The organism is Clostridium sp. UBA1652, from assembly GCF_002320975.1.
GTDB classification, from domain to species: Bacteria; Bacillota; Clostridia; order Clostridiales; family Clostridiaceae; genus Clostridium_T; species Clostridium_T intestinale.
Genome location: NZ_DCLI01000077.1, coordinates 1 through 57,671, shown reverse-complemented (window position 1 = coordinate 57,671; position 57,671 = coordinate 1). Strand labels below are relative to the sequence as shown.

Genomic DNA, 57,671 nt, shown 5'->3' with positions numbered 1-57,671 from the left:
AAAGTTGGATTTACTTTAGGCGGAATTATCTACATAATAGGAGTAATATTATGGAGTGATTTCACTAAAACTATGATGAATAAATTAGAAAAGTCAGCTATGACGGATCATATGACTGGTATTTTAAATAGAAATGGAATCGAAAAGATATATGATTCTGTTGCAAGAGAGAAAAATCCTTTTTTTGTTATAGTATGTGATTTAGATGGAACCAAGATGGTTAATGATACATATGGGCATATAGAAGGAGATTATTATATAGATGAAAGCACTAAGATAATAGCTAATGTGGTTGGATTAAGAGGTCATGTATCTAGAATTGGTGGGGATGAGTTTGTAATTCTTTTATCATATACAACTATAGATGCTTTAAACGATATGATTAAAAATATAAAAAAGAGGGTAAGCGATATTTATTCTAACAAAAATCTTGGAATTAGTGTGGGTTATTCAATTTTTCCTAGAGATGGGAAATATCTTACTGATTTAATTAAAGTAGCAGATAAAAATATGTACGAGGATAAAAAAAGCTTAATAGAGGTTAAGTGATTTTAATGGTACTTTTACAAAAAAAGAAATTTATAAAAGAAAAATTGATATATAATTAATAGTATATAAACTTTGTTATAAGAAAAAGTTAGTGTAATAAGGGTAATTTTAATAAAGATTGTGAGGAATTTATAAATGATTGTGGATAATAATAAAGTTGTACTATATTTAATGAGACATGGACAAACTATAATAAATAAAGCTAAACGTGTTCAAGGTTGGTGTGATGGAGTATTAACTAAAGAGGGAGAAGAGATAGTTACAAGTACTGCTTTAGGGCTTAGAGATATAGAATTTAAAGCTATTTACAGTAGTGATTTAGGACGTGCTATTAAAACCGCTAAAATTGTTATAAGAGAAAATAAAGCAAGTAAAGACTTAGAACTTGTAGAGGTCCCAGGACTTAGAGAAATGCATTTTGGGAAATATGAGGGAGAAATAGAGAAGGTTTTATTTAATGATATATTTAAAAAGTTAAATATTAAATCCTTTGAAGAAGCATTAAAAATACCTGACTTTGGGAGAGCTTTTGCAGATACTTGTGCAGCCTTAGATGAAACTGGACAAGCAGAAAATTATGAAATTATGATTAATAGAGTTATGGGTGCATTAACTGAAATCACTAAAGAAGCTTCTAATAATGGAGGCGGAAATATTCTTTTAGTAGTACATGGAGGTATACTTAGGAATATTTTTAATCAGTTAGATAAAAGTATTGATGTATCTGGAATCGAAAATGCTAGCATATCAAAAGTAGAGTATGAGAACGGTGAATATAAAGTTATAACTACAAATGATATGAGCTATAAAATAAAAGGTGAAAAAATAAGAGAAGAAGAATTCAGCAATTAGTCTGAATTCTTCTTTTATCTAGTAATTTATTTTATAATAATGTCCTCTAATTTTCTTTTTGGAACATGATGTGTTTGATTTTCATCTCTCCAGTATTTAATATCCGAAGATGAAGAAACACTTTCTAGAATAACTTCTTCCTTTGGTTTTCCTAAAGCTATAACCATAGCTATTTCTTGATTATCACTTAAATTAAGAGCTGGTGCTAAAACTTTTTTATTTACATTTAAAAGCATACAACCCCCAAGTCCTTTTTCTACAGCAGCTAATAGACTGTTTGTAGAAGCAATACCTACATCAATAGCAGGATTTTTACTTATAGAGGTATCATTAACTAATATTAAGTATGCACTTGGTTTTTCTCCTTCTTCAGGACCAGCCCACTCTTTTAGGTATCCAGCCCATCCAAGAGTATTAAAAATCACTTGATTTTTCTCTTTTTCGTTAGATAATACATATTTTAGAGATTGTAGATTAGCTGCTGAAGAAGATAACCTACCTAAATCTAATAGTTCAAGTAAAGTTTCAGTGCTTATTTTTTCATCTTGATAAAAGCGTCTGTAAGATCTATTTTTCTTTATTAATTCTGCTAACATTTTAAACCTCCCTAATAAGTTTTATATACATTATTATGTGTAACTTTATTACCATTTTATAGCAAGGAAAATAAATACTCAAGTCAATCTCGCATTATTACTGTATAAGACTACTATTATATGTAAATCACATGGTATAATTAGTATTATAATAAATCCATAAAATGTATGGTGATTAGGGGATTATCGTGGATAAAAAGCAGGTTTTGAAGAATTTTTTGAGATGGTTTTTAATTGTTAATGTTATTACGTTTATTGGAGGATTAGTGGATGCATTCTACTGGATTCCTTATGGCGAAAAAGGGGGAGTAGGAGGATTTCCAGTATTCACTTTGTATAGCATAATTCTTGGAACTTTTGCTGGAATAATATACAGCATTATAAATTTCAAGAGTAGGGAACAATCTAAAACAATAAAAATTATTCAGTTATTAATTTCGATATTTAGTATATTCATACCAATACTGAGCTTAGTAGGTGCATTATTAGGAATGGGATTTGGTTATATTATTGTAAAATTATTTATGTAATAAGAAATACTTAGTAAGGGGGAAAAGTAATGGGATTTTCAATTGCAGGAACATTAATTGCAATAGCTATATTTATTCCTAATTTATTAATAGTAAAATTTCCACCTAATAATGCACCTAAGGATTCAAAGGATGCAGGATTTATATTTACACTTTTAGAAAGAATAGGACAGGTTGGATGTATTCTAATTTTAGTAATTTCTAAAGAGCACTTTAAGAATTTTAGCGTAAATATATGGGCTGTTTTTATGGGGATTTGTATATTACTATATTATTTTTTATGGATTAGATATGTAATTAAGGGACAGGAATATAAACTTTTGTGGGATTCGTTAGTTTTTATACCTATTCCTATGGCTGTTTTTCCAGTAGGAGCATTTCTATTTGCTGCTATTTTAGGAGAATCAATTTGGTTAGGCATATTAGTTATATTTTTAGGGATTGGACACTTTGCTAATAGCTGGCATAGCTATAAAGAATTAAAAGAATCATATTTAAAGAAAGATAAATTTCAATAAATATGATTCTAATATAGGTAATATATTTAAAAAGTTATTAATGTGTTGGAACTATATAGCTGCCACTAAAGTGAATCATGCACAGGGAAAAATATTTAAAAGCTGAACATGATTCGTGTAAAGGTAAGGTATTCGTTAATATATTGTGTAATAAATATAATTTTATACTGGGAAATTATGGGGTGAAATTTACCGTTGAAATATTATATTTTTTGTGTAATAATAGAATTAACTAGTTAATATGCATATAGTTTGTGTGCACAAAACTTTATGCTTTTTAGGGTTGTTACTGGATTAGCAGGCAAAGCCTAAATAGATTTGATTTCTTTCGTGATTGAGGGAGAATAATATCTATTTGGGCTTTTTTTGAGCCTTTAAATAGAGGAAAGGATGATTTTGTTGAAAGTAAAAAGAGTATTTAACAATAATGTAATTCTAGCATATAGAGGTGATTCTGAAGTTGTCATTTTTGGAAAAGGGGTAGGATATCAAAAGCAACGTGGAGATGAAGTGAATAGGACTTGCATCGAAAAAATATTTACTTTAACAGAAAAGGAAACTAATCATTTTGAAGAATTATTTAAAGAAATCTCTAATGAATATGCTGATCTTACATTTTTAATTGTTAAACAAGCAGAATCAGATCTTCAAATAGAGTTTGATAGTAGTATTTATCTTTCTATCATGGACCATATAAATCATGCAATTATTAGAGCAAAGCAAGGCCTAAATATCAAAAATGAACTAATATGGGAAATCAAAAGAACTTATAAAAAGGAGTATGAAGCGGCATTAAATACTCTAAAGATTATAAAAAGAGAAACTGGAATTGAGCTGGAGGCTGATGAAGCTGGTATAATCGCCATACACTATTTTAATGCTCAAGATCCTAAAACTCGTCTTAAAACAAGTTATAAAGCAGTAGAAATTATTCAAGACATTGTTAAGATTATTCAGTTTCATTTCCATATAGAGTTTGATGAAAATCAATTAAGCTTCAATCGTTTAATGACTCATTTAAGATATTTTGTTAATGGTTTATTAAACAATGAAAGAAGAAGTAGTGAAATGGATGATGAATTTTTGTACTGTCAAATTAAGAAAAAATATCCTGATATATATGAATGTGTTTTAAAGATAAAGAAGTATATAAGTGAAAAATTAGAAAAAGAAGTAGTTGATGAAGAAGCTCTTTATCTTATGATGCATATTCAGCGTATTGTTGAAAAGAGCAAATTTAAAGATTAATTAGTGGAGGAAGTTTTATGAGTTACAAAAATTATGTTAATAGTGTAGTAGAAGCACTAGGTGGTGCAGAAAATGTGACGAATGTTACACATTGTGCTACAAGATTACGTTTTCTACTTATAGATAAAAGAAAAGTTAATAAAACTAAAATAGAAGCTTTAAAAGAAACAGTTGGAACTGTAGAAGCACAAGGAACATTTCAAATCATCGTTGGTACTAATGTTAGTGATGTTTATGATGAATTAGTTAAAATTAAAGGAATTTCTGGTGATGATATAAAGTCTGAATTTAAGGAAGGCTTACAAAATCAGTCAAAACTAGATAGAGTATTAAGCACAATCTCAGCAATATTTACTCCATATATACCTGTACTAGCATCAGCAGGTATTATAAAGGGATTATTAGCTTTACTTAATAATGTTGGATGGCTAGATGTAAATTCTAATACTTATTCAATATTAAGTGCTGCGGGAAATTCATTAATTTACTTTTTCCCAATATTACTAGCTTTTACAGCTGCAAAGAAGTTTGGAGCTAATCCATATATAGGAGCAGCTATTGGTGCAGCTTTACTTGAACCAAATTTGACGTCTATCAATATTACTGGTAATACAATTAATTTCCTAGGAATTAATTTTGTTGCTCAAGCTTTTCAAAACACCGTACTTCCAGTTATTTTAGGAATGTGGGCATTTTCATATCTAGAAAAAGGTTTAAAAAAGGTACTTCCAAAGGTAGCACAATTAATACTTGTACCTTTAATCTGCTTAATTGTAATGGTACCTGCAATTTTATTAATATTTGGACCTATAGGTTTCGCTTTAGCAAATGCAATTGCTGCTGTTTATGAATGGTTATTAAATTTCAGTCCTATACTTATGGGAACATTATTTGGTGGATTATTTATTTATGTTATCATGCTAGGAATGCATTGGGTTATATTACCTATACAATTACAAATTCTGGCTGACAAAGGAATGGAATATTCTTTAGGCTCTGGTGGAATGGGAAACTATGCTTTATTAGGAGTTTGTTTAGCTGTATTAGTTATTGCAAAAGATAAACAAACGAAGACAATGGCAGGTTCCGCAGCATTTGTAAACTTCTTATCAGGAGTTACTGAGCCTGGTTTGTATGGTATTGTTCTAAAGAATAAAAAATACTTTATAGCATTAACTGCTGCTGGTGCTGCTGGTGGATTTATATGTGGAGTTTTTGATTTTTATATTACTAACTTTGCATTTACTGGACTATTTGGATTACCTGCATTTGCATCTGCACCTAAAGCAGCTTACTACTTCATTGCAGTAGTAGCAACAATTGCTATAGCGTTTATATTAACTGTTATATTAGAAAAAGGCTTCAAAAGCAAAACTATATCAGAAGTAAAGGCAGAAAAAATAAGCTGTACAACTTTAAATTCACCTGCTAATGGAGATGTGGTGGAGTTATCAAAAATAAACGATCCTGTATTTTCAACTGAAACTATGGGAAAGGGGATAGCTATACTTCCTAAAGATAATGTTATAGTTGCACCAGTTGATGGAGAAGTAACATTTATGTTTAAGACTAAACACGCTGTAGGAATTACAACTGACAATGGAGTAGAATTATTAATTCATGTAGGAATTGATACTGTAAGATTAGAAGGGAAATACTTTGAAAGCTTTGTAGAACAAGGGCAAAAAGTAAAAGCTGGAGATAAATTGCTAGAATTCGATAGAGAAAAAATAGCTTCAGAGGGATTAGATAATTCAGTTATATTTATAGTTACTAACTCTCAAAATTACTCAAATATAGATGTGTTAAAAACAAATAGCATTAAAATAAATGAACCATTATTAGAGGTAAAATAATAAATTTATAATGTTAAAAGAGCAAGGAAACTATGTTTCCTTCTTCTTTTAAGAAAGGATGAAATATGAAGTTTAAGCACTTATTTAAACCAATTAAGATAAATAATATGATATCTAAAAATCGTATAGTTGCAGCACCATTAGGAGATACCTTTGAAGAAAAAGCATTAGGGGGTGCCGGAATAGTAGTAGCAGGGCATGCTATTGTTGAATATGGTAAATCAAGCTTTGCAAGTGCAGATGAACCAGATATTTTCTCAAAATATGAAGTAGAAAAAACTAGACATAGAATTCTTCAAATTCATCAAGGCGGTGCAAAAGCATCAATTGAGATTTTTCATGGAGGTCTTTATGCTAGAGTAAATGGATATGCTAAAGGGCCAGTTTCATTTACTCGTGAGGATGGTGTAGAAGTAAGAGCCATGGATGAAAAGATGATGGAAGAAACTTTAAAAGGATATTATGAAACTGTTAAAAATGCAAGAGATTTAGGATTTGATATGATATTCATGCATTTTGGACATGGATGGCTTCCAGCCCAGTTCTTATCTCCTTTATTTAATAAAAGAGAAGATGAATATGGTGGAAGTTTTGAAAATAGAGTTAAGTTTCCAAAGAGAATTTTAGAAACAGTTAGAGAAGCTGTAGGTAAAAATTTTCCTATTGATATGAGAATCAGTGCATATGAATGGGTTCCGGGTTCTATTGAATTTGAGGAAGTAAAAGAGTTTATTAAGATAGTAGAGCCATATATAGATACTGTTCAAATATCTGCTGGCTTAGATATAAATCATGAAGGAAATGTGCATATGGCTACTACAAATTTTGAAGAGCATATGCCAAATGTTAAATGGGCAGAGGAAGTTAAAAAAGCTGTAAACATACCAGTATCAGTAGTTGGTGCTGTTTTATCACCTAAGGAGGCAGATGACTTAATAGCTACTGGAAAAGTCGATATGGTTGCATTCGGTAGATCATTTGTAGCAGATCCGTATTGGCCTAAAAAAGCTATGAATGATAAAGATGAGGATATAGTTCCTTGTTTACGCTGCTTACAATGTTATCATATAGCTAGTAACAGAAGAAATGTTGGGTGCTCTGTAAATCCTAGATACTCAAATGAGAGCTTTGTTCCAAAAGAAATATCAATATCAAATAACAAGAGAAAAGTAGTTGTTATTGGTGGAGGTCCGGCTGGAATGAAAGCAGCTATTACAGCATCTTTAAGAGGTCATGATGTTATTTTATTAGAAAAAGAAAAAGAACTAGGTGGTCAACTTAGATATGTTGCTAAAGAGTATTATAAGGAAGATATTAGACGTTATCTAAAATACTTAATTACTCAGGTTTCAAAAAGCAATATAGATTTAAGATTAGGCTGTGAAGCAAATAGAGAGTATGTAGAATCACTTAAGCCAGATTCATTAATTATTGCAGTAGGTGCAGATGAATTTATTCCACCAATTAAAGGTGCTGATATGAAGCATGTTATGAACGGAACTACAGCTATAGAAAAAGAAGATACTCTTGGGAATAATGTAGCAGTTATAGGTGGAGGAACTATAGGAAGTGAAATAGCTCTAGAACTTTCTTTACTTAAAGGTAAAAATGTAACTATAGTAGAAATAGGCAAAGAATTAGCTCCACAAGGAAATCTATTATTTAAAGTAGCTTTACGTCAAAAAATGGACCAAGCCAAAACTTTAACTACTTTATTAGAAACATCTTGTGGAGAAATAAAAGAAAATGAAGTAGTTGTTACAGACAAAAACGGAAATCAAAAACATATTAAAGCAGATAATGTTATAGTGTGTACTGGTTTAAGACCAAAAAGAGCTTTAGCAGAATCTTTTTATGGAATAACTCCAGATGTAGCTATGATAGGTGATTGTGAAAGACCTAGAAATATTATGGATGCTACATTTGAAGGTCATATGATATCATTAAATATTTAATAAAAAAGTTCAGCAGAGTTTTGCTGAACTTTTTTATTACTAGTGATATTGACAAGCTATTTAAAAAGGATTAAGATAAAATTAGTCCATATATGGACTAATTTCATTAATTTAGAGGTGAATTTATGAACTGGTTATATTTAATTCTGGCAATTATGTTTGAAATAATATCTACAACTTTATTAAAGGTATCCAATGGATTTACTAAAATAGCACCTACTATAGGAACTTTTTTTGGATATATTTTATGTTTTACATTTTTATCAATGGCTTTGAAGAAAATAGATATTAGTGTAGCATATGCTATATGGTCTGCTGCAGGAATAGTTATATTAACCGTAATAGGAGTATTTATTTTTAAAGAAAGTATAAATGCACTAAAGATTGTATCTATAGTTTTAATAGTAATAGGTGTAGTTGGGTTAAATTTAAGTGGAGTCAGCCATTAATATGTTAAACTTAATATAAATTAAGGGGAGAGTTTAAGAGTGAGTAATAAAGAGGAATTAATTGAACAGATAGATAGTTATTATGAATCCTGGTTTGAAATAAATAATATATATAGTATTTGGGCTAAAAAACATGGTATACAAGATACCACTTTATTTACTTTATATATTATAAAGACTTCAGTACCCTATTGTACTCAAAATAAGATTTGCAGTAAATTACTATTGCCTAAACAAACAATTTCAGTGATAATAGCTTCTCTTGAAAAGAATGGATATGTCTTTAGAGAAACTAATCCAGAAGATCGTAGAAATAAAATTGTTAGATTTACTGAAGCAGGAGAAAAATTTGCAGATAATATTCTTGAAAAGCTTAAGTTAGCAGAAATAGAGGCATTTAGCCAGCTATCTAGTGAACAACGAACTTCTATAATAGGGAGCTTTAAATTATTATCAAATTCATTAAAAAAAGAAATGTAATTAGCTTTACACACTTTAAAGAAAATGTGATAATAAGAGAATTAAACAGTAAGGGAATGAATAGTGAACATGGAATTGAACTTTAGAAAAACACTTAAAACAGATGTTGATGATGTAATGGCAGTAATAAAACAAGCTCAAGACTATTTTAAGGAAAAAGGCATAAATCAATGGCAAAATAATTATCCAAATAGCGAAACAATAAATAATGATATTTTAAGTGGACACAGCTATGTGTTAGTAAAGGATGATAGTGTTGTTGCAACTGCAGCAGTTTCTTTTGATGGGGAAAGCACATATAACAATATATATGATGGCAAATGGATTACTAACGATAAATATGTAGTAATACATAGAATAGCAGTTGATAATACATATAAGGGACTAGGTTTATCATCTGAAATTATAAAAAGAATCGAAGAACTTTGTTTAAGTAAAGATGTGCATAGTATTAAGGTTGATACGCATAGAGAAAATCTATCTATGCAGAGACTTCTTAAGAAAAATAATTTTGAATACTGTGGAGTAATTTATTTGCTTGATGGAAATGAGAGAATAGCTTTTGAAAAAATATTATAAAGACAGCTAAAGTTGACATTAGTTAATATGAATGATATTCTTTCTACATATTAATAACTATGGGGTTAGCGAATGGAGGAATTATCATGCGTCAATGTATGGATTCAGATAATATACATAGAAGAATAAAGAAAATCATGGGACAGTTAAATGCTATAGATAGAATGGTAGATGAAGATGTAGACTGTGAGAATATTTTGATTCAAATAAATGCAGCTAAAAGCGCAATACATAAAGTTGGGCAAGTAGTATTAGAGGGACATTTAAGCCATTGTGTAAAAGATGGTATAGAACATGGAGATGCTGATAAAACAATTAAAGAATTTGCAAAAGCCATAGAACATTTTTCAAGAATGTCATAGGAAAGTAAGTAGTCATATTATGGCTGCTTTTTTTATTGCATAGGAAAGTGTATTCTTTCCTATGCAATAAAAAAGGCAAGGGGTGCAGGGGAAGTTGTGTTCCCCTGCCTGTTAAGGAGGGCATAAGGATTAATAATCTTTATGTGCAAGCAGAGGATTTCTAAGGGGTCTCAGACACGCAGTGTCGTCGAAGGGTTAAAGACCTAAATGGTCTTTAACGGGTTTACCCAGGCCTGAAAGGACATAGGGTTCCCTAGCGAAGTGGCGACAGCCACTTTTTTATTGCATAGGAAAGTGCAAATTTTTTTATAATTTTTTTAGTGGCTTAGCCTTTATGGAGAGCCATTTTGTATTTATAAGTAAAAAATAGTAAAATACTTTTTGGTGATGAATAATGAAGTCAAAAATTGCTATAATACTAAAAAATCATTGGGAAGAGTTTTTAAAATTATATGGTCATAGAGTAAGAAAAAATGTAAAAAGAGAAGTTGAGAAAGTTTTAGAATGTGGAGACTTAAGCAAAGGATATATTGAATTTAAATGTCACAAATGTAATGAAAGTAAAAAAGTAGCCTTCACATGCAAAAGTAGATTCTGCACATCTTGCGGAAAGATATATGTAGATAATTGGATTGAAAATATGTTGGGGAAATTGATAAATGTAAGACATAGACATATTGTTTTTACAATTCCTGAAGAACTTAGAGAGATATTTCAAAGGGAAAGGAATCTTTTGAAATTATTACCGCAATGCGCAGCAAAAACAGTGTTAACTTGGCATAAGGATCAAAATAAGAAGGAAAGTTATACACCAGGAATAGTAACTGTAATACATACTTTTGGCAGAGATTTAAAGTGGAATCCTCATGTACATATGATGGTTACTGAAGGTGGAGCTGGTAAAGAAAATCCATGGAAGCATATAAGACACTTTCCTTATGAAATGCTAAGAAAAAGATGGCAAAAGTTATTGCTTTATGCTCTTATTGATGAATGTAAAGATAAGAAAAAAATGAAAGAACTTAAAAATAAGTTATATAGTAAACACGATAACGGATTTTATGTTCATGCTAGAAATGAGATAAAATCAGCCAAAGTAGCAGCTAAGTATGTTGGTAGATATGTGGGTCGCCCTGCGATAGCGGAATCAAGAATACTAGCCTATGATGGAAAGTTTGTAACCTTTAAGTATACTCGACATGAAGATAACAAAAGAATTGTTGAAAAAGTTCATGTATATGAGTTTATAAAAAAGTTAATAGTCCATATACCTGATAAAAACTTCAAGATGATTAGGTATTTTGGTCTTTATACTAGTAGAAATAAATTGAAAGATAATCTTATAAAAATGTTAGATAAGAGAATTCTAGATTTAAAAAAGAGTATAAGAAGATGGGAATATAGAATATTAGCTAGCTTTGGAGTTGAACCTAGGAAATGTCCTGTTTGTGGTGAATCGATGATATTTTATGATATTGTGTATAAAAATTATGGATCTATTAGAGGAATGCTAAAGGATAAATTTATAAATGAAGCCTCCGAAAAGCTTGAAAAAGCCATTGAAGATTATGCAATGGTAAAAGGAATAATATATGGTAGAATAAAGCCTGTAGCAACTTAAGCGAGGTGAGAAACATGGTAAAAAAGGATAATGTAGTTTTATACATTTGTACTAAATGTGGAGTAAAAGAAGAAATCCCAGAAGAAGTGGTTAAATACTTTGATGAGATGGATCAAAGCAATATAAATGAACCACCAAGTTTCGCATGCGAAGCATGTGGCGGAGTAATGAGACCACAGAATTACAAAGGTGTTTATGATAAAACTTATAAATATTAATTTTTAAATAAATATAGACAAGGCACATATGAATAGAGCCTTGTCTGAATATTGAAACTATTTCCCCGCAGGGGGCGTGGCGCTAGCCACTTTTTTATTGACAAAAAATAATTCCAACAATATTATATACATATACCCCTATAGGTATATAGAAAAGGAGATATTTTTATGGCTATAGTAAATTCAGTATTTAAAGATGAAGAAAAGCGCACCATATTAGGACTTATAATTTCAGTAATATCACTTATATTTAGTTTCTTTGACTTGGTACAAGCTCCTATTAATTTAGCATGGATTGCAATTATTTTATGTGGGCTTCCTATAATTAAAGAGGCAATAATTGGATTAGTTACTGAATTTGATATTAAAGCAGACGTATTAGTATCTATGGCTTTAATTGCATCAGTCATAATAGGAGAGACCTTTGCAGCTGGAGAAGTTGCATTTATTATGACCTTAGGTGCATTATTAGAAGAGCGCACTGTTAAAAAGGCTCAGGCAGGAATTGAAAAATTAGTAAACCTAACGCCAACTACAGCAAGAGTAATTAAAAATGGAGAAGAAAAGATAGTTACTGCTAAAGAGGTATTGGTGAATGATATTCTTAAAGTGTTACCAGGAGAAACTATACCAGTTGATGGAGTTTTGATAAAAGGTGAAACCTCAATAGATCAATCAGTTATGACTGGTGAATCAATGCCTGTAGATAAAAAGGTTAGAGATGAAGTGTTTAGTGGAACTGTAAACCAATTTGGAGCATTTGAAATGAAAGCTACAAAAGTTGGAGAAGATAGTTCACTTCAAAGAATGATTCGTCTTGTTAAGTCAGCAGATGCTGGAAAAGCTAAAATAGTAGGAATGGCTGATAGGTGGGCAACTTGGATTGTTGTTATAGCTTTAGTATCAGCAGCAGCAACTTGGTTTATTACAGGAGAAATCATACGTTCAGTTACAATACTAGTTGTATTTTGTCCATGTTCTTTAGTATTAGCAACTCCTACAGCAATAATGGCAGGTATAGGAAATGCCACTAAATACGGTATTTTAATTAAAGAGGGAGATGCCCTAGAGAGATTATCAAAAGTAAGAAAGATAGCTTTTGATAAAACAGGTACATTAACTTATGGAAAACCTAAGGTTACTAAAGTTAAGTCTTTTGATGAATCTACTTCAGAAGAGCAGTTATTAAAATTAATAGCTAGTGTTGAGAAATCATCAGAACATCCATTAGGAAAAGCAATAGTAGACCATTTTAATTCAGTCTCAAAGTTGCAACTAGAAGACATAACAGATTTTAAGATGGCAATAGGTAAAGGGGTATACGGAACTATAAATAATAATAAGCTTTTAGCAGGAAATGACAGGCTGCTAAAGGAAAATAATATAGTTTTAACTTCTTCTCAAGATGATAAAGTTAAAGAATTCAGAAGTAAAGGATGTACTATTGTATTTTTAGCAGAGGACGCTATAATAAAAGGTTTTATAGTATTAGAAGATGTGTTAAGAAATAATTCTAGAGAAATGGTTGAGAATCTTAAGAAGTTAGGAAAAGATACGGTTTTACTTACAGGAGATAATAAGCAAACTGCTTCAAATATAGCTTTAGCGTCAGGAATTGATGAATTTTATTCAGAGTGTTTACCAGAAGATAAACTATCCATAATTGATAAATTCCAAAGTGGAGATCAAAGAGTTTGTATGGTAGGAGATGGAGTAAATGATGCTCCAGCTTTAAAGAAATCCTTTGTGAGAATTGCCATGGGAGGAATAGGCAGCGACATAGCAGTTGAAGCAGCAGATATAGCCCTAATAGGTGATGATATAAAAGCTATACCACACTTAATAGAACTTTCAAAGAGAACAATGAGGACAATAAATATTAATATCATCATATCAATGATATTAAACTTTGTAGCTATTATATTAGCAATGACTGGCGTTTTAAATCCTATAGTGGGGGCGTTGGTGCATAATGTGGGATCTGTTGTTGTTATAATACATTCTGCATTATTGTTAAATTGGAGAAGTTAGGATGAAGGAATCTAATGGAGCTTGGGAAGAAGCTCCTACAGGGCAGATGTGCATAACGTAGGATCTGTTGTTGTCATAATACACTCAGCATTATTGTTAAATTGGAGGAGTTAAAGATGAAAGAATTAATATTACCTGTATTTTTAATGCTTTTAGGGGGTTGTTTAACCTTTGGAGGAGTATATTATTTAAGAAAAGAAAAAGATGATGAAGTTTCCGTTAAGATATATAGGACAACTAGTATAATAGGGATTGTTATTGCTATTTTGGGTATTTTAAAGTTTATATTATAAAATAGTAGAAATAAAAAATTTACAGATATGCATTAAAAAATGTAGTGATTTTATAATTTACTACATTTTTTATTATGTGCAATTATAATAAAATATAAGTAATATAGTTAACTACAGACAATAAGTCACATAGGAGTGTTATGAGATAATTTAATGATAAGAAAAGTTTAGAAGAAAATTATGAAAGTTAGGAGTGATTTTTGTGAAATGGGAGAAAGCAAGAAAAGTATATCAGAATAAGTAGATTTTACTTGAAGCAATAGAAGCTCATTCCGAGGAAAATAAAAGGATAGTTGAAGAGTTTTCAGTTATAAATGTCTATGATAATGGGAAAGAAGCTCTTAAAGAATATGCTGAAAAACATAAAAAGGATAAGAGTAGAGAGATGTATGTTTATCATACTAAAAATGGAAAGCTAACTATAGAGGAAAGAAATTGGATTAAAAGAAAATCATAATTTTATAAGTAGGATTTAATCAGATAAAAGCTACGATTTTTTAGTGGCTTTTTTGTTTTTTTAAGTAAACTTTTGTATTAAGTCGATAAAGAGTTCTACAGATGAAAAGCAATTGAATCAGCTGTATGTAGGAGTTTTAAAAAAGCACAGCATTATTGTGTAAATGTGTAAAAACACAGGAACAGCGGAGCAGCGGCAAAGTGAAACATTGGAATTTTGGAACATAGGAACAGTGGAAAAGAGGAACATAGGAATGTTGGAATAAGTTCTTGCAGAGCAGTGGTTAGAAGGAATCTAATGGAGCTTGAGAAGAAGCTCCTACAGAATAGATGTTAAAAGGAATCTAATGAACCTTTTGAGGAGAAAAGGTTCTACAGGGCAGAAGGGTCTGTTGTTCTTATAATCCATTCAGCATTATTGCTAAAGTGGAGGGTTTGAATGGACGGTAAGTAGATTTATTTTAGATAATCTGCTTACTGTCCTTCTTATAATTCACACAAGATTTTTCACATTCTCTTTATTGAAATAAAACGTATTTCCAATAGATCTAAGATTGAATTTATATTCAAGTCATTTTCAATAGAGGATACTGTATATTTATTAATCATAGGTCTTGATAAAGCGCCTAAGGTATCAAACTCCTCTTTTGTTGTAAGAGGCTTAGCACCCATCTCTAACCATTTATCGAAGCAGCTCCCATATTGTCTATTAACAATATATTCAGTAACTTCATATCTTCCAGATTCAACTCCTTTTAATTGTAAATTAAATTCTTTTTTGTCTTCTGAACCAAAAGGAGTATATCTATTAGTAAATGTCATATCAAAGGTTTCACCATTAGCATATAAGGAAGAATAATGTTTGTAGTTATAAAGCATAATTCTAAATTCATTTTTTTCCTTAGTTACAAAGTAGCCATCACCCTTAGATATTAATTGGGAGCCTAGTTTATTTATTAAATAAAAAGCATAGTAACTTGGTTTTTTTATTCCGTTATATGTAAATAGACCTAACCCACCATGAAATATTTCTGTAGGAATTGGATTCTCTTCAAAAAAATCAGTTAATACCCAAAAGCCGTAACTATCTAAACGGTCATAATTATCTAAAAGATTTTTAACAATGTAGCAAGATTTAAAACAAGTATCACTCATAAGGTCGAAATGAGCTGGAGTAGAGTTCCATTCAGTTAGATATATATCGTGCTTAGTACCATATGAAGATCTGACATAGTTTTTAATTAAGTCTACAAACTTCTTAAACACATCCGGGTCTTCACTAAGTTTAAGTCCATTTTCTAAGTCCCATGTATTTTTTATTTGCTCATTACTACTTACAAAGTCTGTTCCATAAAAATGAATGTTAACGAAATCTGGTATGCAATTATTTTTATAACACCATTTTGTGAAATTTATTAACCAATTATTGTCATCAAGAGTAACAAAATAGCTGGATGGACTTCCAAAACAAATATTTTCATCACATGCTTTTACAGTATCATAAGTGTTTTTATAGAAAGAATAAAATACCTCCTGAGATGACATAGAAAACATTGATTCAGGGGTATCAGGCTCATTCCACACACTAAACTTCCATTGTTCCACTATTTCTTTACCATAACGTTGTATTAAGTGCATAGTAAATTCCTTAATTAGTCGATTCCATTCATTTATATCATTAGGTTCACTTGTTATAAATCCAGAAGTAAAAACAGTTTTTTCAGGATATTTTGCAAGTGCTTTAGGCATAAATGATAGTTGAATTAGAGGTTTTAAGCCTATAGAAATAATAAAATCAAGTACTTTATCAATAAGGGTAAAATTTATGATAATTCCTTTATTAGTACTGTTAGTATAAACCTTCATGTCATCTGAGAGGATACCATGAAACTTTATATACTCATATCCAATTTCTTTTTGTACAATTCTAAGCATATCCTGGACTTCGGCGTATAGTATTTCTTTTGCTTTTCCTACAGCAGTAAATACTTTAAATGTATGTGTTAACTTAGTTGAAACTTGTGTAACATCAATTTCTCTAGAAATAATTGATGTAGTTGATAATTTATAGGAATCAATAATGCTAAATTCATCTGTATGGGGTAGATATTCTGCTAATCGTTTTAAATAGTCGTGTTGTTCTAAAATAACATAGTTATTACCTGGATTTTGAGAAGGTGGTTTAATATTTGTTATTAATTTCCCTTTGTTTTGATGTCTATATTGGCTTGGGAGCATATTATATTCCTTTTTAAATAGCTGCACAAATGCTTTAGCGTTAGGAAAACCACTGTTATAAGCTACAGTTTCAACTGAATCATCAGATGCAAGCAACTCTTTTACTGCTGTGTCAATTCTTAATTTATTTATATAGGACATAAAATTTATTCCCATATTTTTGGTGAAAAATTTAGAAAGATAGGGTACTGATAGATGTTCAAGTTCAGCTAGTTCATATAAAGACAAATCTTCTCTATAGTGATCATTAATATAATTTATTATTCTAGATAACCGCTCTAAGTTTTTTTGAGCTTGATTCATATTTGTCAGCAGATTATCAACTTTAAAGTGAGACATTAATTCATATAAAAGAGAATAAGATAAAGCCATTCCTAATATTTCAGTTGACTCTAGCTTAAGTGCATCAGCTTTAATAAATTGAGCAATAATACTCTTTATATTTGAAAAATCACTTTTATCTTTAAATAAACTAGAGTTACATTCAAATTGTATTTGACTTTCATTAATTATGCGTTTGTCAAAGAGGGAAGTATCAATTTGTAAGGCAATCATAGTACAATCTTCAGCAGAAAGTTCATGAATTTCGTTTGAATTGATAAGTATAATATCTTCCTCTAAAAGTGTGCAGGTTTTATAATCTATTGATATGTTTACTTGACCTGAAAGAACATACAGCATTTCGATACTATTATGCCAATGTCTAGAAGAATAACCTAACCTATGAATAAAACAACGTATAGGTATATTACTTTCAAAATTAATGATTTCATGTTTATCATCCATATTATAACAACCTTTCTATGTAAGTATTATAAAATTTAATCTAACTTTGCAGTAATTTATTATAGTACTATCTACAGATACATTGTAACGTTTAAATATATTTTAGCACATATTTTTCATAAATATATATTAAAAAAATGATGTAACTAAGAAGTTACTGCAAAAATTTAATCTGATTTGTCATAAGATAATAATTATATTTTTAAATATGTATAGATAAATGAAATAAGGATAAAAAAAACAGTCAAAACCGGACAAGATATAGAGGTGAAAAAGTTTAATCTGTTAGTTATAATGTAAACGTACTACAAGAGAGGTGATTATAGAAGTGATATTAAAAGTTGAAAGTATTAATAAAAGCTTTGGAGCTACAAAAGCACTTAAAGATGTAAGCTTAGAAGTTAAAAAAGGTGAGATAAGAGGATTAATTGGAGAGAATGGCTCTGGTAAATCAACAATATCTTCTATTATTGCAGGTATGCAAAAACCGGACAATGGTATTATGAAATATTTAGGTGAAAACTATGAGCCTAAAACAATGCTTGATGCTCAAGAAAAAGGAATTAGTATGGTTTTACAGGAAATGAATACGATTCCTCATGTTTCTGTAGCAGAAAATATATTTGCAGGTCAAGAAGAACTATTTTCAAGGTTTGGTTTTGTAAATAAAAAAGCTATGATACATGAAGCAGATGTGGCATTACGTAACGTTGGAATTGAACATATTAAAGCAAATGAATCCATTGATAATTATGGAATGGAGGATAAAAAACTTATTGAAATAGTAAGAGCAATTAAGGAACATACAAATATTTTAATTATAGATGAAACAACAACAGCTTTATCTCAAACAGGACGTAACCTTTTGTATGGAATTATGAAGAAATTACAAGAAGAAGGAAAAGCAATACTTTTTATTTCTCATGACCTAGATGAGTTACTTAATATATGTAATGTCCTAACAGTTTTAAGAGATGGGGTAATTATTGGAACTCTAAATAAAGAGGAATTTGAACCTAGAAAAATTAGAGAAATGATGGTTGGACGAGAAATAGGTGATAAATTATACAGAGAAGATTATGATGGCTCTTACGAAGATGAAGTTGTTTTAAAGTTATGTAATGTTACAGATGGAAGTTTAAAAGATTTTTCTTTAGAACTACATAAAGGAGAGATTCTCGGTATTGGAGGACTTTCTGGAAGTGGAATGCATGAGGTAGGAAGAGTAGCTTTTGGATTAAATAAACTATTTGCCGGAGAGGTAATAGTTAACAACAACAAAATTAAATCTCCACTTATGGCCATAGAAAATAATGTAGGGTATATTTCAAAAAATAGGGATAAAGAAGCATTAATTTTGGAAGCTAGTATAAGAGAGAATATTGCATTACCTTCAATTAATGCACTATCACAGAATACTTTTATTAGTCCAAAGAAAGAAAAAGAACTTTCTAAAAGTCAAATTGAATTTCTAAGAATAAAGTGTAATGATGACAAGCAACTAGTATCAACATTAAGTGGAGGTAATAAACAAAAAGTATCTTTCGGTAAATGGATTGGTAAAGGATCATCTATATTAATAATGGATTGTCCTACTAGAGGAGTAGACATTGGTGTGAAGCAAGCTATGTATGAACTAATGATTAGACTGAAAAATGAAGGGAAATCAATTCTTATGATTACAGAAGAATTATCAGAGTTAATTGGCATGAGTGATAGGGTACTTATCATGAAAGATAATAAAATAAATGGTGAATTTGAACGCTCAGAAAGTCTTTCAGAAAAAGATATTATTGAATACATGATTTAGAAATGGAGGTAGTAGTGGAATGGTAAATGCAGTAGAGACAGAAAAACGAGTTGTTAAAAATGATCACTTATTAAAAACTAATGATGTTATTAGAAAAGTTACTCCATATATAGGGCTTATAGTGATAATTATATTTTTTGGTTTACTAAGTGAAGGATTACTTTTTAACTCGAGAAATATTAAATCCATGATTAACCAATTGTTCCCGATCTTGATTGTTTCTTGTGGAGCAGTATTTGTTTATTCACAAGGAGCCATGGATGTATCAGTTGGAGCTGTAGTAGGAGTAGGAGCGCTAGCATCTGCTCAGATATTAAATAGCACTGGTTCTTTTGCACTCTCTTTTATAGCTTCTATAGTAATTGCTCTTATATTTGCATTTGCGAATGGTTGGATAAGTGGGAAACTAGGAATGGCACCAGTTATGGTTTCGCTTTGTATGATGTTTGTCGGACGTGGAATAGTTACAATGGGAACAACTGAACCTCCAACAGTATATGCCAATGGAGATTTTTCTTTCCTAAATAATTCTATAGTAAAAGTAGTTGTGATGATAATTTTTATTTTAGTAATGACATATATTTTTAACTTTACAAAGATAGGAAAACAAGTAAAAGGGCTTGGAGGGAACAGAGTTTGTTCAGAGCAAGTAGGGATAAATATATTAAAGGCTCAATTATTAGGATACTTAACTATGGCAATTGGAGTAGGAATAGCTAGTGTGTTCATACTTAGCAGAATTGGAAGTGTAACAAGAAATACAGGATCAGGGCTAGAAATGGATGTTCTTCTAGCATTAATTTTCGGGGGAATACCTCTAACTGGCGGCTCAAAATCTAAGATAAGCTCCGCAGTTGTAGGAAGTCTTATTTATGTAATTCTTGGGAATGGACTCCTACTATCAGGTATTCCAGTAGAAGTAGTTCCTTTAGTAAAAGGAATAATATTCTTAGTAGTGGTATTTTTAAGTGTTTCAAAATCAAAAAAGGTATTGCCAAGATAAAGATCATTAAGCAACTGCTTTTATGATATAAAGAAAAATAATATAAATGGAGGAATAATTATGAGAAAAAAGATGGTAGCTTCACTATTTGTGGTATTAGTTTTAATGGTATCAATGTTTACTGGTTGTAGTAAAAGTAATGGTGATAGTACAAAAGATGGGAAAACAGGAAAGGCTGTAAAGATTGGAGTTATAAATTTTGACTATTCAACTTTATCAGGTTCAACACTTAAAGAATATTTAGAGTATCTTGAAAAGGATTCGGAGCTCAACGTGAAATTTATATTTAGCACAAGCCAAGCAAATGATCAAGAACATTTAGCAGCTGTAGATGCATTAATAACACAAGGTGTTGATGGAATTTTATCTTCGTTGGACTCTGGTCAAGAAGCAGTAGTTAAGGCCTGCAATGATGCAGAGGTGTATTATGCTAATTATAATACTGCATCAATACCTGATACTTTTAATAAGGTAAAGGAGAGCAAATACTTTATTGGGCAAGTTGCAGATGGAAAAGTTAATGCTTCAGAATTAGGAGAAATAGCAGCACAAGTTGTAATAGAAAACGGATTTAAGAATGTTGGAGTTACAAGTTTCCCACAAAAAATGATATTAGGACAAGGTAAAGCAGATCAAGCTTTCCGTAAAAAGATGAAAGAATTAGATCCGAATGGAACAGTTAAGATATACGATACACATGAACATTTCTTTGATGGATCAGGTATAGATACTTATATTAATACTAATGCTGAAATGGATGCTCTTTTAGGATTAGGTGCAGGTTTACAATTTGATTATCCTAAAATCGTAAGTGCTAATAAAAAAGGTAAAGTTAAATTATTAGCTATAGGAATGCAAACAGATAGTGCAACAACACAAGAGTTTAAAAATGGCGATATTGTTATGGGAACTATCTCTAATGTAGAAGCTATAGCAGCACCATTAGCAATTATGTTAGATGCTCTTAATGGTAATAAATATTCTGATTATACTGGAGCCTTACAATTAGATGGAACTACAATGGTTATTAAAAATTCAGAAGATGTTGATGACTTAACTAAATACACTTATTATGGCGAAGGTCAGCCACTTGTTACAAGTGAAGATTTAAAGAATCTAATGGTAACATTCAATGAAAAGGCAACACTTTCAAATTTAAAAGCTGAATTATTAAAAATGGATTTAAAGAATGCAGTAGAAAAAAATAAAAAATAGCATTTTAATGATATAAGGTGTATTCCTCCAAGATATTAAAAGTATTCTTGGAGGAAGCACTAAGATAATGAAAGAATAGAGGATATAATTATGGCAATTGATTTCAAAAGAATATTTAAAAATATACTGGGAACTGTAGCTCTGCCTATTGGTATGTTTATCATTTTCTTTATTCTAACTAGAAGTTTGGGGATTAATATTTATGGTAATAGAGATAGCTTTATATCAATAATGCAGAACACAATTTATTCAGTGTTTGTTGCATATGGGGTTAGTTTGACCTTTAAAAGCGGAATGATGGATTTTAGTATAGGTAGTGTAGTTATGTTAGCTTCAATTTTTGCTTATAACGTTACAGTAAAATTAGGTGGAAGTGCTTGGATGTTACTTGGTATGTGTATAATTTTTAGTATTATTCTTAGTACTATCATGGGAAGTTTGTATGTATTATTAAAACTCCCAATAGTTATGGTGTCTTTAGGTGTTACTATAATATATGAAGCAATGACAGGAGTAATATTTGGCGCAGAAGGTGCTAATGCATACTCTATTCAAAAATTTACTGTTTTTAGTAGAGAACCTTTAATGTATATCCTCCTAATAGGAGTAATGCTATTTTATTATGTATTTATAACACACACTAAAATAAGTTATAAATCTAGAGCCTTAGCATTCAATCAAATTACAGCAGTTAATATTGGAATAAAAGAAATACCTAATGTACTTATAAAGTATTTAGTATCAGGTGTATTATTAGGATTTGCGACTGTAATGTATGTAACTCAGACTAGAGTAGTTCCAGCTACTAGCTTTTCCTCAACCATGGTGATGTTTATGAACTTGTTTCCAGTAATAATTGGTTTATATCTTGGCAAGTTTTGTAATGACACTTTGGGAATATTTAGTGGAGCACTGACAGTTAGTTTATTTAATTATGGACTATCAGCTCTGGGATTAAATACGTCACTTGCAACAATATACTATGGATTATTTATGATACTATTCATAGGATATAGCACAAATGAAGAAAAAATTATTATGTGGATTAAAAATGTAAGAATCAGAGTAGCTAAAGAAAAGAGGGTGTAGAATGATTGACTTAGTTGGAAAGCCGTTTTATTTATCAGAAGAAGATATAAGTTGGGTCATAAAAACAAAATCAGAGATGAGTATAGATGAAAAAATAGGTCAACTATTTTGTCCTATAGGAATGAGTAATGAACTTAGTTACCTTGATGAGAATTTACTGAAGTATAACATTGGAGGTATATTATATCGTAATGGTATTGCAGAAGAAATGCAGGAAACCCATAGATATCTACAACAAAAAAGTAAAATTCCTATGTTTATTGCTGCTAACTTAGAAGCTGGTGGAGATGGTATAGCTATTGATGGAACAAGCTTTGGTAAGCAAATGCAAGTAGCTGCAACAGGAGATAGTAAGCATGCATATAGACTTGGTATAGTTAGTTGTAGTGAAGGAGCAGCAGTTGGATGTAATTGGACATTTGCGCCAGTTGTAGATATAGATATGAATTTTAGAAATCCTATAACCAATATACGTACCTATGGAAGTAATAAGTACACAGTAATAGACATGAGCAAAGAATACATGAAAGCAGCTAAGGAATGTGATGTAGCAGTGTCAATAAAACATTTCCCCGGTGATGGAGTTGATGAGGTTGATCAACATTTACTTACTTCAGTTAACTCACTTTCTTGTGAGGAATGGGATAAAACTTATGGTGTGGTATATGAAGAGCTTATTGATGAAGGCGCCTTAACAGTTATGATTGGACATATTGCTATGCCTGCATATCAAAGATACTTCAATCCGAACTTTCAAGATAAGATAATGCCAGCTACTTTATCTAAAGAGATAACTAATGACTTACTTCGTAAAAAATTAGGTTTTAATGGACTTATAGTGACAGATGCTACTCCAATGGTTGGATTTACAGCTGCAATGGAGAGAAAGAAAGCTGTTCCTTATTCCATAGCCTGTGGTTGTGATATTTTTCTATTCAATAAGGATTTAAAAGAAGATTATATATTTATGAAAAAAGGTTATGAAGAAGGAATAATAAGTGATGAAAGACTAGATGAAGCTATAACCCGTATACTTGCTACAAAAGCAGCTCTGAAGTTGCATAAAAAACAAAAAAATAATTGTCTTGTGCCTGACAAAAAATCTTTAGCTATTATTGGTTGTGAAAAACATAAAACTTGGGCTTATGAATGTGCAGATGAGGCAGCAACTTTGATTAAAGATACACAAGAATTATTACCTATATCACCTAAAAAGCATAAGAGGGTTCTACTTGAAATTCTAGGTGATTTTCCATCAAATGAAAGAGTGGAGGGAAAGATCACAGAGCTATTAACAAAAGAAGGGTTTGAAATAATTCCTTATAAAAAAGAAGATTTTACAATGCCTATTGATAACGTATCTGATATTAAAAGAAAATATGATTTAGTATTATATATTGCTAATATTGAAAATGCTAGCAATAAGACTGCATCTAGAATAAATTGGTATACATTTTTTGGGTTAGGTAATAATTTACCTTGGTTTGTAGAGGAGGTTCCTACTCTATTTGTTAGTGTGGGCAATCCATATCATTTATTAGATGTTCCAATGATAAAGACATTTGTTAACTGTTATTCTAATCATAATATCATGCTTGAAACAGTTGTAGAAAAGTTACTTGGAAGAAGTGCTTGGAAAGGTACAAGTCCTGTGGATTCATTTTGTGGCAAAGAGTATTTGAAATATTAAGTTGTAGAAACAGATTGGAAAGGAATCAAAGTATGAGGTATAAAGGAGTAATTTTTGATTTAGATGGCGTCATATGCCACACAGATAAATATCATTATTATGCGTGGAAGGAATTGGCAGATAGTCTTGGTATTTATTTTGACGAAATAATTAATAATAGATTTCGCGGCGTAAGTAGAGAAAAGTGTATGGAAATACTTTTAGAAGGGTATAACAATACTATTTCAGATACTGAGAAAACTATGTTAGCTGAGAAAAAAAATGATTTATATAGAGAACTATTAAAGAATTTATCATCAAAAGATTTAGATTTCGATATAAAAGAAACATTAGATAAATTAAAAGAAAAGGGAATTTCATTAGCAATTGGTTCGTCTAGTAAAAATACAATGTTTATATTAGGTCAATTAGGAATCAAGGATTACTTTAATGCGGTAAGTGATGGGAATAACATATCAAAATCAAAACCAAATCCAGAAGTCTTTTTGAAAGCAGCTGCATTTATGGGATTATCGCCAAAGGAATGTCTTGTTGTAGAGGATGCAAAAGCAGGAATTGAGGCAGCTAATAGAGGAGGATTTGATTCTGCTGGAATTGGAGAGGCAGCCCTTCATGAAAGTATTACCTATCCGATTAATAAATTTAAAGATATATTGAATATTATTTAAATTGAAGAGGAGCTGTTGGGTATTGTACAAGAGTTCCTTTCTAATTTCAAAATTTTTATTTGTTTTTAAACAAACCATGAGGGAGAGATTCTATGAAAATAGATAAAGTTAAAATAAACGGTATTAGAAATCCAATTGGATTTTATTATGATAAAGTAAAATGTTCATGGGTAGTAGAGGATTTTAAGGATACTATCCAAATTGCAGCAAAAATTGAAGTTAGTAAAGATAAAAATTTCATAAATATTATATATAGTAAGGAAGGTAAGAATCTATCATCAATCGGTGAAGAAATAGAGATAAATTTAGAACCAAGAACCAGATATTTCTTTCGTATAACTGTAGAAGGAAATAATGGAGAAACTGCAACAAGTGATGTATGCTATTTTGAAACTGGAAAAATCGGTGAATACTGGGCAGCAGATTGGATAGGACCTATAAAAGAACATAAATTCCACCCTATAATATTTAAAAATTTTGAGATAAATAACAAGGTTAAACGTGCGAATCTGTATATATGTGGACTCGGTCTTTATGAAGCTTATTTAAATGGAAACAAGATTGGAAATGAATATTTAACTCCATTTTTTAATGACTACTTTACGGAACTACAATATCAAACTTATGATATTACTAATATGATTAGTGAAAATAATATAATTGAAATTAGTCTTGGAAATGGTTGGTATAAGGGACGATTTGGGTTAGATAATTTGAATAACAATTTTGGAGATTGTTTTGCTGCAATAGCAGAACTACACTTTGAATATGAGGATGGAAGTAGTAAAGTTATAGCTACTGACTTAGATTGGAGTTATAAGGGATCTGATATCGAGGATAGTGGAATTTATGATGGAGAAGTTCTAAATCGTTTATTATGGATGGATAAAGAAAATACAGTTTTTAAGGTTGAAAAGATTAATTTAAGTAAAAGTAAATTAGTTGAAAGATTTAGTATACCAGTTATTGAGAAAGAGAGTATAAAACCAAAAGAAATTATACATACACCATCAGGAGAAACAGTAATAGACATGGGGCAAAACTTTGCAGGATATGTGGAGTTTATATCAGAATTACCTTACGGAACAAAAATTACTTTAGAATTCGGAGAAGTTCTTCAGAATGGTAATTTTTATAATGAAAATTATCGTACAGCTAAAGCACAATTTACTTATATATCAAAAGGAGAACTAGAAAAAGTAAGACCACATTTCACTTATTTTGGTTTTAGATATGTAAAAATAACTGGTTGGATTGGAGAAGTATCTTTAGAGACTTTTGTTGGTAGTGTAATTTATTCTGACTTAGATAGGACTGGTTTTATAGAAACTTCTAATAAGAAAATTAATAGGCTTTTCCAAAATAGTATATGGAGTCAAAAATCTAATTTTGTTGATATGCCAACAGATTGCCCTCAAAGAGATGAAAGGCTTGGTTGGACTGGTGATGCTCAAGTATTTGCACCTACAGCAAGCTATAATATGGATACAAGAGCTTTTTATGATAAATTTTTACATGATTTACGTAATGAACAAATGAAGTTAAATGGTGGTATACCTAATTACATTCCTAATCTGGGAGCATTAGGTGGTGCTTGCAGCGTATGGGGAGATGCGGCAACATTTATCCCAAAGGTATTGTTAGAATACTATGGAGATCAAGATGCAATAAGAAGGTATTATCCATTGATGAAAGACTGGGTAGATTATGTGACTCAAATAGATAAGGGAAATGGAGAACATAATTTATATGATACAGGTATTCATTTTGGTGATTGGCTGGCTTTAGATGGTATTACACCACAGAGTTTTAAAGGTGGAACGGATGATTACTTTATAGCTTCTGTATACTACTATGAGTCAAGTAATATCCTATCTAAGATGGCTGAAACGCTTAATAATGAGGAAGATACAAATAAGTATAGACAGTTAGCGAATAAAATCAAGAAAGCAATATTAAATGAATATTTCTCACCTACAGGTCGTTTGACTATTGATACGCAAGCTGCTTACATCATAGCATTAAAGTTTGGAATATATATAGATAAAGAAAAACTTGTAAATGGATTTAAGTTAAGATTAGAAAAAGATTGCTACAAAATTAAGTGTGGATTTGTTGGAGCACCTCTTTTATGTAGTGTACTTTGTGAAAATGGTATGGAGAATCTAGCATACTATTTCTTATTTCATGAAGGTTTTCCGAGTTGGTTATACTGCGTGAATTTAGGAGCAACTACTATTTGGGAACGTTGGAATTCATTACTTGAGGATGGAACAGTAAGTGGAACTGGAATGAATTCCTTCAATCACTATGCATATGGTGCAGTTGTAGAATTTATGTATAAACATATTGCAGGTATACAGCCTTTAGAGAACGGATTTAAAAAAGTTAAATTTGAACCTAAGTTAAATATTAAACTTCACTATATGAATTGCACATATGAATCTGTTGGTGGGAGATATGTATCAAATTGGAGGATAAATAAAGATGGCACTATAGAAATGCATTTTGAAGTTCCATTCAACTGTACTGCTATTGCGATATTACCAGAATATGATGGAGATATAATAGAGCTTGGTGGCGGAGTATATGATATAAGCTATAAACCTATTAAAGATTATAGAAAAATATTTAATGCTGAAAGCAGGCTAGAAGAACTTGCATTAGATGAACAAGCGATGAAAATAGTGAATGAGAAATTACCTTTGGCATCTTTAATGATAAAAAGTAAAGATAAAGAAAGCTTATCTAAATCATTACAACAATTATTTTATATGGAGTTTATGGGATTTAAATCTAAGGAGGTTCAGGATACTATTGAAGCATTGATGAAGATAGAGGTATATTAAAAGAATTCTTATCTTAGGAGCTGAGTACAATGAAAAAAAAGAAAAATTTTTACTCAAAAATAATATTAAAGCTAAATACAAGACTAAAATTTAACTTGTTAGTAGTTATATTAGCGATAAGTATCTTTTCCTTTGTGATACAAACTAATATTAAAGTTGAAGAAATATATACTAAGTCCATTACTACAGTATTTTTAGGAATATCAATTATATCATTAGTATGTATATTTATAATTTATAATACAACCATGAAATCTTTAAGTGAGGTTATAAATAGCGCAAAAGATATGGCGGAGGGGAAATTAAATAAAAACGATATTATTATTTGGAACAACAGAGATATAAGAATACTTGCACAATCATTTAATAAAATGAAAGCTAATCTTTTATTATTTTCTGATAATACAAAAATAAATGTACTTACTTTATTTAAATCTACTGAAAATGTTTCCAAAAGTATGGATTCATCTTACTTAGGAAATGAAAATGTTTATAGAAAAATACAAGAAATTTCCTCTACATCAAAAAAACAATTGAATCAGATAGAGGGAACTAACTCCAAAATTCACAATATTTACGAGAGTATTAACAATATATCTAAACAATTAAAAGAGCTAGAAAAAATGGCAGTTGATACAAGTATCGTATCAACTGCTGGAAAAGAAGATCTTGCAGCCTATGATGAAAGTTTAAAACTTATTTTTACTAGTATAAAAGATACTCAGGAATTTATTTTAAAATTAAATTTAAGCGCTGCTGAAATATCTGATATGGTTGTTTTTATAGTAGGTCTAAGTGAACAGTTAAAGTTATTATCTTTAAATGCTTCCATAGAAGCAGCAAGAGCAGGGGAAGCAGGAAAGGGTTTTTCAGTTGTAGCAAACGAAATTACCAAAATGGCTCAAGCAACTAAGGAGAGCATAGGAAGAATTAATGGGATTTTAGAAAATGTACTAGGTAATAGTAAAAATGTTGATGGAAGTATTAAGAGAAGTATAGAAAACTTTGAAAAAGGAAATGAAATATTTCTGAGAATGAAAAATGTTTTTGATGAAATTAAGGAAAAAAATATTTTAGTATTAAATGAAATTAACAGAACAGTTAATGAAGCAGTAATAATTGATGAATCAGCAAAAGAAACTTCAGACTTAAGTAAAAAAGTATTTGATTCATCAATAGGAATATCACATGATACTGAGGAAATATCGGATATTATACAGCAGGAATTATCCGAATTTCAAGAGATTAATTCTAATGTTGCATCATTACAAGGATTATTAAATAAGATAGAAAATATACTTAAATATTTTGATTTTGATATAAAACCTATTAAGAAAAATGTTAATAAGACTATTAATATTGCAGTAGTTAGTATAAATCCGAATTTTGGGCATATATGGAGCCTCATGTATAGCGGAGTACTGTATGCACAAAAAAATTTATCTAATAGCAATGCAAATATTGATTTTATAGAAATACCTCAAGAAAAGCTATCTCCTCAAGCTTTTCCCAAGTTTTTAGAGGAAGTTGCAGGAAAAGGATATGATGGAATCTCATTACTTGGATTTTTTCAAGAAGCATCACAAGTTGTTAATAAGGAAATTGATAAAGGAACTGCTTTTATGACATTTAATAGTGATATAAACTGTAAAAGACTGGCGTTTATTGGGCAAGATGCATATAAATCAGGTATTGTTGCAGCAGAAGCTATGGAAAATTACATAAACGGCAAAGGAAATGTGTTAATAGTATCCACTAATATGGTAATCGGAGAAATTGAAAGAAGAACAAGTGGATTTATTGATACTATATCAAAAAATAAAAATATAAATATTGAAAAAATGATAATTCAAAATCCATTTGATAGTAATAAAGTAGAAAGAGAATTAGAAGATTATATTAACAAACATAATTATTACGATGGAATTCTTTTAGTTTCTATAGGACAAGCTGAGTTAGTAAAAGTTTTAGAATTAAAAGGAATGGCAAAAAAGATAAAGGTAATTGTGTATGATACTACAGAGGAAGTGGTTAAAAACATCAGAAAAGGTTCATTAACTTGCGCAATTGGACAAGACCCATTTAGACAAGGCTATGACCCGGTAATTTATCTATATAATTATTTAGTAGCAGGTGAAAAACCACCCTATGATAAAATAAGAACAAGAATAGAAATTTTTGACAAAGAAAGTGTTGAGAATTTAGCTATTTAAGACAATTTTAGAGTGAAACTTAAAAGAGAATAAATAAAAAGGGTAGTAGTAAATCCGCTTTGAGATAGTACTACCTTTTATTTTGTTTAATAACAAATTTAAAGCATAAGTTCAATTAGATGACAATAAAAACATTTATCATTGACAAGATATAAAATAAGCAGGACACTAATAATAAGGTTTACACGGCGGGATTTATGGAGGAATTATGAAGCTTTTAAATCAAAATATAATTAAAGAGCAGCAAATTAAATCACTGTATACGATAAAAGAACTACTAGAGAAAGCTCAAAATGAAAATAATAAAAAATTAATTAACAAGTTAAATGAAATTTTAAGTACAGTATATTCAGTTGATAATTTGAAAGTAATAGCTGATTGTTCAGATGATAGTATTCATATAGTTGATGCAAATGGGTTTGTTATGTATCTTAACTCTGCATTTAGTAGATTAACTGGATATACAGAAGAGATTATTGGCAAAAGTATTGATGAATTAGTGCATGAGGGGTATGTAGCAGATATTGCACGAGAGGCTTTAAGAACCAATAAATCTGTCAGAGTAGCTAGAGAGCATAGTATTAATAAAATAACTGTAGCTACGACTGCTAGTCCTGTATATGGAGAGGATGGCACTAAGTTAGGGGTAGTAATTATTAGTAGAGATATAACTGAGGTAATAAATCTAAAAAAACAGTTGAATAAATCTAAGATATATTTGAAGTCTTTATCGGAAGAAAAAATTAAAAGAGAGAATGGGTTTGTTGATTTTATAAAAAATAAAAATAATAAATCTATGATAGGTGTGAGTAAAGAAACAGATAACATAAGAGAGTTAATAAATAGAATTGCTTCGCTTGATGCTACAGTATTAATAACAGGAGAAACAGGTACAGGAAAAGAAGTTGTGGCTAAGGAAATATATATGAATAGTAATAGAGTTGACAAGCCTTATATAAAGGTAAACTGTTCTGCCATCCCTGCAAATCTTATAGAATCTGAACTTTTTGGATATGAGAAAGGATCTTTTACAGGGGCTAATACATCAGGAAAAGCAGGATTATTTGAACTTGCAAATAAAGGAACAATTTTATTGGATGAAATAGGAGACATGCCTTTAGAACTGCAATCTAAACTACTGAGAGTTATACAACAAAAAGAAGTTACTAGAATTGGAGGACTCAAACCTATAGAATTGGACATTAGAATCATTGCATCCACAAATGGTAATCTTTATGAGCTTGCATGTTTAGGTAAGTTCAGAATGGATTTATACTATCGTTTAAATATATTTCCTATTAATATTCCACCATTGAGGGAAAGAAGAGAAGATATAAAAGTACTAGCGGAGTATTTTTTGAACATCTTTAATAATAAGTATGATAAAAGTATTAAAATTGAGGAAAGTGCATATGAACCACTAAATAACTATAAATGGATTGGAAACATAAGAGAATTACAAAATATAGTAGAACGTATAGTATTGATATCTGATAAGGATAATATAGTCTCTAAAAAAACAATAATCTCAATTCTTGGAGTAGAGAATATAGAGCAAAATATAAAGAAAGATATGGGGTTAAAAGAAAAGGTTGAGGAACTAGAAAAATTAGAATTGATAAAAGCCTTTAAAATAGGTAAAACAACTAGAAAAGTTGCAGAGCTGTTAAAAATTAATCAATCTAATGTAGTTAGAAAAGCAAAAAAATATGGATTAGATCTTTATGATGCTTAAGAGCATCTAGACTAATTCAGAAATGTATAGAAGGTTAGAGAACATTACTATGCCATAACAGTAAGTAAAATAGAGAAAGGTAAACCCCTATAGATGCAAAAAAGCATCTATAGGGGTTTGTTTTTAATGCAAAAATGTTGATTTTGCTAATGTTAAAATATTGGCATGATAGTTGCTTAATAATATATTGAAAACAATATCAGAATTTTTGTTTAAGAGAGGAGTTTTACGATGAAACATGTAAATGTTGATTTAGTAGTAATGGGAAGTGGTCTTGCAGGCCTAGCTGCAGCCGTAACTGCTGCAGAAAAAGGAGTTAAGGTTGCAGTATTTGAAAAAAGACCATTTCAAGGAGGTGGAGTATCAAACACACCTATGTGTACTATGGCAGTAAAGAATGATAAAGAATATATTGATAAGGCTTTTAATGTTCACATGAACTATACAAATTGGAATGCAGACCCAGCTGTTGCTCACACATGGATTAGAAATTCAGCACGTATTCCTGAATATATAAGAGGTCTAGGTTTAGATTTTCAAGCAGTGGCACCTACCCCACTAGAAGAAATAGGTGAAAAACGTGGATATGGCGGCGGTTTTCCAAATGGATATCATATTGGAGATTATTACTTCTTTAAAGCTAGAGGAAGAGGTCATGGGGCAGCATTAATTTGCAAAAAGGCTACCGATAAATTTATAGAACTTGGTGGAGAGATATATTTTAATAGTCCAATAAAAAAGATAATAAAAGAAGGGGATAAGGTTACAGGAGCAATTGCTATAGATAAAGATGGTAATGAAATTAAAATATCAACAAAAGCGCTAATTGTTGCATCAGGTGGCTTTAGTGACAATTCTGAATTCATAAAGGAGTATACTGGGCATATATACACAAATAATAATTGTGATGATGGTGGTAATGTATTATTTAACACATTCCCTAATGCTCAAATGACAGGTGATGGTCAGGCTGCTGTATGGGCGATTGGTGGTGCAAAGGGGTCTATGGGTATAAATGGACATAATCTTGTACCTGGACCAGGTATAATTGGAAACGTACCATGGGTAGTTTTCAATGAAACTAGAACTATTCAAGAACAACCTTATCTTTGGGTAAATCAATTAGGAAAACGTTTCATAAATGAAGAAATGTCAAATGATCATATGACTATGGGTACAGCTATTGCTAATCAAAAAGATAAATGTGGATACATTGTGTTTGATGAAGAAACAGTACAACATATGGAAAAAGAAGGTCTAGAGTATATATATATGATATTCCCAGCAGAAAAACTTAACAATGTACGTGCTCAATTTGAAGAACTGATTAATATAAAAGGAAATAAACATATATTCCTTGCAGATACTATTGAAGAATTATGTGAAAAAACAGGTATAGACTGTGAAAATATGAAGGATACAGTGGATAATTATAATAAGTACTGTGATGAAAAGCATGATGATGAGTTTGGTAAAAATCCAGTTTTTCTACGTCCTGTTAGAGAGAAGAAGTTCTATGCTATGCGTGTATTCAAAGGTGGATATCAAGCAATGGGTGGAATAAAAATAAATGGTAAATGTGAAGTTCTAGATGAAGATTTTAGAGTTATTAAAGGCTTGTATTCAGCTGGAGACTGCGCTGCTGGCGAAGTGTTTGGAAATCCACCAATTGGAGGCATTGGAATGAGTAGCATAAGTTTTGGACAAGGTTTTGCTTCAGCAGATGAAGCTTGCAAGTATATTAAAGGTTAATGGAGGAATATAATATGAAGGTTACAATTAAAGATTATTGTATAAGATGTGGGCTATGTGAAGATTTATATCCAGAATTATTCACATTTAATCATAAAGATGACAGAATAGATGTAAAATACGAAGAAGTTCCAGAAGAATTGAAGGAAAAAGCTAAAGGAGCAGCAATAGATTGTGCTGTAACTGCAATATTCTTAAAGTAAATGGAGGATGAACATGGTAGTAAGAGCGGAATTGGAAGAATCAGAAAGAACGTATAGATATGCTAAATATTACGATTTGGATATGACATCAATTCCAAATGAGAAGTTGGAAGTACTTTCTAAAGGACCAATAGATTCAAGTAAAGCATTAAAGATTCAAGATAGAAATGCCTTGTTTAATACTGGTTATCTTGACTGCGAAATAGGATTTTGTAATATGGAAGATGGAACAGGTTTTTTAGCAAATCGTACATTTATGCCAGGAGTTACAACTGAAATGTTTGAATGGTGGTTTGCTTGGCATCCCTTAGAAGATTTAAGATATAGAATATGGGACCCGGAAGATCATTTCTATGCAAGGACACAAAATAGAGAAAAAAATCTAAATGCTTCACTTCCTATGAGAGAAAGAACTTGGGGGATAAAGCATCGTGTTTTAGAAGATATTGGAGCAGGACCAGATGAGATAATTCTTGAATTTGAGGCACCAGATACTTTGGGATATGATATAAGCAAAATTGGAAGTAAATATTGTGGAACTATGATGTGTGCTAATGGACATGGACCAACTGTGGGAAAAGGTCCGGTTGCTGTTATGACGCATATGACAAGGGACGTTGAAGGCGGAATTGAGTTAAGAAGTCGTTTTTGGATTGGTTATCAAATCATAAATGGACAACCGGTTAAAGTAATTCCAGATGGAGTAAGATTACCAATTGAGGTGACTAAAGGTCTATTCGCTCATAATTTAAAAGAGTTTACTCATTTAGCTGAAATACTTCCGAAGATATACTCCGAGGAAAAAGATAACTTCTAAGATAATATAACAATATGTAATAATTATTTTAAGCATATATAGTTAGCTATGTATGCTTTTTTTCTTACAAATCTGCTAGTGAGCTAATGTAAGGATTATATAGGAAAGAAGCTAAAAGAAATTTAATGAAGCCATGAGATTTCTACAGGTAATAAGTGCGGAGGAATCTAATGAGAGCCTCTACAGAGCATAAGTGTAGAGTGTGTAAATGTGTAAAAACACAGAAACAGCGAAGCAGTAGAACATAGGAATGTTGGAACATAGGAACAGTGGAGCAGTGAAACATTGGGATGATGGAACAAGGAACTTTATTTAGAAGAAAGATTCAAAAATATAGACGTTAATAGTTCTCTTAGTAAAGAGAATTTAAATATAAATAGTAACAATAATTAGAAGTAAACAATTTATTCAGAGGAGAATATGTGTTATTGTTGAATATATAATATAGAACATTATGTGAGCGGTTTATATAAAGTTAGGTGGAGATTAGTTGTGAATGAGAGAGAGTTAATAGGAATTAATAATGAGATTGATAAAATAACGGAGGATGGTATAGATTTCAGACAAGAAGAATTAGGTATTACCCAAATATTAGATGAAATATCTGAGGGTATATATTTAGCTGATAAAAATGGTATTGTTACTTCTGTTAATAAGAATTATACAAAGATAACAGGAATAGAACCTGATGAAGTAATTGGCAGATATATGCAAGAGGTCCTAAATGAAAGATATTTAAGCGATGAGTACGTAATATTAAATAATGAAGATTTACAGGATAAAGAAATTAAAGATAATAGAGAAGAGAATGAATCTTATGTAACTGAAAAGCCTCTTGCAATATGTAAAATGGTATTAGAACAAAAAAAAGAGATTTCTATAATAGGGACTCTTGTTAGAAAGAATGATAGAAAGATAGTCCATTTTAAAGGAAAACCATACTTTAATAATTTTGGAGAAGTAAATTATGTGTTAGTAGTCATAAGAGAAATGGAGGATTTTATTAATTTAAAGAAGAAACTGCAAGATATAGAGAGAAAAAGTAAGAGATATCTTGATGAATTAATATATCTAAGAAATAATCAAAAAGAAGATAATATGATAGCAAAAGATGCTTCTATGAAAAGAATTATCCAATTAATTAATAGTGTGGCAAAGACAGATGCAACTATACTTATTACTGGAGAAACAGGAGTTGGAAAGGAAGTTATTGCAACAGAGATTTATAAAAAAAGTAATAGAAGCAATAAAGCATATATAAAAATTAACTGTGCTGCTATTCCAGAAAGTCTACTTGAATCAGAAATGTTTGGATACGAAAAAGGGGCTTTTACAGGTGCTATAAAAAAAGAAAAGTTAGGGTATTTTGAATTAGCACAGAAAGGAACTTTACTATTAGATGAAATAGGGGAAATGCCAATGAAGCTACAATCAAAACTTTTAAGAGTGCTTCAAGAAAAAGAGATTACAAGAATTGGAGGAACAAAACCTATTAATCTGGATGTCAGGATAATTGCAGCAACTAATCAAAATCTGGAACAACAAATTAAAAATGGAACATTTAGAGAAGATGTATATTATAGATTAAATGTAATACCTATTGAAATTCCTCCGCTTCGTGAAAGAAAAGATGATATAAGCATATTGGCAGATACTTTTCTTAATAAGTTTAATTTGAAATATAATAAAAATAAAAAAATAGAGGCAAGTGTATTAGAAGTTTTAGAAGAATATAATTGGCCTGGAAATGTTAGAGAGTTAGAAAATTTATTAGAACGTCTTGTGATATATGGTGACGATGAGATAATTAATAAAGAAAATATCAATAATATACTCAGAAAAAATGAGTTTTCACAATATTTAGTTGAAAGAGAAGAAATTACTCTTAAGGAAGCAGTAGATTTATTAGAAAAAGATATTATAGAAAAAACACTAAAAAAATATAGAAGTTCTCGTAAGGCAGCAAAAGTATTAGGAGTAACTCAACCTACTGTTTTAAGAAAAGCAAAATCATTAGGAATTAAAGATTGGTGAAACAAAAATGTTTCTATATGATAAATTTTTGTTTCACATCTCTAAAATGATATATAGATAATTTGGATATGGAATAGATTAATATTATGGTAAAAAAATAGAAGAATCGCTAATTAAATTTAAATTTAGTTAGCGATTATTTTCATTTTTAATATTTTTTAATTTGAACATCGATACATTTTTGAATCAAATAGTGGTTTAACACATTAAAGAAAATTATGATAACAATTACACGAATAGAGTAAATTAGTCTATTTAATGTGAAATAATTAACATATAAATTATTGGCATAGAAATTGCTTTTATAATAGCTGTACAAGTAATGTTAAAAGTTGAGGAGGAGATTAATATTATGGAACAAAAAAAGTCAGTAAAAGTGCCTATTAAAGAAGAAGATAAGTCAAAAAGTTATTTTAAGTACTATGATCTTGAAATGACTGAGGCTCAGAAGGAAAAGTATGATTTAGTAATGAGAGGCGCTATAAATCCAAAAGATGCGTTAAGAATACAGGATAGAAATGATTTATTCGAACCAGGATATTTAGATTGTGAGATCGGTTATTGTGTAATGGAAGATGGGACAGGTTATGTATCTAACTTAACTACAATGCCAGGAGTTACAACAGAGATGTTTGATTGGTGGTTTGCATGGCATGGCCTTGATAATCTTAGATACACAATCTGGAACCCAGAGGATCACTATAAAGCTGAAACTCAGCAAAGAAGAAAGGCTAAAGATAACGATTTATCATATAAAGAACGTTATTGGGATACAACTCATTATGTACTTGAGGATACAGGGATGGGGCCAGAAGATATAATTATAAATTTTAAAAATCCAGGAGATTTGGGTTTTGATATAAGTAAAATAGGTACAGAAGCATGTGGAACTATTGTATGTGCAAAAGCTTTTGGAAAAGGACAACCACCATTTACGCCAGCCCCAACAATTATGACACACTTTATAAGAGAAATTGAAGGTGGAGTTGAACTTAGAACAAGATTTTGGATGGGGTGGACATTAGTTAACGGAAAGGAAGTAAAGGCACTTCCAGATGGAATAAGAATGCCAGAGATGGGACCTAAGAGCTTATTACTTCATAACATAAAAGAATTTACACATTTAGCTGAGATACTTCCTAAAATTTTTGAGGAAGAAAAAGATAACTTTTAATGTTTCTTTAATGGAGGATGTAAATATGAATATGAATAATAAAATAGAATTTGATAAAGAGAAATGTATAGGCTGTAAAATGTGCTACAAGTCATGTTTTATAGATGTAATTAGATGGAATGAGGAAGAGAAAAAACCTGTTTTTAAATACGTAGAGGATTGTGTGCACTGTAATTATTGTGAAGTTGTATGTGTAAAAAATTGTATAAAAGTAATACCTGATTTTAAAGGTGAGTTATTACATCAAAGTTTTGATATGTACAAATAATTTTAAGTAGGTAAAAGGAGAATAGAAATGAATAATAAAAATTATGCTGAGCAGGTATTGTTTACAGATGTTCTTGTTATAGGGGGCGGTATAGCAGGTCTTGCGGCTGCTATTACAGCTAAAGAAACCAATAGTGATACGGATGTTTTAATAGTTGAAAAACAAACTTGTGGATATAGTGGAAAAGCCAATAGAGGTGGTGGAGTATTACAATACTTTGATTTTGATAAAGTTAAACCAATAGAATTTGTAGCATACCATGCAAATGCAGTAGGGTGTTTCCTAGGAAATCAACCACAAATGCTTAAATATGTTAGTATGAATCACCAAATGCTAGACAAACTAAAGGACTGGGGAGTAAAGGTACCTTATAATGAAGATGGAACATTAAGGGTATTTCCAACTGGTCCTATGACTGGAATGATAGGAGTAGACCTTGACATAACGGTTAAGGTACGTAGAACCGCTGAGAAAAAGGGTGTTAAAATTATAGACAAAGTAACTATATCAGATTTATTAACAAATGAAGGGGAAATAGTAGGAGCCACTGGATATAGCCTATTGGATGGAACTTTTTACGTTATTAAAGCCAAGTCTGTAATATTAGCTACAGGAAGTCAAAATTATAGAGTTATAAATATGTGGGCTAATGGACGTGGTGATGGTATAGCTGCAGCTTATCGTGCAGGAGCAGAAATGAGAAACGCTGAGTTTGGAAATTTTGCACAACTATTTAAAGTAAAGAGTCACCATGAGCTAGTATTTAATGAAAATGTTTTATATAATTCATTAGATGAAAATGTTACAAAGAATTTTAGATGGTTCCCAGAAGCAGATGTTAATTCAAAAGCTATAGCTGAATGGTATAACCAAATGGCATCAGGTAGAGGGCCTATATATATGCGTCCAGAAGAATGTCCATTAACTCAAGGGGATGAAGTTATGTTCACAACTAATGAGATGTGGAATAGACCTTATGGACTTAAATTATGGAGAACAATATATGAAAAATGTCATAGTGTAGATGTAGATAATGAGGTTGCACCAGGATTTTTGGGCGAGCAGTCACCAGTTAAGGTTAATAATGATATGGAAACAACTATTTCAAGATTATTTGCAATAGGTGATGTTAGTTTTGGTGGTTCAGCAGTAGCTGGAGCAGTTCCGGCTCCTCCAGGAAGAAATAGAGGTTCGGGAATCTTAAATGCTGTATTTGCAGGAATAGTTGCAGGAGAAAAGTCTGTAGGATATGCTCAAAAACTAGAGTATGTAAAAGAAGTTGGTGGTCAAATAAAAGATTGTAAGGAGAGGGCTTTTGCTCCACTTTATAGAGAAGGTGGTGTTACAGCAAAAGAAATAATTCAAGATGTTCAAGCTATAATAGCTCCTGTAGAGAACAGCATATACATCAGTGAACATAGATTAAATGTAGCTTTAAGGAAGTTAGAAAAGGTAAAAGAAAAGTTAGTCAAATTAAAAGCAGATGATTATCATGGTTTATTGTCTTGTCACGAAGCTGAAGCTATGGTACTTTCAGCGGAAATGTTCTTTAAGGCAGCGTCATTAAGAAAAGAGTCAAGAGGATGGTTTTTAAGAGAGGACTTTCCAAATACAGATAATGAGAATTGGTTAAAGTGGATAGTAGTGAAAAATGTAGATGGAGAAATGACTTTAGGTACTGAAGATGTCCCTATTAATCAATACCCAATAAGACCAAGAAACTAAGAGATAAGAGGTGTAAAAGCCTCTTTTATTCTATATATTAAATAATTCTCGCCATTTAAGATAAGCTTCTTAAAAATATTAAAAAGAATTCGAAATAATACTCCTAATGAAAACGTAGTCAAATCAATGATATAATATCAACTGGAAAATATTTTACTAAGGAGGGGTTTTATATGGAGAAAATTTTTGAATCTCTAATTAATTCTACGCCAATTATAAGCGAAATGTTTGGAGGGAATGCAGCCATTATGGTTTGCGATAAAAATGAATGCCTACATGCTTTAGATGGTAAGAATGTGAAAGCACCATTGAAAACTGGTGAAAAGATTGATCAGGGAATTCAGGATAAGACAGGTATTAGTGAGACTGTTTATAGAAAAAAGAAAACATTAACTAATGTTTATACAAAAGAAAAACATGGTATAGATTTAAAAGCTACTGCAATTCCGGCTTTTAATGAGAAGGGAGAAGTAGTTGGATACATAGGCTTAAATACAAGTACTGAAGAATTTGCGGCGATTAAATTCTCCACAGAAGAGTTGAAAAATTCACTTCAAGAAACTAATTTAACCGTATCAGAAATTGCTAATAGTGCTGTGAGATTATCTGAAAATTTGAATTATATGATAGATAATACAAGAGAAACAGAGAAATTAATAAACGAAAGCACTGAGGCGGTCACGTTGATTGAAAGCATAGCAAAACAATCCAATCTACTTGGGCTTAATGCTGCAATAGAGTCATCAAGAGCAGGAGAGCATGGAAAAGGATTCTCAGTAGTAGCTGGTGAAATGAGGAAGCTAGCGTTGAATAGCGGTGAGTCATCCAAAAAGATTTCATATGCACTTGCTGAGATGAGCAATAGTATGAAGCTAATAATAGAAGCAATAAACGGGTTAGGTAAAATATCAACAAATCAAGCTGCTTCATTAGAAGAGTTAGCTGCCACTATGGAACAAATTACCAGAAATTCAGAAGTGTTGGTCGATTATATAAAAACAAAATAGATGTACATAAAGTTTATTTTTTTTATATAGAATACTTCAGGAGATGTATATTTTAGTATGAAAAGTGTACTGAGTTAGTTATAAATGCTAATTTGGTATGCTTTTTACTTTTAGTAAAAAATTTTCATACTTACCTAATCAAGGGTAAAGAACTTAGGCTATATAATAGTTTTTTATTAAGGTAAAGTAATAACAGAAGAAAGGCCACATCATATATTGTGTTAATACACAAACGTATCAGTATAGATAAATCTATGTATCGGACTAAAGTAAGCATAAATGCTAAAAGAAACTCTTGATTAAATTCAAATTAATATTACTACTTGGTAATAAAACATAAAACTATTAATTGTTTTAATTTAAGGAGAAGAGTGACAACGTAGTAATATGGCGGGTTTATACAACCCAATAATAATAAATGTAAACAAAAATGAATTTGGCATGATATTTGCTTTATATAAATATATGAAATGAAATTTATGGATTTAGTTTAAGAGAGGAGAGTTAAATATTATGAACATGGATTTAGAAAAGGATTTATATTTAAAAATAGAAGAGATCTTAGAGAAGTATGAAAATAATAAAAACAACATACTAGGAATTTTACTAGAGGTGCAAGCAATTGCTCCGCAGCAGTATATTTCTGCTGATATTGCAAAGTTTGTAAGTAAAAATCTAGGAATATCTCTTAGCAGAACTTATGATGTAATTACTTTTTATTCTGCATTATCTGATAAACCAAGAGGACAGTATGTAATTCAAATATGTAATAGTACAGCTTGTATGGTGAATAAGTATGAGACTTTAAAAGATGTTTTAGAACAGCAGTTAGAGATAAAGGTAGGGGAGACAACTAATGATGGAGTGTTTACGTTAATGTACTCACCTTGTTTTGGAGCATGTGATGTATCACCAGCTTTTCGTATAGGAGATGAGATTTTCGGGGAGTTAAGTAAGAAAAAAATTAAAGATATTATTCATGATTATAGAGGAGAAAATTTAAAAGAAATATTATAGGAAGTAAATAAAGAGGAGATATCAATATGAAAAAGTCAGTTGAAATAATATCTAAAAATTTTAACTTTAAAAATCCTGAATCTTTAGAGGAGTATATTAAATCAGGAGGATTTTCAGCTTTAAAGCAGGTTGTAGATACGCCAAAGGAAGAAATATTTGAGGTTGTAACTGCATCTAAATTAAAAGGTAGAGGGGGAGCTGCTTATCCAACTGGAAGAAAACTTCAACAAGCTGCTCAAGAGATAGCTGATTCAAAGGTTATTGTGTGTAATGCTGATGAAGGAGAACCTTCAACATTTAAGGACAGAGCTCTTTTGGAATGGGCACCCTTTAAGGTTTTAGAAGGACTTATAATTTCTGCATATGCTATAAATGCAGATAGAGGATATATCTATATAAGAGAAGAATATCAGAAGCTTCAAAGAAGAATGAGAACTGCCATAGAGTTAGCTGAAAAAGAGAATTTGCTTGGTGAAAATATCTTAGGCAAAGGGTTTAATTTAAAGGTAGAGGTAGTTTCAGGAGGAGGGGCTTATGTCTGTGGTGAAGGCTCTGCACTAGCCGAATCAATAGAAGGTAAAAGCGGAAGACCAAGAATCAAACCTCCATATATCAAGCAAAAAGGTGTATTTGGACTGCCTACCTGTATAAATAATGTTGAAACTTTAGCCATAATTCCAGTGTTATTTTCAAAGGATGCTGAGGAGTATCTTTCGTGTGGGACTGGGGAGAGTAAGGGAACTAAGTTAATAAGTATATCAGGAAATGTAAATAGACCAGGAGTATATGAAATCCCATTTGGCTTAACCTTAAGAGAGATAATATATGATGTGGGAAAAGGCATTGAAAATGATAAGAAGTTTAAATTTTTGCAGTTAGGGGGAGCTTCTGGACCTATAGCCTCAGATATGATGTTAGATGTTAAATATACATATGAGGATTTTAAGGATAATGGATTAGCTATTGGTTCAGGTGCGATTTTAGTAGGGGATGAAAGTAATAGCATTGTAGATTATGTAAGAACAGTCCAAGATTTTTTTGTTCATGAAAGCTGTGGTAAATGTACTCCTTGTAGGGAGGGAAACAGACAATTAGCTGTTATAATCAAAAGATTTTCTAATAAAATAGCAGGTCCAGAGGATTTAGCAAGTATAAATAAGATTACAGATATTATGAAAAGTGCATCTTTTTGTGGTTTAGGTAAGTCTTGCACTGCTCCTTTAATTTCTGCAATAAGAGAATTTAAAGAAGAGTTCTATAGCTGCATGTAAATTAAAAGATTCTACTATAAAAGAGGAGAAAATATATATGAATTATTACAAAGTAATTATTGATAAAAAGGAAGTTAGTGTGCCAGAAGGAACTACAATTTTACAGGCAGCAAAGTTTTTAAATATAAATATACCAACGCTATGCTATCATCCAGATCAAAGTGTGAAGGCTAACTGTAGAATTTGTCTTGTTGAAATAAAAGAAAGAAACTCCTTAGTTACTGCTTGTTCTACACAAGTATGGGAAGGTGCTCAAATACTAACAAATTCTAAAAGAGTATTAGATGCTAGAAAGAGTGTCTTAGAGTTAATATTAGCCAATCATCCACAAGATTGCTTAAAGTGCATTAGAAATGGAAGTTGTGAACTTCAAGATATATGCAGACAATTTAATCTAAGGGAAAGTGACTTATCTAACATAGCTCAAAGATATCCTTTAGATAATACCAATCCTTCATTAGTTAGAGATAGGTCAAAATGTATAAAATGTAACCGCTGTGTAGAGATGTGTGAAACTACACAGGGAATAGGGGCACTTTGTCATTCTCATAGATCTAGCAACTTAACTGTTGGAACAGCCTATAATGAAACATTAGAAAAATCTAATTGTATATATTGCGGACAATGTACAACAGTATGCCCTGTAGGTGCTTTATATGAAAAAGATGACACTGAAAAGGTGTGGGAAATTCTTAATGATAAAGATAAGCATGTTATAGTTCAAGTAGCTCCATCAATAAGAGTAAGTGTTGGGGATGAGTTTAATATGCCAGCAGGAGAAAATGTTACAGGTAAGATGGTTGCATCACTTAGAAGAATGGGTTTTGACAAGGTATTTGATACGAATTTTGCAGCAGACTTAACTATCATGGAAGAGGGAAATGAATTAGTTGAGAGAATAGAGAAAAATGGAGTGTTGCCAATGATTACTTCCTGCTGTCCAGGATGGATAAACTATGCGGAAATATACTCTCCAAGCATATTAAAGAATTTGTCTAGCTGTAAATCACCACAACAGATGTTTGGAGCAATAGCTAAAAGCTATTATTCTGAAAAGTTTGGAATAAGTCCAGAGGATATAGTAACTGTTTCTATTATGCCTTGTACAGCAAAAAAGTATGAGGCCAATAGAGTGGAAATGAAAACTAATGGGGTAAAGGAAGTTGATTTTGTTTTAACTACTAGAGAATTTGCAAGGATGATCAACACTGCAAATATTGATTTTAGAAACATAAAAGAGGAGGAGTTTGATTCTCCTTTAGGAACTGCTTCAGGGGCAGGCGCATTATTTGGAGCAACTGGAGGTGTAATGGAGGCTGCTTTAAGAACTGCATATACACTTTTAACTAATAAAAAATTAGAAAACATTGAATTTAAAGAAGTTAGAGGAATGAAGGGAGTAAAAGAAGCTGTTATAAACATAAATGATGTTCCTATAAAAATTGCTGCTGTTCATGGAATATCGAATGTTAAAAATATAATAGAGCAAATAGAGAATGGAACTGTTGAATATAGTTTCATAGAAGTTATGGCTTGTGTAGGAGGATGTGTAGGTGGAGGAGGACAACCTGTTGGAAGTACTCTAAAAGCTAAAGAAAAAAGATTGAAACAGATTTATAGAATTGATGGAAGGAAAGACATAAGAGAATCTCATAAGAATCCAGAAATAATAAAACTGTATAGTGAATATTTAGGTAAGCCTATGAGCGGCTTATCCCATAAACTTCTCCATACCAAATACTCTCCAAGGAATATAGACTAATAATACAATACTTTAATAAATCAAAGTGATAAAAAAATGTATTATATCAAATAAAACTTGATTCAGTTAGAATTATATCATAAGTTGCAGTGATTATGCCTATTGAGGCAATAGTTGGACCTACATCAAGTTTTGTTTACTTAAAACTCAATACAAAAGTGAATTGAAGTAAATTTAATTATAAAAATGATTAAGATTAAAAATAGTCTAATTAAAAAGTGTAGAGGTCTTCAAAGTAAGTATTAATAAGCGTTTGAAGAGTAGTAAAGGCAAAAATATGAAGGATTTAAATTTTTGGCATAATAGTTGCTTTATTATATAGAGAGGTATAGGTAGTGTAGAGTTATTAGGTATTACAAGTAATTCTAATATGTGATGATTTAGAAAAGATTACTTAAAGAGAATTCCCAATTAAAAGATTACGATTTATATATTATCCTCTACATTTAAAATTTATTTTACCACATAAATACCAGTACCACTTTTGGTGAAAAGTAGAATTTGTCAATAGCAGAAGATGAATTCTACTTTTACTTATTTAGTAGAGAAATATAAATCGTTGTATGAGAGAATATTTATTAAGCATTGGTTTAATATAGCTTAATTAAGAATACTGCCGAAATATTGAAATTTTGGCGGTATTTTTTCAGTTAAAGGGTAAATATCTTAGATTGAATTATCTATCTACCTCTGATATATTTAAGTTGTCCTTATGGAAAATATAGAAAACAAAATATTGGAGGAGTTTTTGTGAACTATGAAAAGGTTACCTTACTTCAAATTGAGTATTTTCTTGCTGCAGCTAAGCATTTAAATTTTACAGAAGCAGCTAAAAATTTATATGTTTCTCAGCCTTCTTTAAGTAGACAAATCGCTATATTAGAAAGTGAGATAGGCGTCCAACTTTTTTTTAGAACAAAGAGAAACGTAAGATTAACATCAGCTGGAATGGTCTTATTTAAAGAAATAAATGGAGTTGTAGATTCTATAGAGCAGGCAATAGAAAAAGTAAAACAGCCCAACTTAGGTGAAAATTGCACCTTAACTATTGGATGTCTAGAATCTATGAATACAAGTGTGTTTTTGCCCATGATAATTAGGAAATTTAAAGAAAAACATAGAGATACTAATCTAATTGTTGAAAGCTATGGTTTTAAACAGTTAAGAGAAAAACTTATTAATGGAAAACTAGACATAATATTTACCCTTTCCTTTGAAGTTGACGATTCATTAGGAATTGTGTGGGATACAGTTTATAGGGGAAATTCTTATATAGTAATGGATGTGTCCAACCCTTTAGCTAAATCTGAGAGTTTAAGCATTAAAGACCTCAAAAATGAGAAGTTTGTTATAATTTCTAGAGATGAATCACCTAAAGGCTTTGATGGAATAATAAAGATATGCAGAAAAAATGGGTTTGATCCAAGAATAGTAAAGCAGCTTCCAAATATAGAGTCGGTACTTCTTTGTGTTGAGGCAGGGGTAGGTGTTGCATTGTTTGATTCACAGGTAAGATATGATAATAAAAATATAAAAGTTTTTAAGGTTGAAAATGATTTTGTAGATGTAATAATGGCATGGAAAAAAGAAAATATGAATTCAAGCATACCACACTTTGTAAATGGAGTTTTAAGTGAAACAAAAATATAAATAAAATTATAGAGAATTAAATAATCGAGAGCTTATTATCAATTATCGATCTATAGGTTTGAAAAAAACCACTTTCCATATTACTTTTCATAAGTAGGCCAATTGTATCTAAAGGAGTTTCAGGGCAACTTTCAAGCCACCATTTGATAGTTGCCATACAATTAGATGCAAAAAGATAAGAGTATAAGTCAGCATAACTATCTTTTGATTTATTAAACTTTTCATCTGTATAAATAATATTTAATATATCATTTTGAAGGATGCCAAGCATTTCATTATAAATATTTCTTTCAATTTTGGCATTCCATAAAGTGATATAGACTTCACGGTTATCTATAAAGAACTCTAGTATATTTTTGAAATAATCATGGTATACAGAATTATAAATCTCACTATTTGATGCTTTTATAAAGTCAGAGTTTACATTCTTTATAAAATTATCAAGTACGTCACTAATATAACAGTCAATCACATCAAATTTATCTACGTAGTATTTATAAAAAGTGGTTCGATTTATTTGAGCATATTCTGTTATTTTATTAACAGTAATATTTTTTGTAGGATATTTACTCATACATTTAAGCAAAGCATTATAAATACTTTGTTTTGTTTTTATTACTCTTAAATCTTTTTCACTCACTTCTATACCCCCTATAATATTTAATCAACATTTCAAACGGTAAGTGTTGGATAAGCAACATTAAGCAATATCTTTGCTGATTGTTTGAAAAAATGTGCTATGCTACCATAATAATATAAAACGATATCGTTATCAATAACTAAAAATTTAACAAGAGGAGTATTATTATGAGTAAGTTTACAAATCTATTTAGCCCTATCAAGGTGCGTAATTATACTTATAAAAATAGAATTATTAATGCACCTACATTATTTGCACATTCTGTGTTATTTCTGCCTGAAATCAAAGAAAATGTTTATAGAATGGTTGAAAATAGAGCAAAAGGAGGTTCAGCAGCAGTATCGACAGGAGAGATTTCTGTTAATGCTGAAGAAGCTTTATGTTTATTTTTAGAGCGTCCGGTGGATTTTAATAAATACGAAGGAAAAGACTTTGAAGATATTAAAGAATTTGCAACGAGAATTAAGAAACACGGAGCTATTTCTTATTTAGAATTTTGTCATGAGGGTTCTAGGTCAGAGGCTAAGCCGCCGTATCAACCTTGGGGACCAGATGGATATGTAAGAGAAGACGGGGTTGAGGTAAAGGAAATGGATATCTCTATGATGAAAAAAGTTTGCGAGGATTTTGCACGAGTTTCAAGATTTGCTAAAGCTTGCGGATTTGACGGAGTATTAGTTCATGGAGGACATGGATTTAATATGCAGCAATTTCTCTCACCTTGGACAAACCATCGTAAGGATGAATTTGGAGGTAGTATGGAGAATCGCGCTCGTTTTCCAATTATGATTCTTGATGCAGTTCGTGAAGCAATCGGAGATGATATGATTATTGAGCTTAGAATAAGTGCAGAAGATGGTGTTAAAGATGGACTTACCATTGAGGAAACAGTTGAATTCTGTAAGTTAATTGATGGTAAAGCTGATATAATTCATGTATCAAATGGATTGAAGTGGGCTGGAAATCAAACAAATACATTTTCAGATTTATTTGATAAACATGGTGTTAATGTTGAACATGCAGCTAAAATTAAAAAAGCTGTGAAGAAATCCTTAGTCGCAGTAATTGGGGGCATAAATAGTCCAGAACAAGCTGAAGAAATTATAGCTTCTGGAAAAGCAGACTTTATTGAAATTGGTAGACAAGGGTTTGCAGATCCTGAATTTGCAAATAAAGCAAAGAATGGAGAAGAAGATAAAATAAGAAGATGTGTAAGATGTTTTCAATGCTACCCTGGATTCTGCGAACATAAGACAGATATACCTTTGTGGGAAAAATTACCGATTGAAGAAGCAAATAAAATTTATTCACCTGCCTCAATGGGAAGATGTGCAATAAATCCAAACTCAGGTTTTGGGCATTATCCTGATCGTATGCCTGTACCAAAAGGAAGTAAAGAAGTTTTAATTATAGGCGGAGGAGTAGGAGGTCTTCAGGCAGCATTAACAGCTAAAGAAAGAGGGCATAGGGTAACTTTAGTTGAGAAGACAGGTAAGTTAGGGGGAATCATTAATTTTACTGATACAGATGAGGATAAAAGGGATTTAAGAAACTTTAAAAACCTTTTAATTAGAGAAGTTGAAGAAGATAAAACTATTAAAGTTATTATGAACACAGAGGTTGATATGGATTTAATAGATAAAATGAATCCAGATGTAGTAATTATTGCTGTTGGATCTCAGCCTAGTGTTCCAAAAATCCAAGGAATAGATACAGCTATGAATGCACTTGAGGCATATAGTTTAAATGACAATATTGGCAAAAATGTTGTACTTGTAGGAGGTGGGCTTGTAGGCTGTGAAGTAGGACTTCATCTTGCAGATGAAGGAAAAAGTGTAACTGTTGTTGAGATGAATACAATGATGGCTTATGAAACCTTTGGCTACTATAGAAATGCTTTATTAGATGAAATGGATAAAAGGGGAATAAAGCAAGTTATTGGAGCTAAATGTCTTGAGTTCAAGCAAAATGGTGTTTTAGTTTTGAAAGATGGAAAAGAGTCTTTCATTGAAGCCGATACTGTTATTTTTTCAATGGGAATGAAATCAAACACTGAATTAGCTGAAGCACTAAAAGATGCATGTAAAGATAGAGAAGTATATGTTATTGGAGATTGTGTAAAACCAGGAAAAGTTGGAGATTCAGTTAGAAGTGGTTATATGGCAGCTATGTCAATAATATAGAGTTTTAGATTAAGTATAAGTCTCACATTTGTTAGCTTTTTATGATAACAATGTGAGACTTTTTACTTTCACTAACATATAAATCAAAAACTAATAAGGATTCTATAGAAATGTGTATTTATAGTTATAACGTATAACAGTAATAACAAATAGGCATTTTAATTAAATGTTTAACATTGATAAAATATAAACAAGCAAGCAAATAAATATTACTTTGGTTGAAAAGGATTACTAGAGTATTAAAAAATAAGGAGAGAGAGATATGATAAAGGATTTAAAAAGAGAATTAACCATCGAAGAAAAAGAAAAGTCATATTCAAAGTACTTTTATAAGCAACTTGCAACTCCAAACCCAGAATTAATGGAGATTTTAAGAAAAGGACCTATGAACCCAGAGAAAGCATTAAAACCTGAAAACATAAATCACTTACTTGAACCAGGATACGATGAAGTAGAAACAGGATACTGCATTTTAGAAAATGGAGCTGGTTATGTTGCTGTTAACAACAAGTTCCCAGGGGTTTCATTAGATATGATTAATTGGTGGTTTGCATGGCATGCTCTTGAGGATTTAAGGTATATGCTATGGTTTAGAGATGGTCATTATGGAATATCAATAAGTGATGAAGATAGAGAAAAAATACTTAATCCTGAGACTCCAATCTTAGAAAAGTTCCAAGGACGTGTGCATCAGGTAATAGAAGATACAGGAAATGGACCAGAGGATATTCAGATTTCGTTCTTAAGCCCAGAACAAATAGGTTTTGATCCTAAGGAACTTAAAGAAAAAAATATAACAGTAGTATGTGGTAATGGTATAGCACAGTCAAGAGCTGGCGGACCTAAAGCCCCCGCTGTAATGATGCATTTATTTAGAGAGGTAGATGGAGGAGTAGAATCTCGTACAAGATTTTGGATGGGATATAACATAATTGATAAAAAACTTTGCAAATTGCTTCCAGATGGAATACAGATGCCAATTCAAGCTCCGATGGGACTAGCCTTCCATAATGTTGAGGAGTATAGCAATTTAGCAGAGATATTACCAAGTCTATATAGTGAAATGAATGGAGAAATATTTTAGAGATTCTTTTAGTTAAATTTAAATGAACATGGATGAATATTAAGAGAGAGTGAGGAATTAGTAATGAGCAAATATAAAAATGTGTTTTCGCCAATAACAATAAAAGGAGTGGAGTTTAAGAATAGAATAGAGGTAGCACCTATGGTACCTTGTATGGCAACTCCAGAAGGATGGGTTACTAAAGAAGTAATTGAATTTTATAGACCATTTGCTAAAGGTGGTGCAGCAATAGTTACAGTAGGTGACTCTGCGATAAACTGGGAACATGCAATGGATCATGAAGGACAAATTAATCTAGGTGATGATAATGTAAAAATGGGTCTAGATGATTTAGCAGACGAAGTACAAAGATATGGTTCTTTAATTTCTATAGAATTAAATCATGGAGGACGTTTTGCTAACTCTATGAATTTAGCAACTAAAGGTTTAAAACCAGTTAGTTCTACTCCAAAACCAGCTGAAATTGATGAATATTTCTCAAAGCTTCAAGGTAAAACACCAGCAGAAGTTGAAGAAATGAGCATTCCATTAATAAATAAAACTATTCAAGATTTTGCAGATGCTGCTGGAAGATGTAAAGACAGCGGATTTAAAATGGTAATGATTCATGGAGCGCATGGTATGCTTCCTTCACAATTTTTATCTCCATACGTAAATAAACGTACTGATAGATATGGTGGAAGTTTTGAAAATAGAGCACGTTTCTGTATTGAATTATTAGAAGCTGTACGTAGAAGAGTTGGAGAAAACTTTATACTAGAGTACAGAATTAGTGCAGATGAATTAGTTGAAGGCGGAATGAAAGTTGAAGAAGTTATTGAGTTTGTTAAGCTTATAAAAGATAAAATTGACATACTTCATGTTTCAGCAGGTATGCTTCCAAATCCATTTACTATTCAATATATGATTCAACCATTATATGTTCCTTACATGTTAAACATACATTTTGCTGAAGAAATTAAAAAGGCAGTTGGTAATGATTTATATGTAACGGCAGTTGGATCAGTTATGACTTTAGAAAATGCAGAAGAAATATTATCAAGAGGATTAGTTGACTTTGTTGCTATGGCAAGACCATTTGTAGCAGACCCTGAATTCATGAGAAAAACTGCTCTTGGAAAAGTTGAAGATGTACGTCCTTGCGTACGTTGTAATACTTGCTGCGGTCGTTCAGCATTCTTTAAGAAAACTAGATGTTCTGTTAACCCAACTAATGGACGTGAAACAGAATATCCAGGTGGAAAAGTTCAAAAAGCAGATGTTAAGAAAAAGGTTGTAATAGTTGGTGGAGGCCCAGCTGGAATGCAGGCTGCACTTACTTCTATTGAAAGAGGGCATGAAGTTGTACTTTTTGAAAAGGAAGAAACATTAGGCGGTACTTTAAAACATGCTACAGACCTTGAATTTAAAAAGGACTTAAGAAACTACTTAGAATGGATAGTTGCTCAAACTTTAAAATGTGGAGCAACAATAAAGTTAAATACAGAAGCTACAGAAGATATGATAAAAGAAGAAAATCCAGATGCTTTAATTATAGCAGTTGGAGCTACTCCACTTATTCCTAATATACCAGGTGTTGATAAGGAACATGTTCATTGGTCAGGAGATGTAGATTGTGGAAGAGTACCAGTAGGCAACAAAGTAATTGTTGTTGGGGGAGGACTTACAGGAGCTGAATCAGCTGTTGATTTAGCAATGCAAGGTAAGGACGTAACACTTCTTGAAATGCAAGGACCAGAAGCATTATTAAATGGATCTTCATTAATCAACAGATTCTCATTACAATCTTTATTAATGAAACATGGAGTTAAAGTTGTAACTAATACTAAGCTAGAAGAAATTACTGACAAAGGAATTAAGACTATAAATTCTAGATTCCAATGGAAAGAATATGAAGCAGATACAGTTGCATTAGCTTTAGGAATGAGACCACGTAAAGATGTTATAGCTAGCCTTAGACACGCTATTCCAGAAACAGAGGTTTATGTTATCGGAGATGGAAAACAAATAGGTAATGTATATTCAGCAGTTCACGCTGGATTTGATACAGCAGCAGAAATATAAAGTGAAACTTAGCTTTAGAGGGAGTTTTACAGTGGCTAGACATCAGATAAAACTTAAGATGATAATAAGTATTATGGAGGAGTAGAAATGAAAATTTTAGCAGTTACAGCAGGTAGAAGAAATGGAAATGGGGAAATTTTAGCTAAAGCAGCTCTAATGAAAGCAGAGGAGCTAGGTGCAGAAGTTAAGATGATTAACCTTCACAATTATAATATTAAACCTTGTTCTGGCTGTGAGTCTTGTACAGTAAAATTCACACAAAAAGGAGAAGCTCCTGAATGTGTGTTCAAGGATAAAGATGATATGGACACAATTATGCAAGAATGGCTAGCTGCTGATGGTGTTATTGTAGTTGTCCCAGCATACTCATTTATGCCAGCAGGTTTATACAGAATATTCACAGACCGTCATTTAGCATATGAACCAAACTTCCATAAGCAAGTAAATAATCCTGCTTACTTTAAACATAGAGTTGGTGGAATCATTTCAAATGGAGGATCTACTAGAAGCTGGATGTCACTTGGATTAGAAAGCATGAACATTACACTATTAGCTCAAGACATCAAGGTAGTTGACCAAGTTATGATAAATCGTGCACCAAGACCTGGACAAGTTCTTCTTGATGAAGAAAGTTTAGAAAGAGCAGCAAAACTTGGAGAAAATGTAGTTAAGGGAATTCAAAACTATGAAGAAGTAGGGTTCCTTGGAGATGAAAATCTTGGATGGTGTCCAGTTTGTCACTCAAATGTTCTATCATTAGGAGAGCCACATTGGAATGAACAAGGCTTCAAAATAGAATGTCCTGTATGTCATTGCGGTGGAGATTTAGAAAAAGATGAAAATGGAAAGTGGAAGTTTGTAATAGAACAAGATGGACACAGAAAATCAATGACAAACGGTAATGGAGCTAAGGATCATTTCTTCGAAATACAAGACACTATGAGAAAATACTTCTCTAATATGGAAGTAATAAATGAAAAACGTAAGAAATATTTAGATTATAAACCAGCAACAATTGAAATAAAGAAGTAAGCTTAAAAAGGACTATGAAGTTTTTCATAGTCCTTAATTAATACAATATTGTATTAAAGATAAATTATTGGAGATGAGTTTAATTTATAGTTACATTACCTATTTTTCTTTTTTTACTGTGTAAGATAGCTAAAAACTTAACATTTTTCTAGATATAAGAGTTTGAAATTTTAATTGTGAAAAGTATGGCATGGAAATTGCTCTACTATTTTAAGGTAGTGTTTTAATGAGTTTTACGAAGAAAGGGAGAAAATATATGAACTTAATAGATATGTTTAATTTATCTTTGGGTCAATGGCTTTGGATGATAGTAGCTGCATTTTGTATTGGCTTTTCAAAGACTGGAATAAGTTCATTTTTAATGCCAGCTATACCTATAATTGCAGGAGTATTTGGAGGTAAGGAATCCACTGGAATTATGCTGCCTATGCTTTTAGTAGGAGATATAGGTGCTTTATATTATTATAATAGACATGCTGAATGGAACAACATAAAAAAATTATTACCTTGGGCTATAACAGGACTAGTTCTTGGAATAATAGTTGGTAATTATGTTAGTGACAAGCAGTTTAAGTCATTTATAGCAGTTTCAGTAATAATATGCCTATTAATATTAATTTACACTGAAATAAAGGGCGGAAATTTAAATATACCTAAAAACTTCTTTGTATATGCTTTAACAGGAGCTTTGTGCGGGTTTACATCAATGATAGGTAATGCTGCGGGACCTGTTTTCAGTGTTTATTTATTAGCAAGAGGATTTAAGAAAGATGGATTTATGGGTACTACTGCATGGTTTTTCTTTATTATAAATTTAACTAAAGTACCGCTACAAATTGTATTCTGGCACAACATTCCTTTCAATACGATTTTCCTTACTATAATAATGATACCAGCAATAGCTATTGGGGCAGTATTAGGAGTTAAGGTAATAAAAAGACTTAATGAGAAGTTATTTCATAGCACTATTTTAGTTGTTACGGCTATAGCAGCAATCAAATTACTTATTTAAAACATATTTGCATTGGTACAATTCGTTTTTGTATTAGCAAAAAATGTTCTAATTATGGTGAGGGGGATAATATGGATAAGAACTTAGAAAGAATAATAGATTTTGCTCCAATAATAAAGCAATTAGTTAAAGAAGACTGTTCATTAACTATAACTAATAAAGAAGAATGTATTTATTCTGAAGATGGACAAAATGTTAAGGCACCTTTTAAAGTTGGAAAGTTAAACGAACTAGAGATGAGCGGACTTAGAACGGTAATAAAAAATAAAAAAACATTAGATAAGGTGCTTACAAAAGAGACTGACGGAATAGACTTAATGATAACAGCTATGCCACTAATGAATAGAGAAGGGGATGTAATAGGAAGTATAGGAGTCTCTAAAAGTATTGAAAAGGTGGCAAATATAAAAAATTCATCCCTAAGACTAATGAAATCCTTAGAGGAAACTAATAAAATAGTAAATGGCTTTGCTAGTGATGCAGTAAAACTTTCTGAAAGATTAAATTATATGATTAAAGAAACCAAGCAAGGAAAAGAGAATGTGGAAAAGAGCAATGAAGCTGTAAGATTAATAGGTAATATAGCTAGACAATCGAATATATTAGGACTAAATGCTTCTATAGAATCAGCAAGAGCAGGAGAATATGGAAAAGGATTTTCTGTAGTAGCAAAAGAAATGAGAAAGCTTGCATTATTAAGTGAAGAAACTTCTAAAAAGATATCAGAAGCATTAAGTAATATAGATGGTGGAATAGATATGGCAATAGAGTCATCTAGTTATATTGGGGAAATAGCATCAGGACAAGCAGAATCAATAGAAAAGATTGCTGCAAGTATAGAGAAAATAGCCTTAGATTCAAAGGCATTAGTTGAACATTTAGGTACAGATATTTAAGAAAAAGTCAATATTTATGCTGATAACGATTTCTGATATAATAAGCTAGGATAGTTATTTTAGAAACGGGAGAAAAATATATGAATGAGAACCTTATTACAATTCAGGTAGATTCTGAAACCAAGAAAAAGTATACGGATATACTTAATAAAAGTGAGCTTTCTCCAAAAGTATTGTTAGACAGAATGATGGAAACTTATAATTTTCGTATGGATAGTGATATTGACGTACTACTTGTAGCAGACACTGTATATGATGGAGTATATATTACAGACAAGGATGGTATTGTAATATATATCAATAAAGGATACACCAGAATTGCTGGAGTAGAAGAACATGAAATAGTAGGAAGAAATATACAAGAGATATGGGAGGAGAAGGGGTTTTATTCAGATGCTGCATTTATACTTTTAGATGATAATAAAGAGAGCACGGCATTGCAGATGATAGGCAGTTTAGATAAAAAATCTATGAGGCTTATAAAACCACAACCTATATCACATATAGTTAGAGATAAAAAGAAAGAAATTTCAGTAATAACTACTATAGAAAGAAATAATAAAATAGTACTTATGAGCGGAAAACCATTCTTTGATGAAGAAGGGAATATAGTAAGAATAACTATATTAATGAGAGATATTACTGAATTAATGAAATTAAAAGAGAACTTAGATAAGGCTGAGAATGAAAAAAAGAAATATTTAAATGAGTTAAAACACATAAAGAAAGTTCAACTTGAAGGAAACATAATATCCAAGAGTAAAGAGATGGATAGTATAAGAAGCTTAATTAAAAGTATTGCTAAAACAGATGCAACTGTGCTTATAACTGGTGAAACAGGAGTAGGAAAGGAAGTAGTAGCAAAAGAAATCTACGTTAATAGTAATAGAAATAAAGAACCTTACGTAAAGATAAATTGTGCAGCTATACCAGAGACACTATTAGAATCTGAACTATTTGGATATGAAAAAGGAGCCTTTACTGGAGCACAAAATAAAAACAAGCTAGGATTGTTTGAGATAGCTAATAATGGAACGCTACTTCTAGATGAAATAGGGGAAATGCCTATAGCTCTTCAATCAAAGCTTCTAAGAGTTCTTCAAGACAGAGAAATTAAGAGAATAGGCGGAGTGGAGTTTATAAAAATAGATGTGAGAGTTATTGCTGCCACAAACGAAGATCTGCATAAACAAATAAAAGAAGGAAAGTTTAGAGAAGACTTATTTTACAGATTAAATGTAATTCCTATAAGTATTCAGCCACTTAGAGAAAGACCAGAAGATATAGATGCTCTAGCCGATAGCTTTTTAGAAAAGAGTAATAAGAAGTATGGTAAAAATAAAGTATTTAAAAATGAGGCATTGCAAGCATTAGAAAACTATAATTGGCCAGGCAATGTGAGAGAATTACAAAATATAATAGAGAGATTAGTAATAATCGGAGAAGAGAAACTGATAGATAAGGATAAGATTTATGGAGCTTTAGGTAGGGAGAAAGTATCTAACTGCTTTAATATGGATGAATTTACGAGCTTGAAAAAATCAGTAGAAGACTTAGAGCGAGAAATAATAAAAAAGACCCTTAATAAATATGGAAGTACATATAAAGCAGCAGAAATCTTAGGAATAACACAATCCACAGTTGTAAGAAAAGCTAAATCTCTAGGGATTAAAGACTGGTAGAAGAATATACATAAGTAATGATATGGAGGAGAAATATGTACAAGATAGTTAAAAAAAGACAATTAAATGAAAATATCTATCTAATGGATATAGAAGCACCAAGAGTAGCAAAATCATCAAATCCAGGACAATTTATCATAGTGAAAATGGATGAAAAAGGTGAAAGAATTCCATTAACCATATGTGATTATGACGCTGAAGCTGGAACAGTAACAATAGTGTTCCAAACCTTAGGTGGCTCAACACAAAAAATGGCTACTTACAATGAAGGAGACTACTTCCATGACTTCGTAGGCCCACTTGGAGTACCTTCAGAAATGGTACATGAAGATTTAGAGGAATTAAAAAAGAAGAAAATAGTGTTTATAGCAGGTGGAGTAGGAACAGCTCCAGTATATCCACAAGTTAAGTGGCTAAATTCAAGAGGAATTAATGTTGATGTTATAGTTGGGGCAAAAAGCAAAGACATATTAATACTAGAAGAAGAAATGAGAGAAGTAGCAGGAAAC

The 57,671-nt window shown here is 31.0% G+C and carries 46 protein-coding genes and 1 pseudogene (1 of these 47 running past the window's edge); 44 read left to right on the top strand and 3 right to left on the bottom strand.

The features are described 5' to 3' along the window. Together B3N22_RS15985 and B3N22_RS15980 are read left to right on the top strand one after the other, a co-directional pair. Positions 1-549, top strand: the 3' portion of a protein-coding gene (locus B3N22_RS15985; RefSeq protein WP_286908701.1) for a GGDEF domain-containing protein. The gene continues 210 nt to the left of window position 1, outside the view; 549 of the gene's 759 nt are visible here — the last part of the coding sequence; its start codon lies beyond the left edge, outside the window; its stop codon occupies positions 547-549. A 135-nt stretch (positions 550-684) separates the two neighbouring features. Next, positions 685-1,401, top strand: a complete 717-nt coding sequence (locus B3N22_RS15980; protein WP_238902051.1) for a histidine phosphatase family protein — start codon at positions 685-687, stop codon at positions 1,399-1,401. 26 nt (positions 1,402-1,427) lie between these two features. Here B3N22_RS15980 and B3N22_RS15975 read toward each other — a convergent pair whose 3' ends face one another. Next, entirely contained in the window at positions 1,428-1,997 is a 570-nt protein-coding gene (locus B3N22_RS15975; protein ID WP_286908700.1) for a nitroreductase family protein, read from the bottom strand. Positions 1,998-2,185: 188 nt separating this feature from the next. Here B3N22_RS15975 and B3N22_RS15970 point away from each other — a divergent pair, with 188 nt between their 5' ends. From B3N22_RS15970 to B3N22_RS15910, 13 genes are all read left to right on the top strand, one after another. After that, positions 2,186-2,527 (top strand): hypothetical protein, encoded by a 342-nt coding sequence (locus tag B3N22_RS15970; protein ID WP_238902049.1) that lies wholly within the window; start codon positions 2,186-2,188, stop codon positions 2,525-2,527. 29 nt (positions 2,528-2,556) lie between these two features. Next, positions 2,557-3,045, top strand: a complete 489-nt coding sequence (locus tag B3N22_RS15965; RefSeq protein WP_238902047.1) for a hypothetical protein — start codon at positions 2,557-2,559, stop codon at positions 3,043-3,045. Positions 3,046-3,444: 399 nt separating this feature from the next. Next, positions 3,445-4,293 (top strand): PRD domain-containing protein, encoded by an 849-nt coding sequence (locus tag B3N22_RS15960; RefSeq protein WP_238902045.1) that lies wholly within the window; start codon positions 3,445-3,447, stop codon positions 4,291-4,293. Between the two features lie 17 nt (positions 4,294-4,310). Continuing rightward, on the top strand, positions 4,311-6,149 hold the full coding sequence (locus B3N22_RS15955; protein WP_286908698.1) for a beta-glucoside-specific PTS transporter subunit IIABC: 1,839 nt from the start codon (positions 4,311-4,313) through the stop codon (positions 6,147-6,149). 65 nt (positions 6,150-6,214) lie between these two features. Then, positions 6,215-8,104 carry an oxidoreductase gene (locus B3N22_RS15950; RefSeq protein WP_286908696.1) on the top strand — a complete coding sequence of 630 codons (1,890 nt, stop codon included), beginning with the start codon at positions 6,215-6,217 and terminating at the stop codon, positions 8,102-8,104. Between the two features lie 125 nt (positions 8,105-8,229). After that, entirely contained in the window at positions 8,230-8,553 is a 324-nt protein-coding gene (locus B3N22_RS15945; RefSeq protein WP_238902040.1) for a DMT family transporter, read from the top strand. Between the two features lie 39 nt (positions 8,554-8,592). After that, the gene (locus B3N22_RS15940; RefSeq protein WP_238902038.1) at positions 8,593-9,033 is read left to right on the top strand and encodes a MarR family winged helix-turn-helix transcriptional regulator; all 441 of its coding nucleotides are present in this window, start codon (positions 8,593-8,595) and stop codon (positions 9,031-9,033) included. 75 nt (positions 9,034-9,108) lie between these two features. Next, positions 9,109-9,612 carry a GNAT family N-acetyltransferase gene (locus B3N22_RS15935; protein WP_238902304.1) on the top strand — a complete coding sequence of 168 codons (504 nt, stop codon included), beginning with the start codon at positions 9,109-9,111 and terminating at the stop codon, positions 9,610-9,612. A gap of 86 nt (positions 9,613-9,698) precedes the next feature. Then, complete coding sequence (locus tag B3N22_RS15930) at positions 9,699-9,974, top strand: metal-sensing transcriptional repressor (RefSeq protein ID WP_073022733.1); 276 nt, start codon at positions 9,699-9,701, stop codon at positions 9,972-9,974. A 394-nt stretch (positions 9,975-10,368) separates the two neighbouring features. Continuing rightward, positions 10,369-11,595 carry an IS91 family transposase gene (locus tag B3N22_RS15925; protein WP_238902036.1) on the top strand — a complete coding sequence of 409 codons (1,227 nt, stop codon included), beginning with the start codon at positions 10,369-10,371 and terminating at the stop codon, positions 11,593-11,595. 14 nt (positions 11,596-11,609) lie between these two features. Beyond that, complete coding sequence (locus B3N22_RS15920; RefSeq protein WP_238902034.1) at positions 11,610-11,813, top strand: hypothetical protein; 204 nt, start codon at positions 11,610-11,612, stop codon at positions 11,811-11,813. A gap of 168 nt (positions 11,814-11,981) precedes the next feature. Then, positions 11,982-13,844: a heavy metal translocating P-type ATPase gene (locus tag B3N22_RS15915; RefSeq protein ID WP_238902032.1), complete on the top strand. Its 1,863-nt coding sequence runs from the start codon at positions 11,982-11,984 to the stop codon at positions 13,842-13,844. Between the two features lie 116 nt (positions 13,845-13,960). Further along, on the top strand, positions 13,961-14,137 hold the full coding sequence (locus tag B3N22_RS15910; protein WP_238902030.1) for a hypothetical protein: 177 nt from the start codon (positions 13,961-13,963) through the stop codon (positions 14,135-14,137). Positions 14,138-15,100: 963 nt separating this feature from the next. Here the strand turns inward: B3N22_RS15910 and B3N22_RS15905 are convergent. Next, the gene (locus tag B3N22_RS15905) at positions 15,101-17,617 is read right to left on the bottom strand and encodes a GH39 family glycosyl hydrolase (protein ID WP_238902028.1); all 2,517 of its coding nucleotides are present in this window, start codon (positions 17,615-17,617) and stop codon (positions 15,101-15,103) included. Positions 17,618-17,945: 328 nt separating this feature from the next. Between B3N22_RS15905 and B3N22_RS15900 the strand changes: the two genes are divergently transcribed. The 21 genes from B3N22_RS15900 (at position 17,946) to B3N22_RS15800 (ending at position 46,569) form a co-directional block, all read left to right on the top strand. After that, entirely contained in the window at positions 17,946-19,427 is a 1,482-nt protein-coding gene (locus B3N22_RS15900) for a sugar ABC transporter ATP-binding protein (protein ID WP_238902026.1), read from the top strand. Positions 19,428-19,446: 19 nt separating this feature from the next. Further along, positions 19,447-20,430 carry an ABC transporter permease gene (locus tag B3N22_RS15895; RefSeq protein WP_238902024.1) on the top strand — a complete coding sequence of 328 codons (984 nt, stop codon included), beginning with the start codon at positions 19,447-19,449 and terminating at the stop codon, positions 20,428-20,430. Positions 20,431-20,490: 60 nt separating this feature from the next. Beyond that, the gene (locus B3N22_RS15890; protein ID WP_238902022.1) at positions 20,491-21,645 is read left to right on the top strand and encodes a sugar ABC transporter substrate-binding protein; all 1,155 of its coding nucleotides are present in this window, start codon (positions 20,491-20,493) and stop codon (positions 21,643-21,645) included. Between the two features lie 90 nt (positions 21,646-21,735). Then, a complete protein-coding gene (locus B3N22_RS15885; protein ID WP_238902020.1) occupies positions 21,736-22,734 on the top strand; it encodes an ABC transporter permease subunit in 999 nt (332 codons plus the stop codon). Position 22,735: 1 nt separating this feature from the next. Continuing rightward, positions 22,736-24,424 carry a glycoside hydrolase family 3 protein gene (locus tag B3N22_RS15880; RefSeq protein WP_238902018.1) on the top strand — a complete coding sequence of 563 codons (1,689 nt, stop codon included), beginning with the start codon at positions 22,736-22,738 and terminating at the stop codon, positions 24,422-24,424. A gap of 32 nt (positions 24,425-24,456) precedes the next feature. After that, positions 24,457-25,092 (top strand): beta-phosphoglucomutase, encoded by a 636-nt coding sequence (gene pgmB, locus B3N22_RS15875; protein WP_238902016.1) that lies wholly within the window; start codon positions 24,457-24,459, stop codon positions 25,090-25,092. A 92-nt stretch (positions 25,093-25,184) separates the two neighbouring features. Beyond that, on the top strand, positions 25,185-27,941 hold the full coding sequence (locus B3N22_RS15870; protein ID WP_286908686.1) for an alpha-L-rhamnosidase: 2,757 nt from the start codon (positions 25,185-25,187) through the stop codon (positions 27,939-27,941). Between the two features lie 29 nt (positions 27,942-27,970). Next, complete coding sequence (locus B3N22_RS15865; RefSeq protein ID WP_238902013.1) at positions 27,971-30,154, top strand: substrate-binding domain-containing protein; 2,184 nt, start codon at positions 27,971-27,973, stop codon at positions 30,152-30,154. A gap of 208 nt (positions 30,155-30,362) precedes the next feature. After that, positions 30,363-31,889, top strand: coding sequence for a sigma-54 interaction domain-containing protein (locus tag B3N22_RS15860; protein WP_238902011.1), 1,527 nt, complete (start codon positions 30,363-30,365; stop codon positions 31,887-31,889). A gap of 231 nt (positions 31,890-32,120) precedes the next feature. Further along, positions 32,121-33,641 carry an FAD-dependent oxidoreductase gene (locus B3N22_RS15855; protein ID WP_238902010.1) on the top strand — a complete coding sequence of 507 codons (1,521 nt, stop codon included), beginning with the start codon at positions 32,121-32,123 and terminating at the stop codon, positions 33,639-33,641. A gap of 14 nt (positions 33,642-33,655) precedes the next feature. Continuing rightward, on the top strand, positions 33,656-33,844 hold the full coding sequence (locus B3N22_RS15850; RefSeq protein WP_238902008.1) for a 4Fe-4S domain-containing protein: 189 nt from the start codon (positions 33,656-33,658) through the stop codon (positions 33,842-33,844). Positions 33,845-33,857: 13 nt separating this feature from the next. Continuing rightward, entirely contained in the window at positions 33,858-34,661 is an 804-nt protein-coding gene (locus B3N22_RS15845) for a DAPG hydrolase family protein (protein ID WP_238902006.1), read from the top strand. Positions 34,662-35,153: 492 nt separating this feature from the next. Then, complete coding sequence (locus tag B3N22_RS15840) at positions 35,154-36,695, top strand: sigma-54 interaction domain-containing protein (protein ID WP_286908681.1); 1,542 nt, start codon at positions 35,154-35,156, stop codon at positions 36,693-36,695. A gap of 352 nt (positions 36,696-37,047) precedes the next feature. Then, positions 37,048-37,869, top strand: a complete 822-nt coding sequence (locus tag B3N22_RS15835) for a DAPG hydrolase family protein (RefSeq protein ID WP_238902003.1) — start codon at positions 37,048-37,050, stop codon at positions 37,867-37,869. Between the two features lie 25 nt (positions 37,870-37,894). Next, on the top strand, positions 37,895-38,137 hold the full coding sequence (locus B3N22_RS15830) for a 4Fe-4S dicluster domain-containing protein (RefSeq protein ID WP_238902001.1): 243 nt from the start codon (positions 37,895-37,897) through the stop codon (positions 38,135-38,137). A 27-nt stretch (positions 38,138-38,164) separates the two neighbouring features. Further along, the gene (locus B3N22_RS15825) at positions 38,165-39,862 is read left to right on the top strand and encodes an FAD-dependent oxidoreductase (RefSeq protein ID WP_238902000.1); all 1,698 of its coding nucleotides are present in this window, start codon (positions 38,165-38,167) and stop codon (positions 39,860-39,862) included. A 173-nt stretch (positions 39,863-40,035) separates the two neighbouring features. Continuing rightward, on the top strand, positions 40,036-40,869 hold the full coding sequence (locus tag B3N22_RS15820) for a methyl-accepting chemotaxis protein (protein ID WP_286908677.1): 834 nt from the start codon (positions 40,036-40,038) through the stop codon (positions 40,867-40,869). A gap of 513 nt (positions 40,870-41,382) precedes the next feature. Beyond that, entirely contained in the window at positions 41,383-41,886 is a 504-nt protein-coding gene (locus B3N22_RS15815) for an NADH-quinone oxidoreductase subunit NuoE family protein (RefSeq protein WP_238901996.1), read from the top strand. A gap of 26 nt (positions 41,887-41,912) precedes the next feature. Next, positions 41,913-43,157, top strand: coding sequence for a complex I 51 kDa subunit family protein (locus tag B3N22_RS15810; RefSeq protein WP_286908674.1), 1,245 nt, complete (start codon positions 41,913-41,915; stop codon positions 43,155-43,157). 37 nt (positions 43,158-43,194) lie between these two features. Then, complete coding sequence (locus tag B3N22_RS15805) at positions 43,195-44,919, top strand: NADH-dependent [FeFe] hydrogenase, group A6 (protein ID WP_286908672.1); 1,725 nt, start codon at positions 43,195-43,197, stop codon at positions 44,917-44,919. Between the two features lie 750 nt (positions 44,920-45,669). Further along, positions 45,670-46,569: a LysR substrate-binding domain-containing protein gene (locus B3N22_RS15800; protein ID WP_286908670.1), complete on the top strand. Its 900-nt coding sequence runs from the start codon at positions 45,670-45,672 to the stop codon at positions 46,567-46,569. A gap of 16 nt (positions 46,570-46,585) precedes the next feature. Here the strand turns inward: B3N22_RS15800 and B3N22_RS15795 are convergent, their stop codons facing one another. Continuing rightward, on the bottom strand, positions 46,586-47,209 hold the full coding sequence (locus tag B3N22_RS15795) for a TetR-like C-terminal domain-containing protein (RefSeq protein ID WP_286908668.1): 624 nt from the start codon (positions 47,207-47,209) through the stop codon (positions 46,586-46,588). 167 nt (positions 47,210-47,376) lie between these two features. On the opposite strand from B3N22_RS15795, the gene B3N22_RS15790 reads away from it, so the two are divergent. The 8 genes and pseudogenes from B3N22_RS15790 to B3N22_RS15755 all read left to right on the top strand — a co-directional run. After that, positions 47,377-49,392, top strand: a complete 2,016-nt coding sequence (locus B3N22_RS15790) for an oxidoreductase (protein ID WP_286908667.1) — start codon at positions 47,377-47,379, stop codon at positions 49,390-49,392. Between the two features lie 262 nt (positions 49,393-49,654). After that, positions 49,655-50,476, top strand: coding sequence for a DAPG hydrolase family protein (locus tag B3N22_RS15785; protein ID WP_286908665.1), 822 nt, complete (start codon positions 49,655-49,657; stop codon positions 50,474-50,476). A 63-nt stretch (positions 50,477-50,539) separates the two neighbouring features. Further along, positions 50,540-52,540 carry an oxidoreductase gene (locus tag B3N22_RS15780; protein WP_286908663.1) on the top strand — a complete coding sequence of 667 codons (2,001 nt, stop codon included), beginning with the start codon at positions 50,540-50,542 and terminating at the stop codon, positions 52,538-52,540. Between the two features lie 87 nt (positions 52,541-52,627). Next, complete coding sequence (locus B3N22_RS15775; RefSeq protein WP_286908661.1) at positions 52,628-53,572, top strand: flavodoxin family protein; 945 nt, start codon at positions 52,628-52,630, stop codon at positions 53,570-53,572. 256 nt (positions 53,573-53,828) lie between these two features. After that, positions 53,829-54,584: a sulfite exporter TauE/SafE family protein gene (locus B3N22_RS15770; protein ID WP_286908659.1), complete on the top strand. Its 756-nt coding sequence runs from the start codon at positions 53,829-53,831 to the stop codon at positions 54,582-54,584. Positions 54,585-54,655: 71 nt separating this feature from the next. Further along, complete coding sequence (locus B3N22_RS15765) at positions 54,656-55,480, top strand: methyl-accepting chemotaxis protein (RefSeq protein ID WP_286908657.1); 825 nt, start codon at positions 54,656-54,658, stop codon at positions 55,478-55,480. Positions 55,481-55,560: 80 nt separating this feature from the next. Next, on the top strand, positions 55,561-57,162 hold the full coding sequence (locus tag B3N22_RS15760; RefSeq protein ID WP_286908655.1) for a sigma-54 interaction domain-containing protein: 1,602 nt from the start codon (positions 55,561-55,563) through the stop codon (positions 57,160-57,162). A gap of 35 nt (positions 57,163-57,197) precedes the next feature. After that, positions 57,198-57,671 (top strand): annotated as a pseudogene (locus B3N22_RS15755) (sulfide/dihydroorotate dehydrogenase-like FAD/NAD-binding protein); the annotation flags it as partial.

Excerpts from the sequence above, each read along its gene's own strand:
- B3N22_RS15980 (WP_238902051.1), top strand. The coding sequence starts at position 685 with ATGATTGTGGATAATAATAAAGTTGTACTATATTTAATGAGACATGGA.
- B3N22_RS15975 (WP_286908700.1), bottom strand. The coding sequence starts at position 1,997 with ATGTTAGCAGAATTAATAAAGAAAAATAGATCTTACAGACGCTTTTAT.
- B3N22_RS15965 (WP_238902047.1), top strand. The coding sequence starts at position 2,557 with ATGGGATTTTCAATTGCAGGAACATTAATTGCAATAGCTATATTTATT.
- B3N22_RS15955 (WP_286908698.1), top strand. The coding sequence starts at position 4,311 with ATGAGTTACAAAAATTATGTTAATAGTGTAGTAGAAGCACTAGGTGGT.
- B3N22_RS15950 (WP_286908696.1), top strand. The coding sequence starts at position 6,215 with ATGAAGTTTAAGCACTTATTTAAACCAATTAAGATAAATAATATGATA.
- B3N22_RS15945 (WP_238902040.1), top strand. The coding sequence starts at position 8,230 with ATGAACTGGTTATATTTAATTCTGGCAATTATGTTTGAAATAATATCT.
- B3N22_RS15930 (WP_073022733.1), top strand. The coding sequence starts at position 9,699 with ATGCGTCAATGTATGGATTCAGATAATATACATAGAAGAATAAAGAAA.
- B3N22_RS15925 (WP_238902036.1), top strand. The coding sequence starts at position 10,369 with ATGAAGTCAAAAATTGCTATAATACTAAAAAATCATTGGGAAGAGTTT.
- B3N22_RS15920 (WP_238902034.1), top strand. The coding sequence starts at position 11,610 with ATGGTAAAAAAGGATAATGTAGTTTTATACATTTGTACTAAATGTGGA.
- B3N22_RS15915 (WP_238902032.1), top strand. The coding sequence starts at position 11,982 with ATGGCTATAGTAAATTCAGTATTTAAAGATGAAGAAAAGCGCACCATA.
- B3N22_RS15910 (WP_238902030.1), top strand. The coding sequence starts at position 13,961 with ATGAAAGAATTAATATTACCTGTATTTTTAATGCTTTTAGGGGGTTGT.
- B3N22_RS15905 (WP_238902028.1), bottom strand. The coding sequence starts at position 17,617 with ATGGATGATAAACATGAAATCATTAATTTTGAAAGTAATATACCTATA.
- B3N22_RS15895 (WP_238902024.1), top strand. The coding sequence starts at position 19,447 with ATGGTAAATGCAGTAGAGACAGAAAAACGAGTTGTTAAAAATGATCAC.
- B3N22_RS15890 (WP_238902022.1), top strand. The coding sequence starts at position 20,491 with ATGAGAAAAAAGATGGTAGCTTCACTATTTGTGGTATTAGTTTTAATG.
- B3N22_RS15885 (WP_238902020.1), top strand. The coding sequence starts at position 21,736 with ATGGCAATTGATTTCAAAAGAATATTTAAAAATATACTGGGAACTGTA.
- B3N22_RS15880 (WP_238902018.1), top strand. The coding sequence starts at position 22,736 with ATGATTGACTTAGTTGGAAAGCCGTTTTATTTATCAGAAGAAGATATA.
- pgmB (WP_238902016.1), top strand. The coding sequence starts at position 24,457 with ATGAGGTATAAAGGAGTAATTTTTGATTTAGATGGCGTCATATGCCAC.
- B3N22_RS15870 (WP_286908686.1), top strand. The coding sequence starts at position 25,185 with ATGAAAATAGATAAAGTTAAAATAAACGGTATTAGAAATCCAATTGGA.
- B3N22_RS15865 (WP_238902013.1), top strand. The coding sequence starts at position 27,971 with ATGAAAAAAAAGAAAAATTTTTACTCAAAAATAATATTAAAGCTAAAT.
- B3N22_RS15860 (WP_238902011.1), top strand. The coding sequence starts at position 30,363 with ATGAAGCTTTTAAATCAAAATATAATTAAAGAGCAGCAAATTAAATCA.
- B3N22_RS15855 (WP_238902010.1), top strand. The coding sequence starts at position 32,121 with ATGAAACATGTAAATGTTGATTTAGTAGTAATGGGAAGTGGTCTTGCA.
- B3N22_RS15850 (WP_238902008.1), top strand. The coding sequence starts at position 33,656 with ATGAAGGTTACAATTAAAGATTATTGTATAAGATGTGGGCTATGTGAA.
- B3N22_RS15845 (WP_238902006.1), top strand. The coding sequence starts at position 33,858 with ATGGTAGTAAGAGCGGAATTGGAAGAATCAGAAAGAACGTATAGATAT.
- B3N22_RS15835 (WP_238902003.1), top strand. The coding sequence starts at position 37,048 with ATGGAACAAAAAAAGTCAGTAAAAGTGCCTATTAAAGAAGAAGATAAG.
- B3N22_RS15830 (WP_238902001.1), top strand. The coding sequence starts at position 37,895 with ATGAATATGAATAATAAAATAGAATTTGATAAAGAGAAATGTATAGGC.
- B3N22_RS15825 (WP_238902000.1), top strand. The coding sequence starts at position 38,165 with ATGAATAATAAAAATTATGCTGAGCAGGTATTGTTTACAGATGTTCTT.
- B3N22_RS15820 (WP_286908677.1), top strand. The coding sequence starts at position 40,036 with ATGGAGAAAATTTTTGAATCTCTAATTAATTCTACGCCAATTATAAGC.
- B3N22_RS15815 (WP_238901996.1), top strand. The coding sequence starts at position 41,383 with ATGAACATGGATTTAGAAAAGGATTTATATTTAAAAATAGAAGAGATC.
- B3N22_RS15810 (WP_286908674.1), top strand. The coding sequence starts at position 41,913 with ATGAAAAAGTCAGTTGAAATAATATCTAAAAATTTTAACTTTAAAAAT.
- B3N22_RS15805 (WP_286908672.1), top strand. The coding sequence starts at position 43,195 with ATGAATTATTACAAAGTAATTATTGATAAAAAGGAAGTTAGTGTGCCA.
- B3N22_RS15790 (WP_286908667.1), top strand. The coding sequence starts at position 47,377 with ATGAGTAAGTTTACAAATCTATTTAGCCCTATCAAGGTGCGTAATTAT.
- B3N22_RS15785 (WP_286908665.1), top strand. The coding sequence starts at position 49,655 with ATGATAAAGGATTTAAAAAGAGAATTAACCATCGAAGAAAAAGAAAAG.
- B3N22_RS15780 (WP_286908663.1), top strand. The coding sequence starts at position 50,540 with ATGAGCAAATATAAAAATGTGTTTTCGCCAATAACAATAAAAGGAGTG.
- B3N22_RS15775 (WP_286908661.1), top strand. The coding sequence starts at position 52,628 with ATGAAAATTTTAGCAGTTACAGCAGGTAGAAGAAATGGAAATGGGGAA.
- B3N22_RS15770 (WP_286908659.1), top strand. The coding sequence starts at position 53,829 with ATGAACTTAATAGATATGTTTAATTTATCTTTGGGTCAATGGCTTTGG.
- B3N22_RS15765 (WP_286908657.1), top strand. The coding sequence starts at position 54,656 with ATGGATAAGAACTTAGAAAGAATAATAGATTTTGCTCCAATAATAAAG.
- B3N22_RS15760 (WP_286908655.1), top strand. The coding sequence starts at position 55,561 with ATGAATGAGAACCTTATTACAATTCAGGTAGATTCTGAAACCAAGAAA.